Source organism: Actinokineospora auranticolor (assembly GCF_002934265.1).
Lineage (GTDB): Bacteria > Actinomycetota > Actinomycetes > Mycobacteriales > Pseudonocardiaceae > Actinokineospora > Actinokineospora auranticolor.
Window position 1 is genome coordinate 230,686 of the sequence record NZ_PTIX01000004.1, and the last position, 57,671, is coordinate 288,356.

At 72.3% G+C, this 57,671-nt stretch carries 47 protein-coding genes, 3 tRNA genes and 1 pseudogene (1 of these 51 running past the window's edge); 26 read left to right on the forward strand and 25 right to left on the reverse strand.

Features of this window, described 5'->3' with window-relative positions; all coding sequences use genetic code 11:
* Positions 1–104: 104 nt before the first annotated feature.
* The 5 genes from bcp to CLV40_RS09575 all read right to left on the reverse strand — a co-directional run bounded on the left by bcp (position 105) and on the right by CLV40_RS09575 (position 5,626).
* Positions 105–578, reverse strand: a complete 474-nt coding sequence (bcp, locus tag CLV40_RS09555) for a thioredoxin-dependent thiol peroxidase (protein ID WP_104478491.1) — start codon at positions 576–578, stop codon at positions 105–107.
* Positions 579–598: 20 nt separating this feature from the next.
* On the reverse strand, positions 599–1,141 hold the full coding sequence (locus tag CLV40_RS09560) for a hypothetical protein (protein ID WP_104478492.1): 543 nt from the start codon (positions 1,139–1,141) through the stop codon (positions 599–601).
* A gap of 188 nt (positions 1,142–1,329) precedes the next feature.
* Positions 1,330–1,512 carry a hypothetical protein gene (locus CLV40_RS09565; RefSeq protein WP_104478493.1) on the reverse strand — a complete coding sequence of 61 codons (183 nt, stop codon included), beginning with the start codon at positions 1,510–1,512 and terminating at the stop codon, positions 1,330–1,332.
* A gap of 75 nt (positions 1,513–1,587) precedes the next feature.
* Positions 1,588–2,070: an SsrA-binding protein SmpB gene (gene smpB / locus CLV40_RS09570; RefSeq protein WP_104478494.1), complete on the reverse strand. Its 483-nt coding sequence runs from the start codon at positions 2,068–2,070 to the stop codon at positions 1,588–1,590.
* Between the two features lie 73 nt (positions 2,071–2,143).
* Positions 2,144–5,626, reverse strand: coding sequence for a tetratricopeptide repeat protein (locus CLV40_RS09575; protein WP_181043408.1), 3,483 nt, complete (start codon positions 5,624–5,626; stop codon positions 2,144–2,146).
* A gap of 463 nt (positions 5,627–6,089) precedes the next feature.
* Here CLV40_RS09575 and CLV40_RS09580 point away from each other — a divergent pair, with 463 nt between their 5' ends.
* The 3 genes from CLV40_RS09580 (at position 6,090) to CLV40_RS09590 (ending at position 10,972) form a co-directional block, all read left to right on the forward strand.
* Positions 6,090–8,306 (forward strand): phospholipase A2 family protein, encoded by a 2,217-nt coding sequence (locus tag CLV40_RS09580; RefSeq protein ID WP_104478496.1) that lies wholly within the window; start codon positions 6,090–6,092, stop codon positions 8,304–8,306.
* Between the two features lie 193 nt (positions 8,307–8,499).
* Positions 8,500–10,383 carry an LCP family protein gene (locus CLV40_RS09585; protein ID WP_146107979.1) on the forward strand — a complete coding sequence of 628 codons (1,884 nt, stop codon included), beginning with the start codon at positions 8,500–8,502 and terminating at the stop codon, positions 10,381–10,383.
* Between the two features lie 133 nt (positions 10,384–10,516).
* Positions 10,517–10,972: a helix-turn-helix domain-containing protein gene (locus tag CLV40_RS09590; protein WP_104478498.1), complete on the forward strand. Its 456-nt coding sequence runs from the start codon at positions 10,517–10,519 to the stop codon at positions 10,970–10,972.
* 88 nt (positions 10,973–11,060) lie between these two features.
* On the opposite strand, the gene CLV40_RS09595 is transcribed toward CLV40_RS09590, so the two are convergent.
* Positions 11,061–11,134: transfer RNA gene (locus CLV40_RS09595), tRNA-Leu, on the reverse strand.
* A 157-nt stretch (positions 11,135–11,291) separates the two neighbouring features.
* On the opposite strand from CLV40_RS09595, the gene CLV40_RS09600 reads away from it, so the two are divergent.
* A complete protein-coding gene (locus CLV40_RS09600; RefSeq protein WP_104478499.1) occupies positions 11,292–11,513 on the forward strand; it encodes a DUF3618 domain-containing protein in 222 nt (73 codons plus the stop codon).
* On the opposite strand, the gene CLV40_RS09605 is transcribed toward CLV40_RS09600, so the two are convergent.
* A complete protein-coding gene (locus tag CLV40_RS09605; RefSeq protein ID WP_181043409.1) occupies positions 11,514–11,855 on the reverse strand; it encodes a hypothetical protein in 342 nt (113 codons plus the stop codon).
* A 144-nt stretch (positions 11,856–11,999) separates the two neighbouring features.
* Positions 12,000–12,689 carry a TetR/AcrR family transcriptional regulator gene (locus tag CLV40_RS09610; protein WP_245931187.1) on the reverse strand — a complete coding sequence of 230 codons (690 nt, stop codon included), beginning with the start codon at positions 12,687–12,689 and terminating at the stop codon, positions 12,000–12,002.
* Between the two features lie 78 nt (positions 12,690–12,767).
* On the opposite strand from CLV40_RS09610, the gene CLV40_RS09615 reads away from it, so the two are divergent.
* Positions 12,768–14,264, forward strand: a complete 1,497-nt coding sequence (locus CLV40_RS09615) for a flavin-containing monooxygenase (RefSeq protein ID WP_104478500.1) — start codon at positions 12,768–12,770, stop codon at positions 14,262–14,264.
* A gap of 80 nt (positions 14,265–14,344) precedes the next feature.
* Here CLV40_RS09615 and CLV40_RS09620 read toward each other — a convergent pair whose 3' ends face one another.
* Both CLV40_RS09620 and CLV40_RS09625 read right to left on the reverse strand, forming a co-directional pair.
* A complete protein-coding gene (locus tag CLV40_RS09620) occupies positions 14,345–16,678 on the reverse strand; it encodes an ABC transporter permease (RefSeq protein WP_104478501.1) in 2,334 nt (777 codons plus the stop codon).
* Complete coding sequence (locus tag CLV40_RS09625) at positions 16,675–17,388, reverse strand: ABC transporter ATP-binding protein (RefSeq protein ID WP_104478502.1); 714 nt, start codon at positions 17,386–17,388, stop codon at positions 16,675–16,677. Before CLV40_RS09625 ends, CLV40_RS09620 begins: the two co-directional genes overlap by 4 nt.
* Positions 17,389–17,539: 151 nt before the next feature.
* On the opposite strand from CLV40_RS09625, the gene CLV40_RS09630 reads away from it, so the two are divergent.
* Together CLV40_RS09630 and CLV40_RS09635 are read left to right on the forward strand one after the other, a co-directional pair.
* Positions 17,540–18,310 carry a sensor histidine kinase gene (locus CLV40_RS09630; RefSeq protein WP_245931188.1) on the forward strand — a complete coding sequence of 257 codons (771 nt, stop codon included), beginning with the start codon at positions 17,540–17,542 and terminating at the stop codon, positions 18,308–18,310.
* A 29-nt stretch (positions 18,311–18,339) separates the two neighbouring features.
* Entirely contained in the window at positions 18,340–18,993 is a 654-nt protein-coding gene (locus CLV40_RS09635) for a response regulator transcription factor (protein WP_342752256.1), read from the forward strand.
* Here the strand turns inward: CLV40_RS09635 and CLV40_RS09640 are convergent.
* Positions 18,990–20,213 carry an MFS transporter gene (locus tag CLV40_RS09640; protein WP_104478503.1) on the reverse strand — a complete coding sequence of 408 codons (1,224 nt, stop codon included), beginning with the start codon at positions 20,211–20,213 and terminating at the stop codon, positions 18,990–18,992. The genes CLV40_RS09635 and CLV40_RS09640 overlap by 4 nt on opposite strands.
* 413 nt (positions 20,214–20,626) lie before the next feature.
* Here CLV40_RS09640 and CLV40_RS09645 point away from each other — a divergent pair, with 413 nt between their 5' ends.
* Both CLV40_RS09645 and CLV40_RS37845 read left to right on the forward strand, forming a co-directional pair.
* The gene (locus CLV40_RS09645) at positions 20,627–21,508 is read left to right on the forward strand and encodes an SDR family NAD(P)-dependent oxidoreductase (protein ID WP_104478758.1); all 882 of its coding nucleotides are present in this window, start codon (positions 20,627–20,629) and stop codon (positions 21,506–21,508) included.
* 2,165 nt (positions 21,509–23,673) lie between these two features.
* A complete protein-coding gene (locus CLV40_RS37845) occupies positions 23,674–24,936 on the forward strand; it encodes a GGDEF domain-containing protein (RefSeq protein WP_181043410.1) in 1,263 nt (420 codons plus the stop codon).
* Positions 24,937–25,354: 418 nt separating this feature from the next.
* Here the strand turns inward: CLV40_RS37845 and CLV40_RS09655 are convergent, their stop codons facing one another.
* The 3 genes from CLV40_RS09655 to CLV40_RS09665 all read right to left on the reverse strand — a co-directional run bounded on the left by CLV40_RS09655 (position 25,355) and on the right by CLV40_RS09665 (position 29,447).
* On the reverse strand, positions 25,355–26,824 hold the full coding sequence (locus CLV40_RS09655) for a S1 family peptidase (RefSeq protein ID WP_104478505.1): 1,470 nt from the start codon (positions 26,822–26,824) through the stop codon (positions 25,355–25,357).
* 285 nt (positions 26,825–27,109) lie between these two features.
* Positions 27,110–28,102 (reverse strand): LysR family transcriptional regulator, encoded by a 993-nt coding sequence (locus CLV40_RS09660; protein WP_104478506.1) that lies wholly within the window; start codon positions 28,100–28,102, stop codon positions 27,110–27,112.
* 526 nt (positions 28,103–28,628) lie between these two features.
* On the reverse strand, positions 28,629–29,447 hold the full coding sequence (locus CLV40_RS09665; protein ID WP_104478507.1) for a DUF4184 family protein: 819 nt from the start codon (positions 29,445–29,447) through the stop codon (positions 28,629–28,631).
* A gap of 100 nt (positions 29,448–29,547) precedes the next feature.
* Here CLV40_RS09665 and CLV40_RS09670 point away from each other — a divergent pair, with 100 nt between their 5' ends.
* Positions 29,548–30,678: a glycoside hydrolase family 3 N-terminal domain-containing protein gene (locus CLV40_RS09670; protein ID WP_104478508.1), complete on the forward strand. Its 1,131-nt coding sequence runs from the start codon at positions 29,548–29,550 to the stop codon at positions 30,676–30,678.
* Between the two features lie 208 nt (positions 30,679–30,886).
* Here the strand turns inward: CLV40_RS09670 and CLV40_RS09675 are convergent, their stop codons facing one another.
* Positions 30,887–31,852: a M28 family metallopeptidase gene (locus CLV40_RS09675; RefSeq protein ID WP_104478509.1), complete on the reverse strand. Its 966-nt coding sequence runs from the start codon at positions 31,850–31,852 to the stop codon at positions 30,887–30,889.
* Positions 31,853–32,222: 370 nt separating this feature from the next.
* Positions 32,223–32,295: transfer RNA gene (locus tag CLV40_RS09680), tRNA-Lys, on the reverse strand.
* A 214-nt stretch (positions 32,296–32,509) separates the two neighbouring features.
* Between CLV40_RS09680 and CLV40_RS09685 the strand changes: the two genes are divergently transcribed.
* Entirely contained in the window at positions 32,510–33,700 is a 1,191-nt protein-coding gene (locus CLV40_RS09685) for a L,D-transpeptidase (protein ID WP_245931189.1), read from the forward strand.
* Between the two features lie 9 nt (positions 33,701–33,709).
* Here the strand turns inward: CLV40_RS09685 and CLV40_RS09690 are convergent, their stop codons facing one another.
* The 4 genes from CLV40_RS09690 to orn all read right to left on the reverse strand — a co-directional run bounded on the left by CLV40_RS09690 (position 33,710) and on the right by orn (position 35,987).
* Positions 33,710–33,922 (reverse strand): RNA-binding S4 domain-containing protein, encoded by a 213-nt coding sequence (locus CLV40_RS09690; protein ID WP_104478511.1) that lies wholly within the window; start codon positions 33,920–33,922, stop codon positions 33,710–33,712.
* 69 nt (positions 33,923–33,991) lie between these two features.
* Positions 33,992–34,768, reverse strand: coding sequence for a S1 family peptidase (locus CLV40_RS09695; RefSeq protein ID WP_104478512.1), 777 nt, complete (start codon positions 34,766–34,768; stop codon positions 33,992–33,994).
* Positions 34,769–35,226: 458 nt separating this feature from the next.
* Positions 35,227–35,302 (reverse strand) — tRNA-His (locus CLV40_RS09700).
* A gap of 76 nt (positions 35,303–35,378) precedes the next feature.
* A complete protein-coding gene (gene orn, locus CLV40_RS09705; protein ID WP_104478513.1) occupies positions 35,379–35,987 on the reverse strand; it encodes an oligoribonuclease in 609 nt (202 codons plus the stop codon).
* 130 nt (positions 35,988–36,117) lie between these two features.
* On the opposite strand from orn, the gene CLV40_RS09710 reads away from it, so the two are divergent.
* The gene (locus tag CLV40_RS09710) at positions 36,118–37,596 is read left to right on the forward strand and encodes a glutamate-cysteine ligase family protein (protein WP_104478514.1); all 1,479 of its coding nucleotides are present in this window, start codon (positions 36,118–36,120) and stop codon (positions 37,594–37,596) included.
* Here CLV40_RS09710 and CLV40_RS09715 read toward each other — a convergent pair.
* A complete protein-coding gene (locus CLV40_RS09715) occupies positions 37,593–39,101 on the reverse strand; it encodes a PH domain-containing protein (RefSeq protein ID WP_104478515.1) in 1,509 nt (502 codons plus the stop codon). The two genes, CLV40_RS09710 and CLV40_RS09715, sit on opposite strands and share 4 nt — an antisense overlap.
* A complete protein-coding gene (locus CLV40_RS09720; protein WP_104478516.1) occupies positions 39,098–39,592 on the reverse strand; it encodes a PH domain-containing protein in 495 nt (164 codons plus the stop codon). The genes CLV40_RS09715 and CLV40_RS09720 overlap by 4 nt, the downstream gene beginning before the upstream one ends.
* A 227-nt stretch (positions 39,593–39,819) precedes the next feature.
* Here CLV40_RS09720 and CLV40_RS40995 point away from each other — a divergent pair.
* Together CLV40_RS40995 and CLV40_RS37850 are read left to right on the forward strand one after the other, a co-directional pair.
* A pseudogene (locus CLV40_RS40995) lies at positions 39,820–40,263 on the forward strand (NsdA family TPR-like regulatory protein); the annotation flags it as partial.
* Positions 40,264–40,306: 43 nt separating this feature from the next.
* Positions 40,307–40,483, forward strand: coding sequence for a hypothetical protein (locus CLV40_RS37850; RefSeq protein WP_181043411.1), 177 nt, complete (start codon positions 40,307–40,309; stop codon positions 40,481–40,483).
* Here CLV40_RS37850 and CLV40_RS09725 read toward each other — a convergent pair.
* Positions 40,480–41,685 carry an NAD(P)/FAD-dependent oxidoreductase gene (locus CLV40_RS09725; RefSeq protein ID WP_104478517.1) on the reverse strand — a complete coding sequence of 402 codons (1,206 nt, stop codon included), beginning with the start codon at positions 41,683–41,685 and terminating at the stop codon, positions 40,480–40,482. The two genes, CLV40_RS37850 and CLV40_RS09725, sit on opposite strands and share 4 nt — an antisense overlap.
* 157 nt (positions 41,686–41,842) lie before the next feature.
* Here CLV40_RS09725 and CLV40_RS09730 point away from each other — a divergent pair, with 157 nt between their 5' ends.
* Positions 41,843–42,076: a hypothetical protein gene (locus CLV40_RS09730; protein WP_104478518.1), complete on the forward strand. Its 234-nt coding sequence runs from the start codon at positions 41,843–41,845 to the stop codon at positions 42,074–42,076.
* A gap of 531 nt (positions 42,077–42,607) precedes the next feature.
* Here CLV40_RS09730 and CLV40_RS09735 read toward each other — a convergent pair.
* Positions 42,608–43,858, reverse strand: coding sequence for a Bcr/CflA family multidrug efflux MFS transporter (locus CLV40_RS09735; RefSeq protein WP_104478519.1), 1,251 nt, complete (start codon positions 43,856–43,858; stop codon positions 42,608–42,610).
* Positions 43,859–44,094: 236 nt separating this feature from the next.
* On the opposite strand from CLV40_RS09735, the gene CLV40_RS09740 reads away from it, so the two are divergent.
* Entirely contained in the window at positions 44,095–45,765 is a 1,671-nt protein-coding gene (locus CLV40_RS09740) for a tetratricopeptide repeat protein (RefSeq protein WP_104478520.1), read from the forward strand.
* On the forward strand, positions 45,762–46,919 hold the full coding sequence (locus CLV40_RS09745) for an alpha-hydroxy-acid oxidizing protein (protein WP_104478521.1): 1,158 nt from the start codon (positions 45,762–45,764) through the stop codon (positions 46,917–46,919). Before CLV40_RS09740 ends, CLV40_RS09745 begins: the two co-directional genes overlap by 4 nt.
* Before the next feature lie 2 nt (positions 46,920–46,921).
* On the opposite strand, the gene CLV40_RS09750 is transcribed toward CLV40_RS09745, so the two are convergent.
* Entirely contained in the window at positions 46,922–48,568 is a 1,647-nt protein-coding gene (locus CLV40_RS09750) for a bifunctional 3'-5' exonuclease/DNA polymerase (protein ID WP_104478522.1), read from the reverse strand.
* A gap of 170 nt (positions 48,569–48,738) precedes the next feature.
* On the opposite strand from CLV40_RS09750, the gene CLV40_RS09755 reads away from it, so the two are divergent.
* From CLV40_RS09755 to CLV40_RS09795, 9 genes are all read left to right on the forward strand, one after another.
* Positions 48,739–50,298, forward strand: a complete 1,560-nt coding sequence (locus CLV40_RS09755; RefSeq protein WP_219823948.1) for an acyl-CoA synthetase — start codon at positions 48,739–48,741, stop codon at positions 50,296–50,298.
* Positions 50,299–50,421: 123 nt separating this feature from the next.
* On the forward strand, positions 50,422–51,612 hold the full coding sequence (locus tag CLV40_RS09760; RefSeq protein WP_104478523.1) for an acyl-CoA dehydrogenase family protein: 1,191 nt from the start codon (positions 50,422–50,424) through the stop codon (positions 51,610–51,612).
* The gene (locus CLV40_RS09765; protein WP_245931190.1) at positions 51,609–52,646 is read left to right on the forward strand and encodes a phosphotransferase family protein; all 1,038 of its coding nucleotides are present in this window, start codon (positions 51,609–51,611) and stop codon (positions 52,644–52,646) included. Before CLV40_RS09760 ends, CLV40_RS09765 begins: the two co-directional genes overlap by 4 nt.
* A 67-nt stretch (positions 52,647–52,713) precedes the next feature.
* Complete coding sequence (locus tag CLV40_RS09770; protein WP_342752257.1) at positions 52,714–53,703, forward strand: SMP-30/gluconolactonase/LRE family protein; 990 nt, start codon at positions 52,714–52,716, stop codon at positions 53,701–53,703.
* Between the two features lie 125 nt (positions 53,704–53,828).
* On the forward strand, positions 53,829–54,611 hold the full coding sequence (locus CLV40_RS09775; RefSeq protein WP_104478524.1) for a S1 family peptidase: 783 nt from the start codon (positions 53,829–53,831) through the stop codon (positions 54,609–54,611).
* Between the two features lie 208 nt (positions 54,612–54,819).
* The gene (locus CLV40_RS09780; protein WP_374065521.1) at positions 54,820–55,755 is read left to right on the forward strand and encodes an acyl-CoA desaturase; all 936 of its coding nucleotides are present in this window, start codon (positions 54,820–54,822) and stop codon (positions 55,753–55,755) included.
* On the forward strand, positions 55,755–56,216 hold the full coding sequence (locus tag CLV40_RS09785) for a PPOX class F420-dependent oxidoreductase (protein ID WP_104478525.1): 462 nt from the start codon (positions 55,755–55,757) through the stop codon (positions 56,214–56,216). Before CLV40_RS09780 ends, CLV40_RS09785 begins: the two co-directional genes overlap by 1 nt.
* A 477-nt stretch (positions 56,217–56,693) precedes the next feature.
* Positions 56,694–57,065, forward strand: coding sequence for an STAS domain-containing protein (locus tag CLV40_RS09790; RefSeq protein ID WP_181043412.1), 372 nt, complete (start codon positions 56,694–56,696; stop codon positions 57,063–57,065).
* Between the two features lie 321 nt (positions 57,066–57,386).
* Positions 57,387–57,671, forward strand: partial view of a hypothetical protein gene (locus CLV40_RS09795; RefSeq protein WP_104478527.1) — the 5' portion only. The gene runs 606 nt beyond the window's last position; 285 of the gene's 891 nt are visible here — the first part of the coding sequence; its start codon is at positions 57,387–57,389; its stop codon lies off the right edge, out of view.

Here is a 57,671-nt window from a genome sequence, read left to right on the forward strand (position 1 = left end):
AGAGTGCAACTCCCCTGGTGGGGACGGCGTAACGGCACCGGCGGTCGGCCGGTTGCCCGGTCCGGCCGGATTGCCAGGACCTGGCCAGGTCCGTGTGGTTCCCGTCAGATCTTGAGGTCCTTGCGCAGCTTCGCCACGTGCCCGGTCGCGCGCACGTTGTAGAGCGCGTGCGTGACGGTGCCCTCCGGGTCGATGACGAAGGTGGAGCGGATCACGCCCGTCACCGTCTTCCCGTAGAGCTGCTTCTCGCCGTACGCGCCGTACGAGGTCAGCACGGCCTTGTCGACGTCCGACAGCAGCGGGAAGGTCAGGCCCTCCTCGGCGACGAACTTGGCCAGCTTCGCGGGCTTGTCCGGGGACACGCCCAGCACGGCGAACCCGGCGTCGTTGAGCTCGGCGAGGTTGTCGCGGAAGTCGCAGGCCTGCTTGGTGCACCCGGGGGTGGAGGCGGCGGGGTAGAAGTACAGCAGCACGGACCGGCCGCGCAGGTCGGTCAGCGACACGTCGTTGCCCTCGCTGTCGGGCAGGGTGAACTCGGGCGCACGGTCGCCCGCGGCGAGGCGGATCTGGTCAGTCATGCCCCGACGCTAGCGCGGGCTCACGTGCTGCCGTCGAAGACCGTCACGCTCGGCCCGCCCGCCGTGTCCGGCTGGGCGCTGACCAGCACGGACACCGTCTCGGCTGGCACCGCGAAGGCGACCGAGAAGCGCATCGAGCCGCCGGGGGGCACGTCCGAGGCGCCGACCACGCCGGTGTAGCCCTGGGTGGAGTCGATGACCTGCTGGGTCAGCTCGCCGTTGACCATGGCGGTCAGCGAGAGCGACGCCGACCGGTACAGCGCCGGGCCGTCGTTGCGGACGGTCATCTCGAAGCCGACGGCCCGCTTCGCCTCGACCCCGGCCGACGCGGACGCCGACGGGACGAACGACTTGGGCGCCGAGACGGTGATGGTGAGCCCCTCCGCCAGCGGCCTGCGCTCGCCGCTGCGGGTGACCGGGCTGTCGGCTCTGGCCAGTTCGTCGGTGACGCTGGTCGCCCCGGCCGCCGGGGTGGGCTCGGCGGAACCCGCGGCCCCGCCGCCGCACCCGGTGAGGACCACCAGGAGGGCGCAGGTCGCGGCCACCAATCCGACGGTCTTCACGTCTCGTCTGTCTCTTCCTGGCCGGGGACTCGGGGGTACGACTCCACCATGGCGGCCGACCCCCCACCCCGCCGAGTCGAATGGGCCGTTGAGTCGTACCTGGTTCCGCACTGTGGCCGAGCCGTGATCACCGATACACCCGGAGTGACCGCCGCCACTGCGCACAGTACGGGGTACGGGTGACGGGCTCAGGTGGCGAACGCGAACAGCAGGACGAACACACCGACGGCCACCAGCCAGGCGGCGATCAGCCAGCCGAAGTCGCGCCACGGGGAGATCGCGCCGTTGTCCTCGCCGGGGACGTGCACCCCCCGCTCCTCGAACTTGTCCACAAGTCCCAGGAGCGCAGCGAGGAACCTGGGCACGCGCACCCCCCGATAGTGTCACGTCAGGCCGCGTCCGAGGGTGTGCCGTACGCCCCTGTTCCCGGGTTCACCCGGACGGCATCAGCGCGGGCGCTTCCCCTTCGCCTGCCGGGAGAACGCCTTCGCGATCTCCCGCTCCGCGTCCCGCTTGGCCAGCGCCTGGCGCTTGTCCCAGGTCTTCTTGCCGCGCACCAGGCCGAGTTCGACCTTCACCCGGCCGTCGGCGAAGTACAGGGAGAGCGGCACCAGCGACAGCCCGCTCTCGTGCAGCCGGATGTCCCACTTGTCGATCTGGCGGCGGTGCAGGAGCAGTTTCCGCACCCGCCGCGGCGTGTGGTTGGTCCACGTGCCCAGCGCGTACTCGGCGATGTGCAGCCCGCGCAGCCACACCTCGCCGTCGTCGATGGTGGCGAAGGAGTCGACGAGCGAGACCCGCCCGAGCCGCAGGCTCTTGACCTCGGTCCCGACCAGCGCGACGCCTGCCTCGATGGTGTCGAGCACGGTGTAGTCGTGCCACGCCCGCCGGTTGGTGGCGATCTTGTTGTCCGACTTCGCCTTGCTCATGGGGCGGAATCGTAGGTCAGAAAAAGAATGCGACGAAAGCCATTTGCTCCGCGCCTGCCGTCCATTCCTGCACCTAGCCTGCGGTGAACGCGGCGAGCAGCGCGCGGACGTGCGCGGCCTCGGGGACGCCGAGGCGCTCGAAGAGGGGGAGCGCGGTCTGCCAGTCGGTGACCGCGCCCGGGCGGTTGCCGGTCAGCTGGCGGACCAGGGCGCGCACGTGCCGGGCCCGCGCCTCGGCGAGGCGCTGGCCCGTGCGGATCGCGATGGTGAGGCCCTCCTCGATGTGCTCCGCCGCCGAGGCCGGGTCGCCGCCGTCGAGGTGCGCGTGCGCCAGCTCGGTCAGCGCCCTGGCCTCCAGCAGCCGCATGCCGGTGTCGCGCATCAGCGCCAGGGCGCTGGTCCCGTAGTCGATCGCGGACCGGGGGTCGCCGGTGCGGCGGTAGAGCGCGCACAGGCCGGTCAGCACGGACGCCTCGCCGTAGCCGAACCGGATCTCCCTGGCCAGGCCCAGCGCCCGGGTGTAGTGGGTGGCCGCCGAGGACCACTCGCCCGTGCGCTGCTGGATGGTGGCCAGGATGTCCAGGCCGCTCACCTCATGGCGGCGCTCGCCCAGCTGCCGCCCCGCCTCCATGGCCTTGCGGACCTGGGTGGCCGACGCGGCGTAGTCGCCCGCGTCGCACCCGGTCTCGGCCAGGCAGATGAGCATGCTCACCTCACCGTGCCGGTACCCGTACCGGCGGCAGATCGCCATGCCCTCCCGGTAGCGCTGCGCGGCCCTGGGCAGCTCGCCCATCGCCCACAGCGCCAGGCCCAGGCCCTGGCAGGCCGCCGCCTGCACGTGCCGGTTGCCGATCCGCGTGCTCAGCTCCAGCGCCTCGGTGTGCCGGTCGATCGCCTGCTGCGGGCGGCCCAGCGACAGCGCCGTGCCGCCCAGGTAGTTCAGCGCCCCCGCCTCGCCGAACCGGTTGCCGATCACCCGGTTCAGCTCCAGCGCCTGCTCGTAGAACGCCGACGCCTGCGCGGGCTGGCCCAGCTGCGAGTGCGCCCGGCCCAGGTTGTGCAGCGCCGCCGCCTCGACGATCCGGTTGCCGGTCGACTGGCTCAGCTCCAGCGCCCAGCGGTGGCTCTCGATCGCCGCCACGTAGTCGCTCAGGTTCGTGTGGATGAGCCCCAGCAGGTCGTGCACGGACGCCTCCGCGTCCAGGTCCCTGGTCGCCCGCGCCGCGGCCAGCGCCGCCTGCCCCACGACGAGCCCGTCCGCCCCGTGGCCCCGGTTCCAGAAGTACTGCCGCAGCGCCTCCGCGAACCGCCACGCGTACCGGTGCAGGTCCAGCCCCGAGGCCGCCGTCGCCGCCGCGACCAGGTTGCCGCGCTCGGCGTCGAGCCAGGCGATCGCCCGCTCCTCGGCCCCGTGCTCCGGCAGCGCCCCCACCCGCCACAGCACGGAGCTGTGCGTCTCGATCTCGCTGAGGTAGTGGTCGAACAGCGCCACCACGGCCTCGGTGCGCTCGGTCTCCGCGTCCTCCAGCGCGGAGCGGCCCGACGCGTACTCGCGCAGCAGGTCGTGGAAGGTGTACCGGCCGCGGCTGTGCTCGCGGATCAGGTTGCCGTGGTCGAGCACCCGCAGCAGCCGGGTCACGTCGCCCGGCGGCAACCCGCTCAGCGTCCCGGCGGCCGCCGCGTCCACGTCCGCCCCCGGCACCAGCCCCAGCAGCCGGAACAGCCTGCGCGCCGCGGGCACCAGCTTCTCGTACGACAGGTCGAACGCCGCCCGCACCGCGCCGGACTCGTCGCCCGCCACCGTCAGCCCGGTCATCCGGCCCCGCTCCCGCAGCTCGCGGGTGTAGTCGGCGATGCTCACCAGCGGCCGGATCGCCAGGTTCGCCCCGGCGATGCGCAGCGCCAGCGGCAGGTGGCCGCAGATCGACGCCATCTCCGCCGCCGCGTCCGGCTCCCGGCGCATCCGCCCCACCCCGACCAGCCGCCCCAGCAGGTCGATCGCCTCGCCCGGGTCCAGCACGTCGAGCGGGATCTGGTGGGCGCCGTCCTGGGCGGTCAGCCCGGTCAGCCGGTCGCGGCTGGTCACCAGGACCAGGCAGCCGGACGAGCCCGGCAGCAGCGGCCGCACCTGCTCGGCGGCGGCCGCGTTGTCCAGCATCACCAGCACGCGCTTGCCGGTCAGCAGCGTCCGGTACAGCCCGGCCGCCTCGTCCGGGTCCAGCGGCACCCGCTCCGGGGCCACCCCCAGCGCGTGCAGGAACCGGACCAGCACCTCCTGGGTCGTCAGCGGCATGCCGGGCGCGTACCCGTGCAGGTTCACCGCGAGCTGCCCGTCCGGGAACCGGTCCCGGGCCCGGTGCGCCCACCGCAGCGCCAGCGCCGTCTTGCCGACACCGGCCGTGCCGGACAGCGCCACGATCACCACGCCCGGGCTGCCGTCCACCCGGTCCAGCAGGTCGTCCAGCCCCGCCAGCGTCGCCGCGCGGCCCACGAAACCCGGCGTCTCCGCGGGCAGTTGGGCGGGCGGTCGCTGGGCGACCGGCTCCGGCAGCGGCGGCGGAGGGGCGGGCCGGTCGCGCAGCACCCGCAGGTGCGCGTCCTGGATCTCCAGGCCCGGCTCCACGCCCAGCTCGTCGTCGAGCCGGGCGCGGATGTCGGCGAACACCCGCAGCGCCTCGGCCTGCTCGCCGCCGCCCGCCAGGCCGAGCATCAGCCGGGCGTGCAGGCCCTCGTGCAGCGGCTCCTCGTGCGCCAGGTGCCGGATGACCGCCACCACCCGGTCGTAGCGGCCCAGGGCCAGCGCGACGTCCGCGTGCGCGGTGGCCACCTCGCGCCTGCGCGCGGCCAGCGCGACCGCGGCCGGGTGCCCGCGCAGCCCCGCGGGCAGGTCGGCCAGCACCGGACCGCGCCACAGCGCCAGCGCCTCGTCGAACAGGTCGGCGGCGGTGTCGGCGTCCACGGCGCGCACCAGCTTCGCCTGCCGGGCCAGGTCCTCGAAGCGCAGCGAGTCGAGCTGGTCCGGCTTGACCGCCAGCCGGTAGCCCGCCTGCGTGGCGCGCAGCACCTCGGCGTTGCGCTTGGACGCCTCGGTGAGCAGCTTGCGCAGCCGCGACGCGTAGGTGTGGATCAGGCCCTGGCAGCTGTCCGGCGGGTCGTCACCCCAGAGCACGTCGATGATCTCCGCGCGGCTCACCGGCTGGTTCGGGTGCAGTGCGAGCAAGGCCAGCAGGCAGCGCTGCTTGAGCGCGCCGACCGGCACCTCGCGGCCGCCCTGCGCCACGGTGAACGACCCGAGCAGCCCGAGCCCCAACGCTTGCGGCCGCACCGGTTTCGCGGGCCGCGCGGCGCCGTCGGCGAGCGCCTCGGGGGTGACGCCGAGCGCGGCGGCGAGCCTGCGCAGCGAGTCCGCGCGGGGCATGCCGACCGCACCGCGCTCGATGTAGCGCAGCGCCCGGATGCTGACCCCGGACCGCTCGGCGAGCTGCTGCTGGGTGAGGCCGACCCGGGTGCGGTGGGAGCGGAGGAGCTCGCCGAACGCGCCGGGCGGGTCGACCATCCTGCCCCCTCGCGCTTGGTCCGGGTGCCGCACGGTTGTGCGGAGAACTTGCCGCCGATCCGACAACGGAGTTGCCGGTTGCCCATCGTAGTGCATCTGCTACCCGGATCACCCCAGGTGGATGGGGTCGCGCGCGGCCCCGAGGGGTACCGGCGCCGGTACAGGCAGGCTGCCGGCCCGCCCCGTAGCGTGTGGTCGGGGTGAACCGGGGGTCCGCGGGGGGACCTCGTGGCGCGGCGTCCTGGGGGTGCGCCGTGCCACGGACCCCGGTTCACCCCCGAGGTCACGGGGGACCGGTAGCCTGCCCTGGGGAGCGAGTCCGCGAGACCCTCCCGCGAGCGCGCGTCACCGCACACCGGCACCGCCCGGTCGTGCCGATCGAGACACCCGGTCGCCCCGGCACCGTGACACCCGGGCGCACCGCGGCAGGCAACCGAATCCCCGGCGACACATCCTGGAAAACGTGCCCGACAACGTGCCCGACAACGTGACGACACCCGCCGCCACGCGGCCACCGGCCCGCACGACCGACCCGCACGACCGGTGGGTCCGGATCAGACTGCGCGGCCGCGTCGGCTGGCTGCTGCTCGTCGTGCTCGTCGCCGCCGGGTTCGGCGTCGTCGCCTCCCGCTCGCCCAGCGAACCGACCACGGCCCCGACCGGTGCGGTGGCCCAGGCCGCCGCCGCGGTCGACGCGCTGCTGCACCCCGAGTCCGGCCGCGACCCGATCGCCCTGCTGCCCGCCGACTTCACCCGCGTCTCCGGCGTCGTGCCGGGGCGGCTCGCGGCCCCCGACGGCACCACCCGCGCGGTGCACGTCGACGGCGGCTGCTCGACGCCGTGGGGCGACGACAACACCCGCTGGGACTTCTCCGTCGGCTGCAAGGCCCACGACCTCGGCTACGACCTGCTCCGCTACGCCGCCGCCCAAGGGCAATCGCTGGACCCGGAACTGCGCCGCGGCCTCGACGAGCGGCTGTCGCTGGACATGCACGGCCAGTGCGCGCGCAACCCGCGCGGCTCCGGCGCCACCTGCGGGCTGGTCGCGTCGCTGTTCACCGCCGGTCTGGTCGCCAACTCCTGGCACCAGCGCTGGGGCCCGCCGCGCGCCGAGCCGATCGGCGCGTGGACGGTGGCGCTGCTGGTCGTCGCGCTGCTGCTCGCGGTCCGCGTCCCCGCCTTCGCCCGCCGCCGCACCGCCCTGCCGCGCAGGCACCGGCCGCTGGGCGCCCGCGACGGCGACCGGGCCGCCTACCTGGGGTTCCTGCGGGTGGCCGCGCTGAGCGCGATCGTGCTCGCCGACACCGTGCTGGCCTTCGCGCCGCTGCTGGGTCTGTCCGGCGCCGCGCTGTGGCCGATGACCTGGCTGCTGCAGCTGGTGCCGCTGTTCTTCTTCGCGGGCGGCGACTCGAACCTGCTGGCCTGGAAGGCGGCGGTGGCCGACGGCTACGGCTACGGCGGTTACCTGGCGGGCCGGGTGTGCTGGCTGATCCGGCCGGTGCTGGCGCTGGTCACCGCCTGGCTGGTGGTGCCGCTCTCGCTGGACCTGCTCGACACCCCGGACGCGGGCATCGACGCCTTCGGCAGGCTCATCGCCCAGCCGCTGTGGCTGCTCGGCCTGTACCTGCTGGTCGTCGGCGCCACCCCGGTCATGCACTGGCTGCACCGGAAGTTGCCGGTCGCCACCCCCGCCGCGCAGGCGCTGACCGTGGCCGGGCTCGGCCTGTTCGGCTCCGGCACCACCGCGGCCTACGCGGGCGGCATCGTGCTCGCCGCGCTGTTCGGGCAGCTCTCCTTCCACTACGCCGACGGCGCCTTCGACGCCGTGCCCCGCCAGGCGCTGGCCCTGGTCGGCGCGGGCGCGCTGGGCGGGCTGGTGCTGCTGACCGGCGTCGGCGGCCACACCCGCGAGCTGATCGCCGAGCCCGCGGGCACGGCCAGCTTCGTGCCGTCCGCGCTCGGCGTGCTGCTGCTCGGGCTCGCGCAGGTCTGCCTGGTCGTCGCACCGCGCGCGGCGCGGGTGCGGCTCGTCGCGCACGGCGGCCTGGCCCGCGCGGTGTGCCGGGTCCGGTCGGCGCCGATGACCCTCTACCTGGTGTACCTGTGCGCGATGCTGCTGGTCGCGGGCCTGATCGGGGCGGCGGGCACGGCCGGGCTGCCGACCACCGCGGTCGACTGGCTGGTCCGGCCCAGCACGCTGCTGGCGCTGGCCCTGCTCGGCGTGCCCACGGTGCTGGTCTACCTGCTGTTCGAGTGGCGGGCCCGGCACGAGCCCGACGGGGAGCGCCCAGACCGGCCGCCGGTCAGCCGCTGGGACCCGGTGGCCGCCGCCGTCGGCACCGGCTACGGCGCGCTCGGCGTGATCGGCTTCGCGGTCAGCGGGCTCACCGGCACCCACCACGGCACCGCGCTGTTCGGGCTGCCGGTCGACCCGATGGCCAGCATCATCCACCTGCTGCTCGGCTGGTACCTGCTGCACTCGGTGCGCGTGCACAGCACCTCGACGCCGTGGCCGTGGCTGCTCACCGCGCTGGCCTGCTGGCCGCCGATGACCGCCGCGCAGGGCCCGGTCGTCGGCGTCTACGGGGCCACGGCGGTCGTCGCCGCGGTGGCCGCGACCGCCGCCGCGCTGCCCGCGCTGGTCCGCCGGATCCGGGTGCTCAGACCCGTTGGCGGGTGACCCGATAGGGGCCGGTTCGCGGTAGCGGGACGCGTGCCGTGACGACCCCCACGCCGTCGTGTGTCAGGCTACGGCGGTTCCGGGCACAACCTGGCAACGGCACAGAACGTCTTGATTGGGTGGGCGCGGTGACGGCGCCGAGGCCGTGAGCACGGCCCCCGCAGCAGCAGTGGCGCGACAGGGAGGAACGGGCGTGGACTACCGGCCGCCGAGGTCAGGAAGCGGTGCGGGGCAGGGCGATCGACCCGTTCCGCCGCGCGGCCCGGCGTCCGCGCGCCGCGTGCCCCCCGGCTCGGGGCGCGCCGAGCAGCGGGACCAGCCCGGCCGCCAGGCCCCCCGCCCGAACCGGGACGCGGCGCGGGACTCCCGCGACGGCGCCCGCCCGCGCCCGGAGCGCCGACCCGAGGTCCCCCGCCAGGGGGCCCGCTCGCCGGAGTCGCGCGCCACGCCGCCGCGCCCCGGCCAGGGGCAGCAACCCCGCCCGAGCTCCCAGGCCCGATCGGACCGGTCCGACGCCCCGCGCCCGGCCGCGGCGCGCGCGGAGGCGCGGCCGGAGTCGCGCACCCGGGTCGACCTCGACCGCGAGCGCCCCCGGGCCCGCGCCGCGTCGAGCGGGCGCCCCGCCGCGCGCGTGCGCCCGCGCCGGACCGGCGCCAAGGCGGGGGTCGCCGTGCTGTCGGCCGCCGTGCTGGTCGTCACCGGCTACTACTGGCGGATCGCGGACTCGTTCGCCGACGGCCTCACCACCGCCGACGTCATCGAGGCGGCGGGGGAGAAGCCCGCCGACGGCGCCACCGACATCCTCATGGTCGGCATGGACAGCCGCACCGACGCGCAGGGCAACCCGCTGTCGAAGGAGCAGCTGGCCATGCTCAACGCGGGCGTGGCCGACGGCGTGCTCAACACCGACACCCTGATCATGATCAGGATCCCGAACGACGGCGGGAAGGCGGTCGGCCTCTCCATCCCGCGCGACTCGTACGTGAGCACCGCCGAGTTCGGCAAGCACAAGATCAACTCGGTGTACGCCCGCGCCAAGCTGCGGGCCCGCCAGCAGCTGCAGAAGGAGGGCCTGGTCGACCCGCAGCTGGAGGTCAAGTCCAACGAGATCGGCGCCAAGGCGCTCATCGACACGATCCAGAAGCTGACCGGCGCGCAGATCGACCACTACGCCGAGGTGAACCTGCTGGGCTTCTACGACATCACCAACGCCATCGGCGGCATCGACGTCTGCCTGGTCAAGCCGGTCAAGGACAGCTTCTCCGGGGCGAACTTCCCGGCGGGCCCGCAGACCCTGCAGGGTGCCCAGGCGCTGGCCTTCGTCCGGCAGCGGCACGGCCTGCCCAACGGCGACATCGACCGGATCAAGCGCCAGCAGGTCTTCATGGGCGGCATGGCCCGCAAGGTGTTCTCCGGCGACGTGCTGGCCCCCGGCTCGGCCCTGCTGGGCCAGTTGCAGCAGGCGGTCACCAAGTCGGTCGTGCTCGACCGCAACTGGGACATCATGCGCTTCGCCCAGCAGATGATCTCGGTGACCGGTGGCAACGTGGGCTTCCAGACCATCCCGCACGGCAGGCTCGACCTGCCGACCCCCGACGACGGCAGCGCGGTCGAGGTCGACCCGGCCGAGGTCAAGGCCTTCGTCGGCGGCCTGCTCGGCGGTGGCGCCCCGCCCGCGCCCGGCACGGGCACGGGCGCCCCGAGCGAGACCCCGCAGGCGGCCAAGCCGACGGTCACGGTGCTGAACACCACCGCCCGCTCCGGGCTCGCCGCCCAGGTGTCCAAGACGCTCAACGACAAGGGCTTCAAGACCGGCGAGGCGGGCACCGCGGCGGCCCGGGCCAAGTCGGTCATCCGGTACGCCAAGGGCGAGGAGGCCGCGGGGCAGGCCGTCGCGGACGCGCTCGGCGGCGACCTCGCCGTGGAGGCGGACGCCAACCTGAGCAAGGGGAAGGTCACCGTCCTGATCGGAAAGGACTTCCCGGAGTCCACCGACGGCTTCGCAGGGGCGCCGCTGCTCGACTTGAGCCCACGGCTCGCCACGCTGCAGCAGCCTGGCCCAGAGTGCGTCAACTGAGCAGTTTTCACCCGGTTTTCCTCACCCGTTCGGAGCAACTTCACCCGAACTCGCGTAAGGCGGGCGGGGTTGCCCGCTTCCACAGGTGAGGCGTCGGAGCCGGTGGCCGCACGCCGTGGGAGAAGGGGCGGACGTGCGCATCGATGGGGCGACGTACCAGCGGGTCCTGGGGGACGAGATCCGCAGGCTGCGCAAGCAGCGGGGCTGGACGCGCAAGGAGCTCAACGGCAGGTTGCAAAGTGACATTTCCCTGCAAACCCTGGCCACCTACGAGCTGGGGACGCGGCAGGTGTCGGTGGTGCGGTTCGTGGAGATCTGCGTGGCGCTCGACGCCCTGCCGCACGACCTGATGGCCCGCGTGCACGACCGGGTGTTCGCCGACACGCCCATCGGTCGGGTCCGGGTCGACCTGCGCCGCGCGGTGGCCGACACCCGGCCGCAACTGCTGCCGCTGCGCCGCTGGGCCGCGGAGCTGCTGGCCGAGCAGGAGGAGGTGCACCTCGACCGCGCCGCCCTCGACCGGCTGGCCGAGCTGTGCGACACCGACACGGCCACCCTCATCACCATCCTCAACGAACTGTCGGCCTGACCGAGCGCGGGCCTGCTCCCCGTTCGCTCCCCGACGGCGCCTGAAACGGACACGGCCCGACCAGCTGCTGCTGGTCGGGCCGGGGTCGTGGGGCTGGAGAGACTCGAACTCTCACTGGCACGGACCTAAACCGTGTGCCTCTGCCAATTGGGCTACAGCCCCGCAGCCAACTCCGGATCGTGCGGTCAACTTGTGGTTTCGGGGTGCGAAGCCGTGGTTGCCACCTCGGCTCAGCCTAATCGGCGTGGCCCGTGCGCGGTGCGGGTGGTCCGTGATCTACCGTGGTCCCTGCCGAAGGCGTGCTGTGCGAGGAGGACATGTGGCCCGCGACCCCGACACCATCCAGCGTGAGATCGAGCAGGCGCGGGACGCCCTGGCGGCGACGCTGGACCAGCTCGGCGCGAAGGCCAGCCCGAAGAAGCTGGTCGAGGACGCGAAGGTCAGCGCCAAGTCCACCCTCGACGACCCGCGGGTGAAGTACGCGCTGATCGGCGTGGGTGTGCTGGTCGGCCTGCTGGTCGTGCGCAGGCTGTTCCGCTAGCTAGGCCATCGCGGCCGGCGGCGGCGCCTGGCTGGCGGGCTCGCTGGGGGCCGTGGGCTGCGGCGGGATGGTGTTCGTCGCGTCGGTGTCCGCGGGGTCGTCGGTGAGCCCGAGGCGGGCGGACAGGTACGCGGCGGTGAAGTCGACCGCGTCGCCGTTGAGGGTGTGCACGACGGTGCGCTTCTTGTCGCCCTGGGCGATCTTGTCCACCAGCTGCTCGGCGCGGTCGCGCGCGGCGATCAGGCCGCGGGCCGTCGCGGTGAGGGTCTGGCCCTTGCCCCTGACCTCCACGGTCCACTCGTCGCCGTCGGGGGTGTAATTGGCCAGGATCGGTTCGTACATCGTCTGCGCCCCTCTGCTCCGGGCTCCGCGGGGCCGCACGCCGCGCGCCCCGCACCAGGCAGTCAACCCGCACCACCGTGTTTTCGCTCGTCGATCGGTGTCGGGGCGTAACGGATTCCCTGGTCGGACCACCCGTGTGAGCGATTACCCGCTGGTCGGGGCGTCGATTCCCCGGTCCACGGGCGTCCAGGTCGGACTGTCCACTGTGCCGTCCACTGTGTCGTCCGGACCGGGGTCCAGCATGGACCGCAGCCCGGTCCACAGCACCCGCATGAGGTGGTCGGCGGCCTGCTCGGCGGTCACGTCGTCGCGGCCGACGTACCACAGCGACAGCCGCTCGCAGGCGCCCACGACGACCTGCGCGGCGGCCTCGAGGTCGAGCCGCGGCGCGTGCGGCAGGAACGCCGAGAACAGCGCGATGTCGATCTCCACCTGCTGCTGCCTGCCCGCCTCGACCTCGGCGGTGGCCGCCGGTCCGGCGACGGCCGCCTCGTTGCGCAGCACCAGCGACCAGGAGCGCCTGCGGGCGTCGGTGAACCGGAAGAAGGCGACCAGGCCCCGGCGCAGGGCGTCCTCGGGGCCCGCCGCGCCGACGACGGCCGCCGTGGTGGTCGCGGCCAGGTCGGCCCGCGCGGCGCGGATGCAGGCCACGAGCAGGCCCTCCTTGGAGCCGAAGTACTCGTAGAGCATCGGCTTGGAGATCCCGCAGCGCTCGGCGATCTCGTCCATGGACGCGGCGACGAAGCCGCGTTCGGCGAAGATCTCCTCGGCCACGGCGCGCATCTGGGCCTCGCGCTCGGCCCGGGGCACGCGCCTGCGGGGCGTCTCGGTCACGGGTCGACTCTACCGGAGGTAACTTACTTGAAGTAAGGTGAACCACGAGTAACACCCAGTCGATGCAGGAGGACGGGCATGGGCAGCCTCATCCACACCGGTGTGGTGGTCGTCGGGACCGGGTTCTCCGGCATGGGCATGGCCATCCGGCTGCGCCGCGACGGCCGCGAGGACTTCGTGGTGCTGGAGAAGGCGCACGACTTCGGCGGCACCTGGCGGGACAACACCTACCCGGGATGCGCCTGCGACATCCAGTCGCACATGTACTCGTTCTCCTTCGAGCAGAAGTCCGACTGGAGCCGCTCGTTCGCCCCGCAGCCGGAGATCTGGGACTACCTGCGCGGCGTCGCCGCCAAGTGGGACCTGGCCCGGTTCACCCGCTTCGGGACGGAGGTCACCGGGGCCCGCTGGGACGCCGAGGAGTGCCGCTGGCACGTGGCCACCGCGGGCGGCGACACCTACGTCGCCCGGTTCCTGGTCGCGGGCGTCGGCGCGCTGCACCTGCCGTCCATCCCGGACCTGCCCGGCATCGAGCGGTTCCAGGGCGCCGCCTTCCACTCCGCGCGCTGGGACCACGACTTCGACCTGGCGGGCAAGCGGGTCGCGGTGATCGGCACCGGCGCCAGCGCGGTGCAGTTCGTCCCCGAGATCGCCCGGCGGGTGGCGAGCCTGACGCTGTTCCAGCGGACGCCGCCGTGGGTGATGCCGAAGCCGGACCACGAGATGCCCGACTGGGCGCGGCGGGTGTTCGACCGGGTGCCGGGGGCGCGGCGGGCGTACCGGAACGCGCTGTACTGGGTCAACGAGGTCCGGGCCGTCGGGTTCAACGGCCACCCGGGCGTCCTGCGGCTGGCGTCGAAGCTCGCCGAGCGCAACATCCACCGCGCCGTCAAGGACCCCGAGTTGGCCGCGCGCCTGACCCCCGACTACGTCATGGGCTGCAAGCGCGTCCTGATCTCCAACGACTACTACCCGACCTTCAACCGCGACAACGTCCACCTCGACACCTCGGGGGTCGCGGAGGTGCGGGAGCACAGCGTCGTCGGCCACGACGGCCGGGAGCACCCGGTCGACGCGATCATCTACGGCACGGGCTTCCACGTCACGGATTCCTTCGACTACCTCGACATCACCGGCCGCGACGGGGTCGACCTGGCCAAGCAGTGGCGCGAGCACGGGATCAACACCCACCTCGGCATCACCGTCGCGGGCTTCCCGAACCTGTTCTTCCTGCTCGGCCCCAACACCGGACTCGGCCACAACTCGGTCGTCTTCATGATCGAATCCCAACTCCGCTACATCACCGACGCCATGCGCCTGGCGGACCGCCACCAGGCCGAGGCCATCGACGTCCGCCGCACCGCCCAAGACCACTTCAACACCGAAATCCAGCGCAAACTGGCCAACGGCATCTGGACCCGGGGTGGCTGCCAGAGCTGGTACCTCGACGCCAAGGGCGTCAACCGGACCATCTGGCCGGGCTTCACCTGGCGCTACTGGCTGCGCACCCGCCACGTCGACGCCGCCGATTTCGAACTCATCACCCGCACCCGCCGCTTGCCCGCCCACGCCTGACCGTCGACGCACACCACACCGGAATGGGCCATTCCGAGGCGGGCGACCCATTCCGGTGTGGTGTGCGAACTCCCCTATTCCTATTCGCTCCGCAAAGCCGCCGCGATGGTCATGCGGGCGGCGCGGCGGGCCGGGACGAGGGCGCCGAGGACCGCGATCCCTACGCCCGCCAAGGGGAGCAGCACCAGGGTTGGCGCGTCGTAGACCGAGAGCAGCAGGTCCGGGACCACCGACAGCAGCAGGTCCGGTGAGTTGATCGGTGCCGCCGCGTGCACGACCACCCGGTGGACCACCATCCCGAGCGGCAGGCCGATCAGCCCGCCGACCAGGCCCAGGCCCGCCATCGACGTCACCACCATCGACGTCACCTGGCGCGGTGTCATCCCGACGGACTTCAGCACCCCCAGGTCCCGCCGCCGCTCCCGGGTGTTCAGCACGACGGTGTTGAACACCCCCAGGGCCGCGATCCCGCCCAGCAGCAACGTCAGCAGGGTCGCCGTGCTGATGATGACCACCGCCTGCGACGACGTGCCCCCGCGCGGTGGCGTGACCCGGATGCCCGGGTCCCCGGCCGCCACGGCCCTGGCGAAGGCGTCGCGGTCGGCGTCCGGGTCGAGGGTGACCTGGTACGCCGTCGCCCGCGACCCCGGGAGCAGCGACTCCAGGGTCTCCCAGGTGCCCAGGACCGAGCCGGTCACGTTCTCCAGCACGACCCCGACGATCCGGACCGGCACCCGCTTTCCCCTCTGCTCCAACGTCGTCGTGTCGCCCAAGGCCAACCCCGTCTGCGTCAGGAACTTCGCCGACACCGCGACCTCACCACCCCGCGCGGGCCACGCACCGGCCCACACCCGGGGCCGCACCGCGGACGCGTCACCCCGGTAGAAGCGCACCACGTGCGTCTCGTTCCCACCCACCAGCCGCACCAACTGCTGCGAAGACGCCACGACCCCCAGCACCCCCGGCGCGGCGCGGAGCACCGCCTCGTCCTGCGCGTCGCCCAGCCGGGGCGCCAGCTCGCTCAACGGGTCGTCGGGTCCGTCCGCCGGGGTGCCGCCCGGGACCGCGGCCATGACGTCCACCTGGTTCGCGCGGGTCGGGTTGGCCGCGTCCCGGAAGGCCGTGACCGACAGCGTCACCCCGACCGCGAGCGTCACCGTCGCCACGCCCAGCACCACGGCCGCCGCGGTCAGCGCGCTCCGCGCGGGACGGGCGAACGGCACCCCCAACCCGAGGCTGACCGACCTCGGCAACCGGGTCCCGCTCAGCGCCCGCTGCACCCGGGGCGCCCGCCGCGCACCCGGCCGGGAACCCGCGCTGATCGCTGCCGCCGCAGGCTGCCGCCGCGCCCGCAACGCGGGCAGCAGCGCCACGACCGCGACCAGCGCGGGCATCCCCACCAGCACCGCGAGGTCGACCCACCACGGCACCCCGGTGTCCGCGACCCCGAACCCCTCCACCGCGTCCCGGACCAACGGCCCACCGACGAGGTCGCCGGTGCACACCCCCAATGCGGTCCCGACGACGGCGGGCGCGGTCACCATCACCAGGTACACGGCCATCACCTGGTTCGGCGTGTACCCGAGCGCCTTGAGCACCCCGATGTGCCGGTACCCCGCCACAACGGCCCCGCTGACCAGGTTCGCCACGCTCAGCACGGCGACGGCCAGCCCCAGCGCCCCGAACACCGTGAGGAACGGGACGTAGACCCCCGCCTCCTGCGAGAACCGCTGCTTCACCGCCAGGTACGACTGGGTACCGAGCAACGGCAGCCCGGTGGAGACGCTCGCCTCGCCGCGGCTGATGTCCGCCGCCGTCGCGTGGTCGACGAGCCGGTACAGCATCTGCGAAGCCGTCGACCCCCACGCGGTCGCCTGCTCCGGCGTTACCCAGGCGTCGGCGGTCTGGCTGACCGAGAACGCGAGCCCCACAACGGTGACCGAGCCGCCACCCGCCAGGTCGACGACCCGGCCGGGCGCGACCGGCGCCCCCGGCGGCAGGTTGAGCACGATCTCCCCCGGACCGCCCACCCACCGACCGCTCCAGACGGTGACCCGGTCCACGGCCCCGGCCGGGTCCGCCCGCCCGACGGCGGTCAGTTCGCCCGCCACCCCGAAACCGCCGCCGTCCGCCGCCTCGACACCGGCCAACGCGTACGGCCCCGCCGCCGCCTCGACCCCCGCCCGACCGCTCGTCCCCGCGAGCCGGTCGACCGCCGAGGAGTCGAACACGGCCGCCAGGTGCGCGCCGCGCTGCTCGTCGTGCGCCCGGTCGAACGGCGCGGCCGACGAGGCCAGCAACCCCAACGCCATCACGACAGTCGCGGCCGAAACCCACACCACGACACCGATGACGACCGTCTGCAACATCCGGCGCCGCACCGCCGCCCGCGCCACCCGCCACACCGCGTTCACGACCGCGCCACCGCGCTCTCCCGCGCGATCCGCCCGTCGACGACCTCCACGACCCGGCTCGCGCACCGGGTGGCCAGCCGCTGGTCGTGGGTCACCAGCAGCAGCGTCTGGCCGATCTGGTTCAGGTCCAGCAGCAGGTCCATCACCTGCTCCCCGGACCGGCTGTCCAGCGCGCCGGTCGGCTCGTCGGCCAGCAGCAGCGCGGGCCGGTTCACCAGCGCCCGCGCCACCGCGACCCGCTGTCGTTCGCCACCGCTGAGCTGCGCGGGGTACGTGTCGCGGCGCCCCGCGACGCCCAGCTCGTCCAGCAGTTCCAGCGCCCGCCTGCGGGCCTGCGGCGCCTTGGTGCCGGTCAGCTGCGCGGCGAGCGCCACGTTGTCCAGTGCGGGCAGGTCGTCGAGCAGGTTGAAGAACTGGAACACCATCCCGATCCGCCGCCGCCGGAACAGCGCCAAACCGGTCTCGCTCAACCGACCCAGGTCCTCCCCGTGCACCGCGACCGATCCCGAGGTCGGCCGGTCCAACCCGGCGACCAGGTTCAGCAGCGTCGACTTCCCGCTCCCCGACGGCCCCATCACCGCGACCGCTTCCCCCGCGCGGATCTCGAGCGACACACCGTCCAGCGCGACCGAGTCGCTGTACTCCTTGCGGACGTCGGTCAGCCCGACCACGACCTCACCAATGGGCCCGCCGGCGATGTCACTGTGCATGTCGGCAATCCTCGACAGCGGCGCCCCCGATGGCATCCGCACCGGGAGGTAACCCGGCCGCGACTGTCATCCCCGGGATGTACACCCGTGGCCGGACGCGCCCCGTGGGACAGTGGTCGGCGTGTGGCACCTAGGCGCGGGTTGGCTGGTCGTGGCGGTTGCGACCGCCGCGGTCGCCGCTGCCCTCGGGCTCCTGCTCGCGCGGTCCCGCCGGGCCCACCGCGCGGCATTGGGGGAGCGCGGCTGGCTCCTGGAGCGCGAACGGGAGACCGCGTCGAAGACCGCGGTGGACGCCGAACGGGCCCGGATCGCGCGCGAGCTGCACGACATCGTCAGCCACAACGTGAGCGTGATGGTCGTGCAGGCCGGGGCCGCCCGCCGGGTCCTGGCCGCACGGCCGGGAGACGCCGAATCCGCCTTGCTGGCCGTGGAGACCGCGGGCCGCGACACGATGACCGAGCTGCGCCACCTCCTCGGCCTGCTGGCACCCGCGGCCGACGGCACCGAGGACCTGTCCCCGCAACCGAGCCTGAGCAGGCTCAGCGGCCTCGTGGACCGGATCGCGTTCGCCGGGCTGCCGGTCGAGGTCCGGGTTTCCGGCGAACCGCGGCCGTTGCCCTCCGGCGTCGACCTGACGGCCTACCGGATCATCCAGGAAGCACTGACCAACGCCCTCAAGCACGGCAACGGCCAACCGGCCGAGGTGACCGTCCGCTACACCGAGCACCACCTGCGCGTCGAAGTCCTCAACAGCGGCCCGAGCGTGCTCGCGGGCGACCCGCCGGTCGGCGAGCCCGGCGACGGCCGGGGCCTGCTCGGCCTGCGCGAGCGGGTCGCGGTGCTCGGCGGCGACCTCGACGCCCGCAAGCGGCTCGGCGGCGGGTTCCGGGTGCGGGCGAAGATCCCGCTGGCGGCACCGTGAACCCACGCGCAGGTGCGGATCCCCGTGTCGTGATCGCCGACGACCAGGCCCTCGTCCGCACCGGTTTCCGGATGATCCTGGCCTCCGGCGGCATCGACGTCGTCGGCGAGGCGGCCGACGGGGTCGAGGCGGTCGAGGTGGTCCGCGCCACCCGCCCGGACGTCGTGCTCATGGACATCCGCATGCCGACGCTGGACGGCTTGCGGGCCACCCGGCAGATCCTCGCGTCCGTGCCGTGCCGGGTCCTCATGCTCACGACGTTCGACCTCGACAAGTACGTCTACGAGGCGCTGGCCGCGGGCGCCAGCGGTTTCCTGCTCAAGGACGTGACACCCGAACACCTCGTCAACGCCGTGCGCCTGGTCGGCACCGGGGACGCGCTGCTGGCCCCGTCGATCACCCGGCGGCTGGTCGAGCGGTTCGCCGCGGCCGTCCCAGCCGTGCCCGCCATCCCGGCCGCGCACCGCGACCTCGGCGGTCTCACCCCGCGCGAGCTGGAAGTGCTGCGGCTGCTGGGCAAGGGGCGGTCCAACGCGGAACTGGCCGTGGAGCTGACGCTGAGCGAGGCCACGGTGAAGACCCACGTGGCCCGCATCTTCGCCAAGCTGAACCTGCGGGACCGGGCCCAGGCCGTCGTCCTCGCCTACGAGACCGGCCTGGTCGCGCCCGGCGACAGCGCCTAGGCCGCTTCCCGGCTGTCCGTCGGCGCCTCGGCGGGCGCGGGGGCCGAGGCCGCGGAATCGTTGAGGCGCCCCCACATCAGCCCGGCGGGCACCGCGATCAGCACGCCGAGCAGACCCGCCAGCGCCACCGTGGTCATCGCCGAACCGATCAGCTCGGCCACCAGACCGCCCAGGGCCACACCGAGGCCCTGCGACACCCGCAGCCCGGTCCGCGCCGCGCCGAACGCGCCACCGCGGATCTCGTTGGGCACCAGCGTGTTGAACACCGCCATGACCGTGATCTGGTACGCCCCGACCGCGCCCGCCAGGAACAGGACCACCAGCGCCGCGGGGAGGCTCGGTTTGACCGCGAACAGCACCAGGAAGCCGACCGAGGCCGTGGCCAGCACCCCGATCAGCCGCGGTCTGTGCCGGGCGGGGACGAAGTGCGAGATGGCGAACGTGCCGAGGATGAAGCCCAGCGGGTCCGCGGCCAGCAGCCAGCCCACCGCCTCCGGCGCCGCACCGGCCTCCTTCGCCAGCGGTGCCGCGAGACCCTCGGGGATGACCGCGAGCCCCACCAGCCACGAGAGCGTCAGCAGCACCCGGAGCTTGCGGTCGCCGAACACCCACTTGGCACCGTCGAACCACCCGTCGTTCTTGGAACCCGCGGGCGGGCGGTTGACAACGTTGCGCCACGTAAGGAATGCGGCGATCGTGAACGTACCGGCGTCGATTATCAGCGCCCACGACGCGCCGATCGCGCTCACCAGCAGACCGCCGCCGCCGAGGCCGAGCAACATGGTCGTGTTCGTGGTGATGCCGCGCAGGTCCTGGCTGCGCATGTACATCGCGTCGTCGGTGTAGATCTCCCGCAGGGTCGCGTTCTGCGCCGCCATCGCCGGGGACTGCACCATCGGGACGATGATCACCAACAGGAACAGCGCCCACAGCGGCATGTGGGGAATCGCCATCAGCGCCACAACGGCCGCCTGCAGCAGCGCGCACACGACCATCAGGTTGCGCCGCCGGTAGCGGTCCGCCAGCTGCGAGAGCCCCAGGCCGCCCGCGAGCGCGGGCAGGAACGTCAACGCGTAGATTCCCGCCGCGTAGAACGCCGAACCGGTGCGCTGGTAGACCAGGATCGCCAGCGCCACCCGGGTCAGCTGGTCGCCGCCGACGGACACCGCCTCGGAGAACCAGAGCGCGCGGAACTCGCGGTCCGCGAGGACCGCCGACATCCTGGGTGCGGCTCGGCTCACGTGTGCTCCCGTCCGACGGGCGGTGGCCCGCGCGGCTGACTCCATCCTCCGCACCCGGGGTCTGGGTGCGGTGAACCCGGTGTTCACTCCTGCCGCTGGGTCATCGCGGCGTCGCACAGAGTACCGGCTGAACCGCCCCGCATAAGTACTTGTGAAGTTTCCTCGGCCCGGAAATCCGGGCGATGCGCCCGTCCGGCGCAACAGGGGTGACCGGTCCGCGCCTACCGGCGCGCTGAACGGACGAGCGCGCTCGGCGCAGTGCGCGGCCCGCTCGGCGCCACCACCGGAGTCGGTGGGGGATTTTCCGGCCAAACCGCTCGACACTGGCCACCGAACCGGTGCTCGTGGTGACCGGTTTGTCGGGGCTGGCGCGGGAAAACGGGGTGAGCCGGATGGACGGCAGGGCGGTTGTCGTGACGGGCGCGGGGCGCGGGTTGGGCGAGGCGTTCGCCGAGCACCTGGCCGGGGTCGGCGCGGCGGTGGTGGTCAACGACGTGGACGCCGAGCGGGCCCGGCTGGTGACCGCGCGGATCCGCGCGAACGGCGGTGCCGCGGTGGCCAGCGAGCACTCGGTCGCCGACCCGGAGCAGGCCGCGGCCATCGTGGACCTGTGCGTCGCCGAGTTCGGCGCGATCGACGGCCTGGTCAACAACGCGGGACTGAACTACGAGGCCCTGCCGTGGGAGGACGACCCGGCGCGGGTCCGCGCGGTGGTCGAGGTCAACGTGCTCGGCGTGATCTACACGGGCCTGGCGGCGATCCGCCGGATGCGGGCCGCGGGCAGCGGGTCGATCGTCAACGTGTCCTCCGGCGCCTCACTCGGCCAGCGCACGCTCGGCAGTTACGCGGCGACGAAAGGGGCCGTGTCCTCGCTGACCTCTTCGTGGGCGCTCGACCTGGAGGACTCGGGCATCCGGGTGAACGCGATCTGCCCGAGGGCCTACACGCGGATGGTGTGGACGTCCGAACGGGCCAGCAGGCAGACGCCGCCCGAGCACACGCCCGACCTCGTGGCACCCGTTGTGCACTTCCTGTTGGACGACGACCGCTCCGGCGGGATCACCGGTCAGGTCGTGCGCTGCACCGGCCCGGAGTTGCACGTGGTCGGTCAGCCGTACCTAAAAGCCCCGATCCTGCACCGGGACCGGTGGGACGTCGAGACTGTCACGACCGCCTTCGCCGAGGTGCTCGGCGGGCACCTGGAGCCCTACGGGTTGGAGAAGCGGCCGCCCGCCCGCCTGCGGAAGTGGTTGGCACCGATGCGCACCGCGTGAGTCCGGTCACCTTGCGTCGACGAGGTTCGGAAGATCACTATCTCCGGTACCTCTGTTGGGGTCACGCCGGGTCCGGCGAATGCCCGAATCGGTTCGGCGACACGTCCGAGTAATGTCGTGCTCCATTCGGGCGCTGCTTGGCGTAGCGGGGTCGCTACTGTCGGCGCAGGACGTACCGTGGAGACAGTGGTGGCGCACGGGTTCCGCCGGGGCTCGTGACACACGGCAAGAGTGGTACGCGATGGTACGGACGAGCCGGTTCGACGCGTTTCGGCGCGACACCGGGAAGAGGGACAACCCCTCCGGCCACAGCCGCGTCCCCTGGGGCGCGGTCGCCGGAGCGGTCGGGGATGGAGTTCGGAGAGGAGGCAGCACCGTTGGGTCTCACCGATCGCGGAGACGGACGGACAGCGCCTCTGTCGGGGCTCCAAGTGCCGGTTCCGCCAGTCTCCGGTGGGGACACCCGGGAGGGCGGTAGCGAGGGCGCTCGCGGTCAGGTGGACCGGGGCGAGTGGACTACCAATCGCGGCTGCGCAGCGGGCGCTCCTGTCGGTGTGGACGGTCCCGTGGGGGACGGTTCCGAGGGTTGTGTGACGCAAATCACCAGTCGCGAGACATCTGCGGCTCCTTCGGGGGACGTGTCGGACGGTGTGGGGGACCGGGTCACCAATCGCGGCTACGCACCGGGGGCTCCTTCGGTTCGAGGGGTGGACGGGGACGTCGACGCCGCACTCACCAGTCGCGGGACATCGGGCACTCCTGACGGTCTCGGTTCGGACGGGACGGGGGCTGTGGTCACCAGTCGCGGGATATGCGCTGCTCCGGTTGCTGTCGGTGCGGACGGGGTTGCCGGTTCGCTCACCAGTCACGAGACATGCGGGGCTCCTTCGGGGGTACTCGGTTCGGATGAGGCCTCTGCTGCGTTCACCAGTCGCGGGACATCGGGGGCTCCTGTCGATCTCGGTTCGGACGGGACGGGCGGTTCGGTTACCAGTCGCGGGACACGGGGGGCTCCTTCGGGCGTGGTCGGTTCGGACGAGGTCTCTGCTGCGTTCACCAGTCGCGGGACATTCGGCGCTCCTTCTGCTCTCGATTCGGGCGGTTCCGTCGTCGTGGTCACCAGTCGCGGGACATCTGCGGCTCCTTCCGCTGGTTCGGGCGGTTCCGGTTCGCTGCTCACCAATCACGGGACATCGGGCGTTCCCTCCCATTCCGGTTCCACTGGGCTCGAAGCGGGTCTCACCAGTCGCGGGACATCCGGGGCTCCTTCTGTTCTCGGTTCGGACGAGGACTCCGCTGCGGTTACCAGTCGCGAGACATTCGGCACTCCCTCTGCGCTCGAATCGGACGAGGTCGGTTCTGCGGTCACCAGTCGCGGGACATCTGCGGCTCCTTCTGGTCGTGGGGCGGGCGGATCGGAGAACGGGGTCACCAGTCGCGGCTGCGCATCGGGCGCTCCTTCTGTGGTCGGTGTGGACGGTCGCGGCTCGGGGTTCACCAGTCACGGGACACTTGGGGCTCCTCAGGGGCTCGGTACGGACGAGGTCGGGGACTCACTCACCAGTCACGGCTGCGCATCGGGTGCATCTCCTCGGTTCTCGGTCGGGTTGGACGATTCAGCTGCCACGAACGTGGTGGCCACGGGGCTCACCAGTCACGGGAACTCATGGGGTGCTCCTTCGGTTGAAGTGGACGGTCGGGACGACTCGGGGGAGGTGTGCGTGGTCACCAGTCGCGGGAACGCATCGCGGGCTCCTTTCGGCGACGACGAGGGGGCATCCGCTGGGGGTGGTTGGTCGGCGGACGGCGTAGCGGGGGGACTCACCAGTCACGGGAACGCATCGGCTGCGGCTCCTTCGCACGAAGTGGACGGCCGGGGGGAGCGGGTCGCCGGTCACGGGAGCGCATCGCGCACACCTCCCAGGGGATCCACGCTGGACGAAACGCTTGACGGGCCCGAAGGTGACGCCGTAGCCGCGGATACCGCGCCCACGGGTGACGTACCCGCTGTGCCCGCTCCCGCATCGGGAACACCTCCTCGTGACTCGCGCCCCGAGGCCGAGCAGACCCACACCCTCCGCGACGCGGCGCGGGAGCGGAACGAGCGGCGGTTCCGGTCACGGCTAAGTGTGACCGACTCGCTCCGCAGTGAACACCCTTCGTTGGTGCGGTTGGTGCGGGGCTGGGGCCTGTGGTCGCTGCCTCCCGCCGCCAGACGCTACGTGATCATCTTCGAGCTCGTCACGCTGATCGCCGTCACGTTCGCCTTCGTGACATCCCCGGCGGCCACCGCGGCCGACTGGCGGGCGGGCGGCGTACTCGTCGGCGCGGGCATGGTCCACCTGTGGTTGACCCGCCGCACGGAGGAGACCCGGCGCGACCGCGGGCCGGGTCCGCACATGGACACCAGCGTGGTGTGGTTCCTGCCCGCCATGGTGTTGCTGCCCGCGTGGATGGCCGTGCTGGCGCTCATGCTGCTGCGCGTGCAGCTGTACCCGGTGGCCCGCCGACCGCTGTTCCGGTACACCTTCGGCACCGCCGGGATCCTGGTCGCCGCGCTCGGCTCGTACGCGGTCGTCCGGGTCGCGGGCGTCACCGTCGACACCGCCATCGGCCCCCGTGACGTGCTGGTTCTCACCCTCGCCGGGCTCGCTTACTTCGTGCTGAACGCGCTCTCCATCGCCGGTGTGATCGCCCTGTCGGCGCCCCAGCCGACCTGGACCACGGTCATCGGCAGCCGCCGCGACAACGCGCTGGCCGCGCTCACCGTGTGCCTCGGCGTGCTCGCCGCGCTGGCCATCGCGAACGCCTGGCTGGCGCCGCTGTTCCTGGTGCCGCTGCTGTGCGCGATGGACTGGGGCGCGCTGCAGATCGAGAACCTGCGCGGCGACGCGCGCACCGACCACAAGACCCAGCTGCTCAACTCGCGGGGCTGGCACGAGCAGGCCGGGCGGGAGCTGGCGCGGGCCAAGCGGCAGCGCGGCACCACCCTCGCGGTCGCCGTGCTCGACCTGGATTACTTCAAACAGGTCAACGACACATGGGGCCATCCGGCGGGGGACGCGGTACTGCGAGCGGTGGGGGCCGTGTTGCGCGAATCGGTCCGCCAGGGTGACGTGGTGGGTCGGTTCGGGGGCGAGGAGTTCGTGCTGTTGTTCCCCGACACCGACCTCGACGCCGCCGCGATGGTCGCCGAGCGCATCCGGCTGGGCGTCGCGGCCATGTCCGTGGCGGCCACCGACAAGCGCGGCCAGCCGGTCGTCATCGCCAACCGCACGACCTCCATCGGCGTGGCCGCCGCCACCGGCGACGACGCCGACCTGGAGACCCTGCTCCAGCGCGCCGACGCCGCGGTCTACGAGGCCAAGAACGGCGGCCGCGACCAGGTCCGCAAGGCCGAACCGCCGACCGCCGAGGTCGTCGCCTGAGTGCCCGGTTGTTCTCCGAATGAGACCTGACCGATCCGGACAGTCCCACTGATCGGGACGCCGACTGCCCCCAGGGTCGGCTGCCGCTCGGAATCACGGCGGCTCGCCCGCCCCTTGGTGCAGTCTTCGGCGACGAGTACCAGGATCGCCCGCCGTCCCATTCGTTCTCCGGGGCGGCGGATCCCCCATGATCGCCGGAGTGGGTTCGACGACGATTTCGCCGTCGGTCGGGAAATGATCGCGCGCGCGATTTTCGCGTGTCGTGGAAGTCGATTCGGAACAGGCCGGAAAAGTGTTCCGCGGGCGCGCGACCGTTCAGCGTTGCGGCGTCGGTGCGGATTCGTCTCGGGTCCCGTAGTGGCACGGACGCACGGCACCGGCGGGGATTACCGTGACATCCCCGCCGGTGCCGGGTCAACTACGGGCGCGTGACCCGCAGCGTGTAGCTGCCGCCGCCGCTGTAGGCGTGGACCTGCCAGCGGTAGTAGCCCGCGGTGCCGGAGTAGGACACCGTCTCGCTGTTGGTCGGGGTCGTCCCGCTGGCCACGTTGGCCCAGGCCGAACCGTTCCACTTCTGCAGGTACAGGTCGAAGTCCGTACCGGCGGGACCGGTCAGGCAGCCGCGGTGGGTGCCCGACGCCGTGGTCTGGTAGTAGCTGTTGCCCGGCTGGATGGCGCTGCCGCCACCGGCGAGGGTGCCGGTGTAGGCGGTGCCGGTGCAGTTGCCGGGCGGGGTGGTCGGTGGGGTCGTGGTCGGCGGGGTGCCGCCACCGTTGGTGACCAGGGTCAGCCCGTACGCCTGCAGGATCTCGTTGACCGGCTGGAAGTACGTGGTGCCGCCGGAGGTGCAGTTGCCGGAACCGCCGGAGGTCACGCCCTGGGCCTGGCTGCCCGAGATCGCCGACCCGCCGGAGTCGCCCGGCTCGGCGCAGACGTTCGTGCGGATCAGACCCGTGATCGTGCCCTCGGCGTAGGTGACCGAGGCGTTGCGGGCCGCGATGGTGCCGCAGTGCCACCCGGTCGTGGAACCGGAGCGGCAGATCGACGAGCCCACCGGCGCGTCGGTCGACCCGGCCACGGCCACCCGGCCGCCGGAGTAGTTGTTCACCGCGCCGACCGGGGTGTTGCCCGCCGCGACCCGCACGAAGGCGTAGTCGTTGCCGGGGAAGCTGGATCCGGCGAAGGAGCCGCTCGGCTGGGTGGTGGACGCGCCGCTGGTGCCGCAGTGCCCGGCGGTGACGAACCCGCCGTTCACCGAGAAACCGACCGAGCAGCGGGTGCCGCTGCCGATGTAGTACGCGTTGCCGCCGACCACGTCGATCAGCTTGCGCGGCGCCTCGTCGGAGGCCTCCACGCTCACCGCGTCGGCGGGCACACCGCTGGCCGCGACGAACGCCCTGGCCGCCGCCAGCGCGGTGCCCCGGGACTTGAGCACGATCCGGTTGCCCGGCAGGTCCACGTACCAGCTCGCCACGGTGCGCGGGCTGCGCGCCTGGTTCGCGTCGAGTGTGGCCTTCAGCTCGTCCAGTTGGGCCTCGGTGCGGCCGACCACGACCGCGTCGGCGCCCGCGGCGCGGGCCGTGGCGGCGGCGGAGTTGTCCGTGACGCCGACGACGAGCTTGCCCCGGCCCGCGTCGTACCACGTACCACCCAGCCTTCCGGACAGCTGCTTGCGCAGCGTCCGGTCCGCCTTGCCCGCGCGGTCCTCGTTGGACAGCCGCGCGGCGGCCCGCGCGGCGTCGAGTCCGAGGTCCCGCTGCATCGCCGCGCTCATGCTTTCGGCCGCCGCCGGGGCCGATGGCGCGGCCTCGGCGGATAAGCCCACCGCGACGACCGCGCCCCCGGTCGCCACGGCGGCCGCGAGCAGGGCTGTGATTCGTCTTGCCATGCCGTTCTCCTTGTGCAGGGGAAGGTGTACGGGATGGCTGCGTACCGGCGCGTTCAGGCGGGGGAGGGTGTCGTGCCCGCGCCACCCACGGCCGGGTGGCTGGCCCGACCGGGTGGACCGGTTGGCTAGACCGGTCGAGGGGCCCCAAACGCAGGAATGCCCGGTGACCTCCGACCAGGACGGGAGAGATCAACCGGGCGAAACGGTCAGCAGGTGCCTGCACAGTAATCCGCGTCACACACGATCAGGGCATAGCACTTGACCATAGCTCCTGGCTTGCGCCGACTAGTTCGACGACGGCCCCTCCGGTAGCTCGACGCCGAAGCCGGGGTGGTCGCGCAGGAACTCGGTGTACCGGGCGCTGCGGGCGATCACATCGGCGTAGGCCTGGCTGGCCAGTTTGACCAGCTGGTCGGAGAAGGCGGCGGCGGACCCGTCCGGGTGCCACCCGATCAGGTTGCGCCAGCGCAGCGGGTTGCCCGCGATGGGCACCGCGACCACACCGGGCATCTGTCGGAACATCGGTTGGCACAGCACGACGGCATCACCGGACTCCACGAGGTCGATGCAGCTCACGACATCGGTCTCGTACAGGGTGCGCGGGGTGAAGCCCGCTCGTGCGCAGGCCGCGGCGAAGCAGTCGGCGAAGCAGCCGTCGCCGGGGGTGGCCCCCCACTGGACGCCCGCCAGGTCGCCGAGCTCGACCTCGGACTGGGTGGAGAGGGGGTGCTTGTCGGACAGCAGGACGAAGACCGGGTCGGTGGCCAGCGTCCGCCAGATGAGGCCGGGTTGGGACGGTGGCGGGGCGTCTCCGCAGACGCCCGCCAGCGTGTAGTCGACCCGGCCGTCGGCGACCATCGCGGCCAGCTCCTCGGAGGACCAGGAGACGTGCGTGGTCACGTGCAGGTCGGGGTAGGCCGCGTTGAGCTGGTGCACCAGGCCGCCGAGCACGGGGCCGGTGGCCGAGCCCAGGCGCAGCCGGGACGGGGTGTCGCCAGGGAGGGAGGCGTTGTTGGCGAACCGGGCGGCCTCTTCGCGCAGGCCGGACACCGCGGGTAGCAGCAGTCGCGCGCGAGACAGCACGAGTTCACCCAGTGGGGTGGGTCTTGCTCCTTTCCGATCCCGTTCGAACAGTGGTCCACCGAGGGCGCGTTCGATCCGGTGGAGCTGAGCGGTCAGGGCCGGTTGGGCGAGGCCGAGCGTGGACGCGGCCTTGGTGATGCTGCCCGCCTCGGCGACCGCAACGATGATTTTGAAGTGGCGCAGCTCCAGCTCCATGGGACAAAGCTAGGCCGAAGGATCACCAACGCCAAGCTTTAGGACCACGGCGCACGAGTTCTGCTGATTGTTGATCGGAGTTGGTCGGTCTGGTCCAACTCTGTTCACCTTGGTTGCGGAGAACTCCACCGGTCGCTGCGGACGGTCCCCGGGCGAACACGATCGCGGCCGCCGGTGTGTGGCCCCGATTCTGCAAGTTGCAGACGCGATGCGCCAGAGGTTCTTAGCCGAGGCAACGGAACTCCCCGGGGTCGCGGCCGAGATCCCTTGCCCCGCCAGCGGTCCCGCCCGTCGGTCGTTGTGTGATCAACGGCCGTAGACGTAGACCATTCGGCGGTCACTCAATGGTCTGTACCAGCGGGTAGTCAACCATCAGCCGGGTGTCACCGGAGCGTCTCCGGGTGTTGACTTGACCATGAGCGCACCGGCCGCCCCCGCCGGGCGGGCGAGCCGGGTGGCGAGGTGGGCGCGGAGCAGGCTGGGCGCGCCGGACCCGAGTGGACGGTCCGGGGTGGACCCGCCCGGTTCACCCGCCGGTCGCCGCCCGCCGGGCCCGCAGCCGCTGCCGGACCCCGATCAGCGCCAGCGCCACGAACGCGCCCGACACCAGGCAGATCGACACCCGGTTCATCCCCGCCTGCACCTGCGTCGCGCTCGGCGCCACCCCCGAGGCCAGCCGGTGCGCGTACGCGAGCACCGGCCGGTCGGCCACCCACGCCATCACCGGCAGCGCCCGCACGGCCGCCAGCACGATCCCGGTGGCCACCACCGCGCAGATCACCCGCCCCGGCCGCCTGAGCGGCTCGTAGAGCGCCGGGACCACCGCCACCGGCTCCCGGCGGCGCAACCACCGCACGGCCCACCAGACCAGCAGCGCGGCTCCCGCGACGCTGCTGGCGTACTGCAGGAAGTGGTAGCGCGGCATGCCGACCCAGAACCACAACCGCAGGCTCGGGTAGTGCTCCACGACCCACCCGTTGTGGTGGGTGAACGCGTCCCACACCAGGTGCGTGGCCCCGCCGATGAGCACCGACACCACCATCGCCACGCTCAGCCGCGGCACCGGCTCCCTCGGCACCAACCGGGCCCGCAGCCGCGCGGGCGCCAGCGCGACCAGCGCGGGCACCACGAAGAGCTGCCACACCGCCAGCACCGCCAACGCCACCGGCAGGTCGATCAGCACCAGCCCGAGCCACGTGTGCGTGCGCGCGTCGACCCCGGTCTCCAGGAAGACGAAGTACAGCAGGTCGGGCGACATCGTCCCGACCACCAGCGCCGACCCGACCAGGGGTCCGCGGCGGAGCAGCGGGAGCGCCGCGGCGGCGTGCGAGAGCGTGTATGGCATGCCGCCACCATGCCGGCGCGCTGTGCCGGGTATGGGGGCGACTCGTGGACATCCTGTGGAGCCGCGCGCGGCGGTAGGCCCGCACGGGTGAGAATGGCGCGTGCCCACAGTCCGGACGTCGCGCGTGCTGGCCGCGGTAGGGGTCGGCTCCGTCGTCGCGACACTGGTGACCGCGATGGTCCCGCCGGTCGAGGTGGTCGCGGGCGTGCCCGCCGCCGCACTGACCCACCCGGAGCGCGGTCCCGACCCGTGCGACCCGGTCATCTCCGGCCTGACACCGCGGCAGCGGCTGGCCCAGGTGCTGATGATGGGCGTGGACCCCAAGGGGCCCGAGGACGCGCGCGCCGCCGTCGCCGAGGGCATCGGCGGGATCTTCGTCGGCGGCAACCCCACGGCCCTGCTCGTCGACGGGCGACTGCCCGCCGTCGCGGCGGGGTCGGCGCTTCCGCTGATCGTGGCCGTCGACGACGAAGGCGGCCGCGTCCAGCGGGTCGACGAACTCGACGGCGACCTGCCCAGCGCCAGGCAGATGGCCGCCACCATGACCGTGGACCAGGTCCGGGCCCTGGCCCGCGACCGCGCGGCCAGGCTCACCGCGCGCGGGGTCACGCTCGACTTCGCGCCGGTGGTCGACCTCACGGCGGCGCCGGACCGCACGGTGATCGGCGACCGCTCGTTCAGCCCCGACCCCGACACCGCCATCCGCTACGCGGGCGCCTTCGCCGACGGCCTGCGCGACGGCGGCATGCTGCCGGTGCTCAAGCACTTCCCCGGCCACGGCCGCGCCACCGGCGACTCGCACGGCGGCCGGGTGACCACCCCGCCCCTCGACGAGCTGCGGGGGAGCGACCTGCGGCCGTACCGGGAACTGCCCGCGCGGGGCCCGGTCGCGGTCATGGTCGGTCACCTCGACGTACCGGGCCTCACCGGCGACCTGCCCGCCAGCCTCGACCCCGCCGTCTACCGACTGCTCCGCGAAGACCTGGGTTTCGACGGCCTGACCTTCACCGACGACCTGGGCGCCATGCGTGCGATCTCCGACCGCTACGACCTCCCCGAAGCCGTCCTCCGCGCCTTCGCCGCGGGCGCGGACGTCCCGTTCTGGTCCTCGGGCGGCCGCCTCCCGGAAATCCTGACCCGCCTGGAAGCCGCGGTGACCGCGGGCGAACTCCCCACCTACCGCGTCGTCGACTCCCTGCGCCGAGTCCTGCGGTACAAGCGCGTCTGCTGAGCCAAGGGCAGGCGCTACCGGATCACCCACGGCCGGAGTTGTCCACAGGCTCGCTCCGGCCAGCCGCACGAGTACGTCCCGCCAACTAGATTTTCGTAATAGGGGTTCCCCTATCGAGGGGACCCCTCGCGGGCGTCGGGCGGCGGTCGCCGGGGGTAGACGAACGCGGGCCACCCCGGTCGGGGTGGCCCGCGTCAACGAGCGTCGATCAGATCGCCGGGGCGCCGGACAGCTTCCAGATCGCGTAGGCGATCGCGTCCGTGTGGCGGTCCAGCGAGGTGGTGTTGACGTTGGTCGTCTTGTCGCACGACCGGTGGTAGCAGGCGTCGAAGGCGGTGTTGGCCTGGCCGCCCCACTTGCGGGCCTGCGCGGCGGTCTTGGTGCTCTCGGCGCCGCTGAACAGGCCGCCGGTCGGGATGCCCGCCTTGGCGAACGCCGCGTGGTCGGAGCGGCCGCCGACCACCGTGGTCTCGGTGGGCACGTTGATCTGCGTGAAGTACTCCTCCAGCGTCTTCTGCAGCGTGGTGGAGCCGGTGGGCTGGCCCGACGACGAGTAGACGAAGTAGCCGGGGTTCGGCGAGCCCGTCATGTCGAAGTTCAGGTAGCCCTTGATCCGCGACTTCTCGGCGGCGGACAGGGTGCTCACGTAGTTGTTGGAGCCCAGCAGGCCCAACTCCTCCGCGCCCCACCAGCCGAACCGCAGGTGCTTGGTCGGCTTGAGCTGCGCCCGCGAGACGGCCAGCGCGACCTCGATCAGCCCGGCCGAACCGGTGCCGTTGTCGTTGATGCCCGGTCCGGCGTTCACGCTGTCGAGGTGGCCGCCTGCCATCAGGATGTTGTTCGCGTCACCGCCGGGCCAGTCCGCGATCAGGTTGTAGCCGGTCGCGCCTTGCGCGGTGAAGGTCTTCACCGAGGTGGTCCACCCCGCCGCGTCCAGCTTGCCCTTCACGTAGTCGATCGACGCCTTGTAGCCGGGCCGACCGTGCGCCCGGTTGCCGCCGTTGTTGTTGGCGATGGTCTGGAACTGGTTGAGGTGGGCCTGCACGGCCGCCACCGAGATATCCGGCGCCGCGAGCGCGTTCGCTTCCTGGTTGGCCGACGCCCCGGGCGCGATGACCACCGCGCCCAGCAGTGCGAGCCCGGCGACGACCGGCAGAACCACTTTCCTGGTCATGGTTTGGTGCCTCCAGCAGGGGTAGGGGACAACCGCCCCTTGATCCTGTTGCACCGCCCGCTTCGCCCGAAAGAACTGGTAATTGCCTTTATTCCCACACTGGCATATTCCCGACCTGGTACGGATTGACGCCGCGCTGTGAATGTGGGAGAGAGATGTGCCGCGCGCCACAAAAATGGGAACAGGACACCCGCGTGATTTCGCCACCCGCGCGCAAGGGTGGGAAGTCTGAAGTGGACGGATTTGCGCCACTTTGGGGGTCCGGGGGTGAAACCCGCCGGGCGGGGTTCGGGGGTTGCACCCCCGAAAATGCCGAGTGGCCGAGGTGTGTTCGCGCTTTCCACGAACACACCTCGGCCACTCGGACTCGTGCGCCGCCAGGGACTCGAACCCCGAACCCGCTGGTTAAGAGCCAGCTGCTCTGCCAGTTGAGCTAGCGGCGCTCGTCAGGATCTCTCCTGCTGACGGGTGAAAAGTTAGCACAGGGTGTCGGTCGGGAAGAAATCAGGGGGTCCCCCTTGTGCGATCGGGCGGTACCGGCCCACGCGCGCGAGCTCGTCAGGCACACTGTTCCCACAGGTCGGGGCCAGGTTGTGAGCAGGACGGGCGGGTCGTATGTCCAGGGGTGGGCGCTGTCGAGGATGGACCGGAGCGGCTGTGGGTGCCGCTTTGGTGGCGGTGCTGACCGCCGCCGGATGCTCGTCGGGGGACACCCCGACTCCACCCGAAGGGGTGAACTCCGGCACCGCGACCGCGAGCGCCTCGCCCACGTCGACGGCCAAGCCCGCCCCCGTGCCCTTCGCGCTCGCGCTCACCCCCGCCGACAAGTCCGCCGACGTGCCACCCGGTGACGCGGTCACCGTCGCCGCGACCGGCGGCAAGCTCACCGAGGTCCTGGTCACCGGTGCGGACGGCAAGGCCGTGGCGGGCGCGCTGGCCGCGGACGGCGGCACCTGGCAGACCACCGAGGCGCTCGGCTACGGCAAGACCTACACCACCTCCGTCAAGGCCCAGGACGGCGACGGCAAGCCCGCGACGTCCTCCGCCACCTTCACCACCGCCAAGCCCAAGCGCCAGACCGCGCTGTCGATGAACCCGCTCGACGGTCAGAAGGTCGGCGTCGGCCAGACGTTCGCCTTCTACTTCGACGCCACCATCACCGACAAGGCCGCCGCCGAGAAGGCGATCCAGGTGACCGCGTCTCCCGTCACGGAGGGCGCCTTCTACTGGTTCAGCGACAAGGAGGTGCACTGGCGGCCGCGGGAGTACTGGAAGTCGGGCACCACCGTGACGGTCAACGCCGCCATCTACGGCAAGAACCTCGGCAACGGCGTCTTCGGCCGCGAGGACCGCAAAGCCACCGTCACCATCGGGGACTCGGTCGTCGCCGTCGCGGATGGACAGACCCACCAGATGACGGTCACCGTCAACGGCACCGTGGCTCGCACGATCCCCATCTCGCTGGGCAAGAAGGCGCACGAGACGCCGGTCGGCACCTACACGGTCATGAGCGAGCACACCAACTACGTGATGGACTCCTCGACCTACGGCGTCCCCGCCGACGCCGCGGGTGGCTACCGCACCAAGGTCGCTGTCGCGAGCCGCATGTCCAACAGCGGCATCTTCTACCACTCGGCGCCGTGGTCGGTGCGCGACCAGGGCGTGCGCAACGTCAGCCACGGCTGCATCAACATGTCCGTGGAGAACGCCGCCTGGCTGCAGGAAATCTCGAACAAGGGCGATGTGATCGTGGTGCAGAACTCCGGCGGCCCGGTGCTGGAGGCGTGGGACGGCCTCAGCGTCTGGCAGGTCCCGTGGGAGACCTGGCGCCAGGGCGGCAAGAAGTAGGGCAGCGTCCTAACGGGACGTGACGCGGATCTCCTCGCGGCCCACGGTGACGTGGTCACCCGGGTGGACCTGCCTGCCGCGCCGGTGCTCCGGCTCCCCGTTGACCGCGACCTCGCCCGCGTCGAGCAGGTCCTTGGCGTGGGCGCCGTCCTCGGCGATGCCCGCGAGCTTGAGCAGCTGGCCCAGCCGGATCATGTCGTCGCGGATCTCGATGTCGTGCATTCCTCGACCCTAAAGCGCGCAGGTGCCCCCACCCGGAGTCGGGTGGGGGCACCTCGGTCGTTCAGGCGCTTACAGGGCGCCGGTGTAGCCCGTGATCCACGACTTGTGCGCGACCACGTCGGTGTAGATCGACGGGGCCTGGGCGCACTGCGAGCCACCGCCGGAGCGGCTGGTGGCGCCGGTCAGCTGCCACCCGCCACCGGCCTGGATGACCTGCGGGCCACCGGAGTCGCCGTAGCAGGCACCCGCCCGGCTGCCCGGGTTGTTGGTGCAGATCTCGATCGAGCCGGAGATGCCCGAGCAGCGGCTGTCGGCCACCACGGAGGTGTCGAGCTGCTGCAGGGTCACCGGCGCGCCGCAGCCACCGGCCTGCGGGCAGGTCTGGCCCCACCCGATGATCCGGCTGGCCTGGCCGGTCGCCCCCGAGCTGGCGGCGATCTGCACCGGGGCCTGGGTGACGCTGGTGCTGAGCTGGATCAGCGCGATGTCGTAGCTGGTCCGGTAGCTCGGGTGCACGATGATCCGGGACGCGCGGGCGACGGTGCCGCCGCTGGTCCGGTTCGTGGTGCCGATGCGCGCCTGGATGCTGGACGCCGACTTGCCCTGCACGCAGTGCGCGGCGGTGACGATCCAGTTGGCCTTGATCAGCGAGCCACCGCAGAAGTGGCTGCCGGAGGTGCTCTGCAGCGACGCCATGAAGCTGTAGGTCTGCGTCGCGTTGGTGCCGCCGACGATGGCGGGCGTCATGATCGGACCGTCGTCGGGTGCCGCCGAGCCGACCGACGGCGCGGCGATCGCCGTCGCCGCCGCGGCCACCAGGCCGAGCAGCAGGGTACGAACCTTCATTCGGCACTCTCCTTCCGCACCGGGGCCCTCGACCCGGTGACGATAAGAGAAAGTAGGTAACTCGCCGTGGTGGTGGCCAGGGGGTTAACGGCGTCCCCAGTTACCAGAAGTGGTGTACCAATTACCAGTTTGCCTGCCCGAAAGATATTCGTCTGACCGGTTGTGAACGGCCATCCCCGGCGATACCGGACAGACTGGTCCGTTCCACGGATATAGCACGGGTGCCGATGCCGCCATAGGACGCGGCCGTGCGGGTGCCGGATTCGCCCGATCTTGACTACCCACCGCACACGCGGTATCAGACCCCGCCGACCGGCGAACTACCGGTGCTGGTCTCCGATCACCGTCACCACGCCCGCCCGCGTGAGGGGCTCGCACCGTGGGGGTCTGGGGGCGCCCCCCAGATGCAACAAAAGGCCCAGCCATGTTCGCTCTCTCCGCGAACATGGCTGGGCCGTTGGGGTGAGTGACGGGACTTGAACCCGCGACTTCCTGGACCACAACCAGGTGCTCTACCAACTGAGCTACACCCACCACAGTCACCTCTGGGAGCTGGTCCCTGCGGTGCTGGAACATCGTAGCGTGCCCTGCACGCAGTTTTGAAACTGGGTTAGGGGTTGGGGGTGGCCAGGAGGGCGTCGGCGACCGACTTGGCCTCCTCGGTGGTCGGCCCGGGGTGCGGGACGAACACCGTCCCCCGGTAGTACCGCAGCTCCCGGATGGACTCGCGGATGTCGGCCAGCGCCCGGTGCGCCAGGCCCTTGTCCGGCTGCGCGTAGTAGACCCGCGGGTACCAGCGCCGGGCCAGCTCCTTGATCGATGACACGTCGACCATCCGGTAGTGCAGGTGGCCGTCGAGTTCCGGCATGTCCCGGGCGATGAACCCGCGGTCGGTGGCGATCGAGTTCCCGCACAGCGGCGCGGTGCGGGACTCGGGTACCCATTCCCGCACGTAGGCCAGCACCTGCGCCTCGGCCTCCGCCAGGGTCAGCGCGGAGGCCCGCACCTCGTCGGTGAGCCCGGACCTGGCGTGCATCTCGCGCACCACCTCCGGCATCCCCGCCAGGTGCGCGTCGTCGGTGTGGATCACCAGGTCGACGCCGTCGCCGAGGACGTTGAGCTCGGAGTCGGTGACCAGGGCGGCGATCTCGATCAGCGCGTCGCGCCCGAGGTCGAGGCCGGTCATCTCGCAGTCGATCCAAACCAGGCGGTCGCTCACCCGGGCGAGCTTAGTCCGCCGCGCCCGGCCTCCGGCCGACGCGGGCTCGTGTCCGCCTCGGCGACCGCGCCTTGGGCCGGTCGGCCCAACCGGTGTGGCGGGTCGGTCCGCGATGGATCACGCTGGTCGCATGGGCAAGGATGTCGAGTCGACGGAGTTCACCCGGGCCGACCGCACGCGGTTCCGGCAGAAGGTCCGCCGGTGCCTGGACGTCTTCGCGCAGATGCTCGCCGAGTCCCGCTTCGACGCCGACCGGCCGATGGCGGGGCTGGAGATCGAGCTGAACCTGGTCGACGGCGCGGGCGACCCGTCGATGCGCAACGCCGAGGTGCTCGCCGCCATCGCCGACCCGGCGTTCCAGACCGAGCTGGGCCGGTTCAACATCGAGATCAACCTGCCGCCGCAGCGGCTGGAGGCGGGCGGGTTGACCCGGTTCGAGGAGCTGATCCGCGCCGACCTGAACGAGGCGGAGGCCAAGGCCGCGCGGATGGGCTCGCACATCGTGATGGTCGGCATCCTGCCCACGCTGCGCACCGGGCACACCGGCGCCGAGGTGCTCTCCGCCAACCCCCGCTACAAGCTGCTCAACGAGCAGGTCCTGGCCGCCCGCGGCGAGGACCTGGAGATCAACATCGGCGGGGTGGAGCGGTTGGCGACCACGGCCGACTCGATCGCCCCGGAGAGCGCCTGCACCAGCGTGCAGTACCACCTGCAGGTCGCGCCGGAGGAGTTCGCGCGGTACTGGAACGCCAGCCAGGTGGTGGCGGGCGTGCAGGTCGCGACGGGGGCGAACGCGCCGTACCTGTTCGGCAAGCAGTTGTGGGCCGAGACCAGGGTGGCGCTGTTCGAGCAGGCCACCGACACCCGGCCGGACGAGCTGAAGGCGCAGGGCGTGCGGCCCCGGGTGTGGTTCGGCGACCGCTGGATCACGTCCATCTTCGACCTGTTCGAGGAGAACGTGCAGTACTACTCGGGCCTGCTGCCGCTGGTCGACGAGGAGGACCCGGCCGAGGTGCTGGCCCGCGGCGACATCCCGGAGCTGCACGAGCTGCGCCTGCACAACGGCACGGTCTACCGCTGGAACCGGCCCATCTACGACATCGCGGGAGGCCGCCCGCACGTCCGCGTGGAGAACCGGGTGCTACCAGCGGGTCCGTCAGTGGTCGACACGGTGGCCAACGGCGCGTTCTACTTCGGACTCGTCCGCGCCCTGGTCGACCAAGACCGTCCGCTGTGGACGCAGATGAGCTTCTCCGCCGCCGAGGACAACTTCCACGCGGCGGCGCGCAACGGGATCGACGCGCGCGTGTACTGGCCGGGCGTGGGCGAGGTGTCGGCGGCGGAGCTGGTGCTGCGCAGGCTGCTGCCGCTGGCGCACGAAGGGCTGGCGTCCTGGGGTGTGCCGTCGGGGGACCGGGACCGGCTGCTGGGCATCATCGAGCAGCGGTGCGTGACCGAGCGCAACGGTGCCACCTGGCAGGTCGAGGCGGTGCGGTCGCTGGAGCGGTCCCGGTCGCTGGACCGCGCGGCGGCGCTGCGGGAAATGGTGCTGCGCTACCGGGAACACATGCACACCAACGAACCCGTGCACACCTGGCCTGTGCCTTAACGGAGAAACTGCCCGATGAGGTCCGGCACGGCCTCGTCGACCAGGTCGAGGCCCTGCTGGTCGCCGATGTCGATGACGTGGTAGCCGCCGCTGCCCGCCGCGGTGACCGCGGTCAGCGTGAAGACGCCCGCGCGGCGCTGGAACACGGTGCGGGTGAGCTTCCAACCGAGGACACCGGTGCGCTGCAAGGCGACCGTGCGGCGGTCGAGCGAGCCGGAGCGGCTGACCAGGTAGCGGTCGGTGAGCGCGTGGCCGAGTGAGGCGTAGCGGCTCAGTCCTAGGAGGACGGACAGCGGCAGCAGCGCGATGGCCGCGAGCCACGTCCACATCGGCCAGCCCGCGGCCGTGTCGAGCACCGCCAGGACCACCACGAGGAGCAGGTTCGGGACGACCGCCCGGACGATCCGCCGGGCGCGGGCGCGGGGCGGGTGGGTGGTCAGCGGGGTCGAGGTCGGCGGCTGGTCGATGGCGAGGACGTCCGCGCAGACCCGGTCGGCTTCCGCGCGTGGCGCGGGCGGGAGCAGCAGGCTGCTGCCGCCCGCCCGGTTGAGCCCGGTGGTGATCGCGGTCAACCTGGCACCACCACCGGCCCGCAGCAGCAGCGGCTCGTGCAGCGCCGCGCCGCGCAGGCGCTTCTCCTCGATGGACACCGAGCGGGTGGTGAGCAGCCCCCGGCGGACGCGGACGGTGCCGTCGGCCTGGCGGGTCAGCCGGAAGTTGTGGTTCTGCAGCAGGTAGTTGGCCAGCGAGGCGAAGACCGACAGCACCGCGACGGCCCCGGCGGTGACCGGTACGACCGTGCCCCAGTCGGTCTGGCTGATCCACCCGAAGCCCTCGCGGATCGCGCCGACCTCGGAGAAGCGGAAGTCCCACTCGTTGGCGAAGTTGGCGATGAAACCGAATGTGATGCCGATGGTGAGGAACCCGGAGAGGGTGAGCGGCGCGTACCGGTACCACCGCGTGTCGAGACCCGCGATCGGGACACCCTCGTCCTCGGTCGCTTCGGCCTCGACCGCGACCTGGGTCGTCGGCCGGTGCAGGAAGGCCTGCCGCAGCCGGTCGGCCTCGGCGGCGGTGACCGCGTCGAGCACCACGGTGCCCTCGCCGGGGGAGCGTTCCTGCTGGCCGGTGCCGACCCGCACGGCGGCGAGCCCGAACAGCCGGTGCCCCAGCTTCGCGGTCAGGTCGACGGTGCGGACCCGGTCGCGCGGGATGCTCCGGCGCTGCCGGAAGACGACGCCCTTGTGCAGTTCGACGTGGGTGTCGGTGATGCGGTACTTGGTGGTGAGCCAGGACAGCAGGCCGAAGGTGACGATGAGCGCCACCAGGCCTACGCTGGTCACGATCCGCCAGGTCTCGACGTTGCCCAGGAAGATCAGCCCGACCAGCACGGGCAACAACCCGATCAGCTCGTTGAGCGGCCGCACGACGATCATCCGGGGGTTGAGCCGCCCCCACTCCGGCGCGGCCTCCACGAACTCCGGCGCGGCGGGCAACGCGGTCACGTGGCGTCCCCCGGCGTGGCCTGGGTGGTCGCGGACAGCTCGTCGACGACCTTCGCGGCGACGGTCGCGTCCAACCCGTCGATCTTCAACGGCCCCTGCGCGGAGGCGGTCGTGATGGTGACGGTCGAGAGCTTGAGGAGTTGCTGGAGGGGGCCGCGCCCGGTGTCCACGGTCTGGATCCGCGAAATGGGCGCCAACCGCCACTCCTGGGTCACCCACCCGCTCCGCGTGAACACCGCGTCCGCCGTCGTCTCCCAGCGGTGCACCCGGTACCGCCACTGGGGCATGACGGCGACGTGCACGACGCCGACGACCGCCGCGCCGATCGCCGTGTACCGCAACCACCCGGGCGGCTCGTCGCTGAAGAGCGCGATCCCCCCGTGCACAGCGAGGACGAAGACCCAGAAGAGCCCCGCCCGCAACGCCCACTGCACAATCGCCCGCCTGCTGACCAGGTTCGCGGGCGCCCGCAACCGCCACTCCGCACTCACTCCCCAAGTGTGCCTCGTCCCGGAGTGGCCCTACGTCATTCCCGAGGACGACTCACCAACGCCCCCGAGGATGACGATCACCGGAGACCACCGGCCGTGACCACCTCGACACCGCCCGGGGCGGGTAGCCGCCTTCCGGAGGTGCCACTCGGGGTGACACATCGCCAGATCCACCGACCTCGACCTACGCTCGATCACCGGTTCGCGACGGCACTCGGGAGATCGTGATGGCCGGGGAGAACGCAGAGCTGCGGGCACTGCTGTCCCGCGCGGGGCTGAGCAACTCCGCACTGGCCAGGGCGGTGGTCCAGGCAGGGGCCACCGAGGGGGTCCACCTGGCCACCGCACCGGGATCGGTGCGCCGGCTGCTCGACGGCGCCCAGCCGCGGACACCGGTGCCCCGGTTGGTCGCGGATGTGCTGTCCCGCAGGCTCGGTCTGCGGCTCTCGGTCGCCGACTGCGGGCTCACTTCAGTGCCCGATGAGGCGAACACGTTCGATGGGTTGCACGTTTCCGCGATCTTTGATGGCACGATCGCGACCGTGGTTGAACTGTCAGGTCGAGACCTGGATCGACGCAACTTCATGGTCGGTTCGGCCCTCGCCGTCGCCGCCTTCGCGGAACCCGCGTGGCTTGCCATGACCGCGAGCCACGGCGGCCGGGTCGCCAAGGCGGGTGGGATGCGCCTCGGCATGACCGATGTCGAGGTCCTGCGTGCCACTCGGCGATCGCGACGCGGCCGACCACGCCACCGAACTCGCGTTGACCGCTGTGGGGCCGTTGTCGTCCGAGCGGACCGTGGAGCGGGTCCGGGCCCTGCGCAGGCGGGCGCGGAAGGTCGGGGCCCGTCAGGTCGACGAGCGGATCACCGCGTTCCTCGCCTCGTCCTAGCCCAGCTCCCCTGATCGCAGCGTCCCCTCGTCGACCTCCGCCTGCCGGTCGACCAGCGCTTGGAGCGCGTCGCCGTCGTCCCACTGGTTGACGTTCAGCGCGCCCCGCACCCGGCCCGCCCGCAGCCAGAAGGCGATGAACGAGCGCTCCGCCAGGTCGCCGCGGACCACTAGGTCGTCGGTCAGCGGGTCGAACAGGCCGCGGACCTCCAGGCCGAGGTCGTACTGGTCCGAGAAGAAGTACGGGTTGGCCGTGTACGGCTCGGCCTCGCCCAGCAGGCTCGCCGCGACGGTCGCGCCCTGGTCCTTGGCGTTCGCCCAGTGCTCGACCCGCACGCGGGTGCCGTGGCGGGGGTGGAAGTGTGCGGCGATGTCGCCGATGGCGTACACGTCCGGGGCCGATGTGCGCAGGGACGCGTCCACCGCGACGCCGCCGGTGTCGGCCAGTTCCAAGCCCGCCGCCTCGGCGAGGGCGGTGTTCGGGGTCGCGCCGACGCCGACCACTACGACGTCCGCGTCGACGGTCGACCCGTCGGCGAGCCGGACGCCGGTGACGCGGTCGGTCCCGACGAACTCCGTGACGCCGGTGCCCAGCCGCCAGGTGACGCCGTGTTCGGCGTGCAGGTCGCGGAACACCTCGCCCACGACGGGGCCGAGGGTGCGGTGCAAAGGCAGCGGTTCGGGTTCGATGACCGTGACTCGCGACCCGTGCCCGCGCGCCGCCGCGGCGACCTCGCAGCCGATCCAGCCCGCGCCGACCACCACGACCCGGACACCGTCGCCGAACGCGGCGCGCAGGGCGAGGGAGTCGTCGAGGGTGCGGAGGGTGTGCAGGCCGTCGAGGTCGGCGCCCGGGACCGGCAGGGTGCGCGGGGTGGAGCCGGTGGCCAGGACCAGCCGGTCGTACGGGTGCCGCGCGCCGGTCTCGTCGACCACGGCGCGTCCCCCGAGGTCGAGTTCCGTCACGCTGGTGGCGGTCACCAGGTCGATACCGTCGTAGAAGTCGGCCTCGTGCACCCAGTCCGGCTCATCCGCTTCGCCGAGCAACACGGCCTTCGACAGCGCGGGCAGCTCGTACGGCCGGTGCCGATCGCGCCCGATCAGCGCGATGTCCCCGGCGAAACCCCGTTCACGCAACGACCCGGCGGCGGACGCCCCCGCCAACCCGGTCCCGACGACGACGATGCGGTGCGGTTCGGCCATGCCTTCATCCCCCTGGGGATCGGGAAAACCGGTGCGTCCCCGACGTTAGACCCACCCGACCCCCACGCGCCCGCTGAGAAAATCTTGAGATCACATCACCTTCGCCGTCACAGCTCGTTACCGTCCGCGTCATCACATTGACAGGCAAACTGACCCGATGGGGTCGAACTGCGAGAGGACGGGTGCGGTGAACAGCCACCGGGAGTGGTCAATCAACTGTCGCGACTTAGCGGGCCGCAAACGAGACGTCACCGTCTTCGTGCGACAGGGCCACGTGGTCCTCGTGGCGCCCCCGGGCGAGACCGCGATCCTCTCCCCGCTCGACGTCGGCCGCCTCCGCGCCGCCCTCCGCGACGCCGTGGTCGACGCCTCGGTCGAATCCGACCACTGACCGGCCCTCGCGCGCTCCGTGCCTGGCCCACCCCCGGGCCAGGCAACTCGCCCTCCGGGACCGAAGCCCTACGCCTACCCCTCCGAGGCCGATGCCGCCTCAGTCCAGGCATTCCGCCTCCCGGGACCATCGCGAGCGGTACGCCCCACGCGCGCACGTCACCAATCTCAGGCGGGGACACCTCAAGATCGCGGCGGTAGCCGCCCGCGAATCTGCGGCAAGACCACTGCCACCGCGCTCACCGAGCCCGCCTGCCCGCGAATGCCGCGCCGCAAAGGCAACCCGCAGCTTCCGTGCGCAAATCCGTTCCCTCGTCGCTCCAAGCCGCGACACCCCTGGGACCGTCGTCAAAGCCCTGTTTCGCCCCGAGCCGCCCCAGCACAGGCCCCACCCACCTCGGGGGCGTCCCCGATCCATTCTACCGCGCTGACCGGCGCAAACGGCCCCAGCCGATCATGCCTGTGGATAACTCGTCGCCCAGTCGGGCGAAGCGAGTGACACCGAGAAGGCTGATTCCGCAGACCCACCCGCCTACTTGGCACGTTCCGGCTCAACCGCCTCGACCGGCACCGCGGCCACCGGTTCCACCGCGATCGACGCCGCGGGCCGCAGCACCGCGAACAGCCCGATCCCCGCCACCGACAGCACCGCGATCACGATCGCCATCGGCAGCGCCGACTGACCCCCACCCAACCCGACCAGCGGCGCCGCCACCCCACCGATCACGAACTGCAGCACCCCCAGCAGCGCCGACGCCGCGCCCGCGTTCTCCCCGTGGTCGGCCAGCGCCAGCGCGGTGGAGTTCGGGCTCACCATGCCGATGCACGCGATGGCCACGAACAGCGCCGCCAGCAGCCACGGCAGGCCCAGCCCCAGCAGCACCGCCGCCAGCACCCCCACCCCGCCGACAGCCCCGACCACCAGCCCCGCGACGAGCAGCCCGCGCGGCGCGTACCGCCGCAGCAGCAGGGAGTTCAGCTGGGACATCAGCATGATCCCGAACGCGTTCCCCGCGAACACCAGGCTGTACTGCTGCGGGCTCAGCCCGTGCACGTCCTGCAGCACGAACGACGACCCGGCGATGTAGGCGAACATCGCCGCGCCGATGAAGCCCGTCGACCCCGCGTACGCCAGGAACCGGCGATCCGACGCGATCTTCACGTACGTGCGCACCGTCCGCCCCAGGTGCGCCGACCCCCGGTACGACGGGGGCAGCGTCTCCGGCATCCACAGCAGCACGACGCCCAGCAGCAGCGCCCCGAAGCCGGTGAGGACCCAGAAGATCCCCTCCCACGACGCCCACCGCAGCACCTGCCCGCCGATGATCGGCGCGAGCAGCGGCCCCAGCCCGTTGACCACCATCAGCGCCGAGAAGAACCGGGCCATCGCCGCCCCGCTGAACAGGTCGCGCACCGCCGCGCGGGCGATCACCACGCCGGTCGCCGCGCTCAAGCCCTGCGCCAGCCGCAGCGCCACCAGCGCGTAGACCGACGGGGCGACCACGCAGGCCAGCGAGCTGACCGCGTACAGGGCCAGCCCGATCAGCAGCGGTGTCCGCCTGCCGTACGAGTCCGACAGCGGACCGGCCACCGCCTGCCCCAGCGCCAGACCGATCATGAACGTGGTCAGCGTCAGCTGGATCTGCGCCGGGCCCGTGCCCAGCCGCTCGGCCATCTCCGGGAACGCGGGCAGGTACATGTCGATGGACAGCGGACCGAACGCCGACAGCCCACCCAGGATCAGGGCCAGCCGGAACTTGGTGGGTCGGGGCGGCTTATACACCCGACCAGTTTAAGAAGCGATGTGGTCATACGTCCGGAGATAGGACGAAGGCCACTGTGGACCGCGCCGACGGGGAGCGCCTATGCCGCCAGACGGGTGTCGTTCCCGGTGAACGGGTGAGACCGGTCACCTGGGCGGAGGACACTGGTGTTGCCTTTGGTGACCGGCCGCGCGGGTCGCCCGCCGAACCGCCCAGGGGCTTGACACACTGGAGGTCGAGACGGTCGGGAGGTGCCATGGTCGAGTCGATCGACACGGTCCTGGTGGAAGCCGCGCAGCTCACGGCCGTCGGGCGGGCCGTGGACGCCATCGCCCTGCTCCGCCCGGTGCTGGTTGTGCACCCCGACAACTCGGAGGCCTGGTGCAGGCTGGCCGCCGCGCTGCTGGACGCGGGCGACTACCAGCTCTGCCTGGACGCGGCCAAACGAGCGATCACCCTCGGTGAGCGCTCGTGGGCGCACCGGCTGGCCAGCCTGTCGCTGGCGGAGATGGGGCGCCACGAGGAGGCGGTCGTCTCCGCGCGCGAGGCCGCCCGGCGCGACCCGCGCGACTGGCGCTCGCTGGTCACGCTGTCGGAGGTGCTCGGACCGGTGTCGCCGGAGGAGTCGCTGGAGACGGCCCGCCGCGCCGCCGCCGTCGCCCCCGAGGTGCCGCGCGTGCACGAGGTGCTCGGCGTCGCGGCCGACCGGGCGCGCGACGGGGAGCTCGCCCGCCGCGCGTACACCGACGCGCTGCTGCTCGACCCGGGCAACGCCGAGGTCCGCGCGCGGCTGGACCGGCTGCCCAGGTCGATCGGCGCCCGCCGGACCCGCGCCTTCGCCCGCGGCCTGACCGACGGCACCGAGCCCGCCTGGCAGCCCGGCACCCGCGCGGTCGGCGCGGCCCGGCCGGAGGCCCAGCCCGCCGTCGAGGCCGAGGTGATCGCGCTGCCGAACCGAGCTGAGCACGTCGTGGCCGGTCAGGTCGAGGAGGCCCAGGACCCCGTCGACGCCCGGGTTGACGAGCCCGTCCCGGGCACGGTTCGGTTGTCCGACGGCGACGTGGCTGGAGGCGAGTGGGCAGTGGGGCGGTCCGAGGTCGAGCAGGACGTTGCGCCGGATCCCGCGGAACCGAAGGCGTGGACGGTCGAGGCCGAGTGGCGGCAGCGGATGTCGTCGGTGTGGCCGGTGCCCGCCGAGCCGGAGCCGCGCGACGAGGTCGAGCCGCTGATCCAGGTGGTCGCCGAGCCGGTGCCCGCCGAACCCCCGGCCGCCCGGCCCCCGGTCCGCGAGCCGCGGGTGCCCAGGGCCGCGGTCGCCCGACCCCCGGTCCGCGAGCGCGCGGCGCCGCGGCCCCCGGTCGCCGAGCCGGTGGTCGACGACCTGGCCGAGCCCGTGGTCACCGGAGCCCCGGAGGGCGGGCCCGCGGAGCCGGCGCGACGGGTGCGGCGGCCGGTGCGCAAGATCGTCCGGCAGCCCGCGCCCGAAGCGGTGGCGGTGGACGTCGCGCAACCGAAGGTGGTCTTCGGCAAACCGCAGCAGATCTCCCTGTGGCTGATCCTGCGCCGCAGCGCGGGCTGGCAGACCATCGGCGGTTTCCTGCTGGTCCTCGCGGGCAGGCCGCAGCCGAGCCCGCTCCTGGCGTGGTTCGCGCTGGCGTTGCTGGGCACGGTTTCCGTGCTCGCCGCGCTCGGCTACCGCGCCATCCCCGCCCGCAACCGCCTGGCACCGGAGGAGTTGCTCCGCCGCATGCCCCTGCTGACCGTCGGCGCGATCCTGCTGACCCTCGGCACGGTCATGCTGGCGCTGTGGACGGTGGCCCTGGCACTCGGCGCGGGTGGTGTCGGCGTGCTGGTGGCGGCCGTGGTCCTGTCCCTCGCGGCGTCCCTGGTGGGCTGGCTCGGGCTGCGCAGGGCCGCGATCCGATGACCCACGCGCACTACCAGAACGAGATCTACCTGCGTGGACTGGCGGACGAGGTCCCGCCGTTCACCACGGACACGACCCGCTTGGAGCAGGCAGCCGAGGCCGCGATGGCCCCGGCACCCTTCGGGTACGTGGCGGGCGGCGCGGGCTCCGGCGACACGATGCGCGCCAACCGGGAAGCCTTCGCCCACTGGCGGATCGTGCCGCGCGTGCTCACCGGCGCGACCACCCGGGACCTGAGCACGACGATCCTGGGCACGCCGATGCCCGCGCCGGTCCTGCTGGCCCCCGTGGGTGTGCAGTCGATCGTCCACCCGGACGGCGAACTGGCGACCGCCCGCGCCGCCGCGGCCCTCGACGTCCCGATCGTGCTGTCGACGGCTTCCTCGTACCCACTGGAAGACGTCGCGGCGGTCGCTGGCCCGCGCTGGTTCCAGCTGTACTGGCCCAACGAACCGGAAGTCTGCGCGAGCCTGCTGCACCGGGCCAAGGCCGCGGGCTACACGGCCCTGGTCGTCACCCTCGACACGTGGACCCTGGCCTGGCGCCCCCGCGACCTCGACACCGCGTACCTCCCGTTCCTCCGGGCAACCGGCGTGGCGAACGCCTTCACCGACCCGGCTTTCCGCGCGGGCCTGGCGAAATCCCCGGAAGACGACCCGGGAATGGCCATCCTCCGCTGGGTCTCGCTCTTCACCGGCACGGACAAGTGCTGGGACAGCCTGCCCTTCCTGCGGGAACACTGGGACGGCCCGATCCTGCTGAAAGGCATCCAACACGCCGACGACGCCCGGAAAGCCGCCGACGCCGAGATGGACGGCATCGTCGTCTCAAACCACGGCGGCCGTCAGGTGGACGGCGCCGTAGCTTCCCTCGACGCGCTGCCCGAAATCGTCGCGGCCGTGGGGGACCGGCTGGAGGTCCTCTTCGACTCGGGGGTCCGCAACGGCTCGGACGTGCTCAAAGCCCTTGCCCTGGGCGCGAAAGCGGTCCTGCTGGGCCGTCCTTACGTGTACGGCTTGGGGCTCGGCGGCGAGGAGGGCGTCCGGCACGTCATCCGGAGCGTCCTGGCGGACCTCGACCTGACCCTGGGCCTGTCCGGCAACACCACGATCAAGGACCTGACCCCCGACACGCTCCACCGAGCCCACCGCTGACGTCATTTCGCGTCGGCGTAGCAGTCGACGGCGTGGGCTTGGAGCGGGAACCGGACCGACGTGCCGGGGAAGACCAGGCCGCTGGCCTCGGTCGCGGCCTCGGTGATCTCCTCCTCCACCGCGCCCGCCTCCTCCTGCGGGCAGTGCACCATCACCTCGTCGTGCTGGAAGAACACGATCTGCGCGGCCAAGCCGTGCAGCCGCCGCCGCAGCACCGCGAGCGTCGTCAGCGCCCAGTCCGCCGCGCTGGCCTGCACCACGAAGTTCCGGGTGAACCGGCCCCAGTCCCGCGCCGCCTGCCGACCCGCGCGGTCCGCCACCTCGTCGCCGGTGGCGGCCGTCCGCTCGCGCCAGGCGTCGCTCGGGGGCGGGCTCGTGCGGCCCAGCCGGGAGCGCACCACGCGGCCGTCCTCGCCCGCGCGGGCGGCCTGCTCGACGTAGTCGACCGCGACGGGAAAACGCTTGCGCAGCACCGCGAGCAGGGGACCGGCCTCGCCGCTCGTGCCGCCGTACATCGCCGACAGCATCGCGATCTTCGCACGGTCCCGGTCGCCGTCGAAGGCATCCGCGGCGAGGCTCGAGTACAGGTCGTCCGTCGCCGACACCTCGGCGAACCGCGCGTCGCCGGACAACGCGCCCAGCACGCGTGGCTCCAGTTGGGACGCGTCCGCCACCACGAGCGACCACCCCGGGTCGGCGCGGACGGCGGCCCGCAGCGTCCGGGGCAACTGCAACGCCGCCCCGCCCCGGGTCGCCCACCGGCCCGAGACCACGCCGCCGACGACGTACTCCGGTCGGAACCGGCCCGCCGCGACCCACGAGTCCAGCCACGTCCACCCGTGCGCCACCCACAGCCGCGCGAGTTCCTTGTACTCCAGCAGCGGTTCCACGGCCGGGTGGTCGATCTCCTTGAGCACCCACGCCCGCGCCGACGACACCTCGATCCCCTCGCGGGCGAACGCGCGCACGATGCTCGGCGGGTGGTCGGGGTTGATCGCCCGACCGCCGAAGGCCGCGCTGATCCGCTCCAGCAGCGCGGCCAGCTTCGCGGGCCGGGCGCCGGGTGACGGCCGTGGACCCAGCACGTCCGCCAGCAGCCCCAGGTGGGTGTCCGCCCGCCACGGCAATCCGTGGTGCGTCATCTCCGCGGCGGCCAGCCCGCCCGCCGACTCGGCGGCCACCAGCAGCCGCAGCCGGTCCGGGTGGGCCGTCGACGCGAGCCGCCGCTCCTGGTCCTCCAGCACGGCCGCGGCGGCCACCACCGGGTCGGCGCCGACCGGTGTCGTGCCCCGGTCCGCCTCGAACAGCGCCGGTTGCTCCCCGCGCGCCAGCGGCGGCGGGTCTTCCGGCTCGGGCAGGCCGCGCAGCCGGGCCCACGCCGCCGCCAGGTTCCGGGGTCGCCCCGGCCGCTCCTCGAACGCGAGCAGGATCCCCTCCGCGAGGGACAGGTCGTGGCACCGGTCGAGGCGCACGCCCGCGCGCAGCAGCGCCGGGTACGCGTCCGCGAGGGACGGCAGCACCCAGCGCGGCGCGTCGGCGCGTTCCCGTTCGGCCACCCACGCGGCGAGGTCGGGGACGTCCGCCGGTGGCCCGTCCGGCACCTGGACGCGCCCGGCGCCCTCCGCCCCCGGTACCACCACGACCCGCACACCGGCATTCTGCGCCCGAACACCGACAACCCGCGGTGGTTGACGCGTCCGAGCCGGTCAGGCAGGGTGTTACTTGCGGTAACCCCTTGGAGGTGACGGTGGTCCACTACCTCAACCGGGTGCTCGACCTGGTGACGAAGGTGCCCACGGCGGTACGCAGCGTGCACGTCATGCACCGCGCCGGCCTGGTCCCGCTGACCCGGCCCGACCACGTGCTGCGGTCCGCGCTGGCCGTCCGGCGGCTGGGCCCGATCGCGGGCGCCGCCCGGGTGGCGGCCTGTCGGGACAGCCGGGCCGTCGGGCTGGTCGACGAGCGCGGGCCGCTCACCTTCGCCGAGCTCGACCGCCGGTCCAACGCGCTGGCCAGGGCGTTCACCGAGCGCGGGGTGACCGACCGGTCGGTGGTCGCGCTGCTCGCCCGTGACCACCGGGGTGCCGTCGAGACCATGCTGGCCGCCGCCAAGCTGGGTGCCCGGCTGCTGCTCGTGAACACCGGCTTCGCCCGTCCGCAGCTGCGGGACGTGGCCGCCCGCGAGGCCGTGACGGTCTTCGTGCACGACGAGGAGTTCACCCCGCTGGTCGACGCGCTCCCGGGTGACTTACCGACGTTCCTCGCCTGGGTCGACAGCGCCACCGACGCCACCACCCTCGACGACCTCATCGCCGCCACCGACGACGCCCCGGTGCCGCTGCCCCGCGAACCCGGCGGCATGGTCCTGCTGACCAGCGGCACCACCGGGACCCCGAAGGGTGCCCCGCGCCAGGTGCGGTCGCCGCTGGCCGCCGCCCAGTTCCTCGACCGGATCCCGCTGCGCACCGGCGAGGCCACGCTGCTCGCCGCGCCGCTGTTCCACGCCACCGGTTTCTCGCAGTTCATCATCTCCTTCGCGCTCGGCTCGACCGTCGTCCTGCGCCGCCGGTTCGACCCGGAGGCCACGCTGCGCGCGATCCAGGAGCACCGCGTCACCACGCTCGTCCTGGTGCCGACCATGCTCCAACGGATCCTCGACCTCGGACCGGACACGATCGGCCACTACGACACCTCGACGCTGCGCATCGTGTTCACCGCGGGCTCAGCCCTCTCACCCGAACTCGGCAACCGCGCGAGCCGCGTGTTCGGCGACGTCATCCACAACCTGTACGGGTCGACCGAGGTCTCCGTCGCCGCCGTCGCCACCCCCGCCGACTGGCGCGCGGCCCCCGGCACCGTCGGCAAACCCCCGGTCGGCTGCCAGGTCGCCCTCTTCGATGACAGCGGCACCCGCGTCACCGACCACGGCGTCACGGCTCGCGTCTTCGCGGGCAGCGGCCTCGCCTTCGGCGGCTACACCGACGGCAGGCACAAGGAGATCATCGACGGCCTGCTGTCGACCGGCGACCTCGGCCACTTCGACGCCGACGGCAGGCTGTTCATCGACGGCCGCGACGACGACATGATCGTCTCCGGCGGCGAGAACGTCTTCCCCGGCGAGATCGAGGACCTGCTCGTGGCCTACCCGGGCGTGGCGGAAGCGGCGGTCCTCGGCGTCGCCGACCCGGAGTTCGGCCAACGCCTCAAGGCCTACGTCGTGCGCAGCCCCGGCGCCGAGGTCGCCGCCGAAGACCTGCGCGGCCACGTGAAGGCGAACCTGGCCCGCTTCAAGGTCCCCCGCGACGTGGTCTTCCTCGACGAACTCCCACGCAACGCCACCGGCAAACTCCTGCGCACCCACCTCGCCGACCTGGGCTGACCCACCCACGGGCGCCCAAGCCGGGCCGCCGACCGCACGCGTTCCCGTCGCGGGCGAAAATCCACAGTAGACACTCGCTGGCGCGGTAGGTTGTCCGGCAGGCACCCCGCAGGAGGGACACCCGTGGACTTCGCGCACTCGGCCGCCGCGGCCGATCACCTCGAACGGATCAGGGCGTTCATCCACGACGAGGTCGCGCCCGTGGAGCCGGACTGCCTGCGCGCGCTCGCCGCCGACCCCTGGACGGTGCCCCCGGTCATCGAAGAACTCAAGCGCCGGGCGCGGGAGCGGGGGCTGTGGAACCTCTTCCTCCCCGCCGAATCCGGGCTCGGCACCCTGGAGTACGCGCCGCTCGCGGAGGAGATGGGGCGGTCGGTGCTCGCGCCGGAGGTGTTCAACTGCAACGCCCCCGACACCGGCAACATGGAGCTGCTGCACCTCTACGGCAGTCCCGAGCAGCGCGACCGGTGGCTGCGACCACTGCTCGCGGGCGAGGTCCGCTCCGCCTTCTGCATGACCGAACCCGACGTCGCCTCCTCCGACGCCACGACCATGGCCGCCACCGCGGTGGTCGACGGCGACGAGGTCGTGCTCGACGGCACCAAGTGGCTGGCCACCGGCACCGGCCACGCCAACTGCGCGTTCGTCGTGTTCATGGGCCTGAGCCGCCCCGCGGCGGACCGCCGTGCGCAGCACTCGATGGTTCTGGTCCCGATGGACACCCCGGGCGTGCGGGTGGAGCGGCTGCTGCCCGTGTTCGGCCGCTACGACCCGCCCTACGGTCACGGCGAGATCACCTTCACCGACGTCCGGCTGCCCCTCGACGCGGTGATCGGCGGTGTCGGCCGGGGCTTCGAGATCGCCCAGGGCCGACTCGGGCCGGGCCGGGTGCACCACTGCATGCGGCTGATCGGCCTCGCGGAACTGGCGCTCGAACTGGCCTGCCGCCGCGCGACGCGGCGCACCGCCTTCGGCAGGCCGCTGGTCGACCTGGGCGGCAACCGCGAACGCATCGCCGACGCCCGCATCGCCATCGACCAGGCCCGGTTGCTGGTCCTCAACGCGGCGTGGAAGCTCGACGCGCACGGTGTCGAGGGAGCGCGCTCGGCGGTGTCGCAGATCAAGGTCGCGGTGCCGTCGATGGCGCTCGGCGTGATCGATATGGCCATCCAGTTGCACGGCGGCGCGGGCATGACCGATGACTTCCCGCTCGCCGCCGCCTACGCGAGCGCCCGCGCGCTGCGCCTCGCCGACGGCCCGGACGAGGTGCACCGCGCCGTCGTCGCCCGCGCCGAACTCGCGAAGTACCGGTGACCGCGGGCGAGGTCCGCGCGGAGGACCGCTTCGACGTCGTCGCCGTCCACGCGTGGTTGAAGTCCACTATGGACATAGGCGACGAACGTCCGCGAGTCCGCCAGTTCCCCGGTGGCGCCTCGAACCTGACCTACCTGCTCACCTACCCCGACCGCGAACTCGTCCTGCGCCGACCACCAGCCAGCCGAAAAGCGGTGTCCGCGCACGACATGCGCCGCGAATACCTGGTGCAGCAACGCCTGAAACCGGTGTACCCGCTGGTCCCCGAGGTCTACGGCCTGTGCCGCGACCCGGCCGTGATCGGCGCGGACTTCTATGTGATGCAACGCATCCAGGGCACGATCCTGCGCCGAGACCTGCCCGCGGGCATGACCCTGTCCGAGCGGCAAGCGCACGAACTGTCGACCGCGTTGGTGGACCGCCTGGTCGACCTGCACGGCGTCGACCCCGAAGCCGCCGGGTTGGCGGACCTCGGACGCGGTGCCGGATACGTCGGCCGCCAAGTGCGGGGGTGGACGGCGCGGTACTCCGCCGCGCGCACGGGCAACGCGCCGGACTTCGCCGCCGTCACGACGTGGCTGGCAGCCAACCGGCCCGAGGACGTCGCCACCGTCGTGATCCACAACGACTGGCGCCTGGACAACGTCGTGCTCGACGCCGAGCTGGCGGTGGTCGGTGTGCTGGACTGGGAAATGGCCACCCTCGGCGACCCGCTGATGGACCTGGCGGGCGCGCTCGCCTACTGGCCCCAGGCCGATGACGACGCCGTGTTCCGCGAGCTGCGCAGGCAGCCGACCCACCTCCCCGGCATGCTCACCCGCGCGGAGGTCATCGCGCGCTACCGCGAGCACACGGGCTTGGCTTGCGCGGATTGGGATTTCTACGAGGTTTTCGGACTTTTCCGCCTAGCCGCCATCGCCCAGCAGATCTACTACCGCTACCACCACGGGCAGACCGGCAACCCGGCCTTCGCCGACTTCCGGCGGCTGGTCGAGTACCTGGAATCCCGTTGCCACACGGTGATTGGCCGCTAAGCGAACAGGCCCAACCCCTCGTATCGTGGCCACCACAACGCCGTCCCCACCGCGAGGGGTGATCGCCGTGTCCCGTCCGAAGATCGATCCGGTGGCCTGGCGCCCCCCGCGGCCGGGTCGCGCGCCGAGCAAGCGGACGCTGCCCCGGCTGACCGTGCTGCCGGTCAACGGACGCGGCCCGGAAGACGTCCTGATCGACGACCACGGCCACCTCTACACCGGCGTCGACGACGGCCGGATCCTCCGGCTGACCGCCGACGGCCGCCGCCTCGACACGATCGCCGACACCGGCGGCAGGCCCCTCGGCCTCGAACACCACCCCGACGGCCGCCTCCTGGTCTGCGACGCCGCGCGCGGCCTGCTGCTGGTCGACCGGGGCACCGGCGACATCGAGCTGCTGATCCCGGCCGGTGCGGACCTGCGGGTCTGCAACAACGCGGCCGTGGCGGCCGACGGCACGGTCTACTTCACCAACTCCACCGAGCGCTTCGACCTGCCGCACTGGCGGGCGGACCTGTTCGAGCACCGGGCCACGGGCAGCCTGCGCCGGAGGTCGCCGGACGGCGAGGTCGAGGTGCTGCTCGACGGCCTGCACTTCGCCAACGGCGTGGCCCTCGCCCCGGACGAGTCGTACGTCGTGGTCGTCGACGGCTGGGAGTACGCGCTGCGCAGGGTCTGGCTGACCGGGGAGAAACAGGGGACGTCCGACGTGCTCGTCGACAACCTGCCCGGCTTCCCGGACAACATCTCGACCGGCACCGACGGCCTCATCTGGATAGCGCTGGCCAGCCCTCGCCGCCGACTGCTGGACCTCGTCCTGCGAACCCCACCCGCCGTCCGCAAACTTCTCTGGCGGGTCCCCGAGCGGTGGTACGCGAAGGAGGGAACCGAAGTCTGGGCCCGCGCCGTCGACGGCACCACCGGCCACCCCGTCCACGACTTCAGAGGCCCCACCACCGACGGCTTCCACATGGTCACCGGCGTCCGCGAACACCACGGCGAGATCTACCTCGGCAGCCTCGAAGCGACCTCGGTGGCCCACTTCAGCAAACCCTGAACCGACCCGTATGGGGACGATCTGTCACACGACCCGGTGAAGGGGTCCGTCCCGTCGAGCTCGCCAGAGCACGATGCACGAAGTGCCACCGCCTGATAGCACTCCGTGATCACGGGAGGATTTCGATGTCGAGATCGCGCCGGTTCCTGATCCCCCTGCTCGGTCTCGTCCTGGCCCTCGCCGGCATCCCCGCCACCGCCGACGTCCCCGCCCGAGTGGTCGGCGGCACCCGCGCCCCGCAGGGCGCCTACCCGTGGATGGCCCGGCTCTCCATGGGCTGCGGCGGTTCCCTCATCGCCCCCGAGGTCGTCCTGACCGCGGGCCACTGCGTCGACGGCACCGGACCCGACGCCACCATCCAGGCCACCTTCGGCGTGGTCGACCTGCAAAGTCCAAAAGCGACAGTGGTGAAGTCGGTCTACGTCTACCGCCCCGAGCAGTACACCACCGTCAGCCGCGGCTACGACTGGGCGCTCATCAAGCTCGCCACCCGCGTCAAGGCGCCGGTGTTGCCGCTCAAGCGGGCGACCGTCACGGCCGGGCCGTTCCGCGTCCTGGGGTGGGGGGCGGACAAGGAGGGCGGCGACCAGCAGCGCTACCTGCTGCACGCCGAGGTCCCGTACGTCGACGACGCGACCTGCGCACCCCTCTACACCCGCTACGGCTACCCCTTCCTGCCCTCCGGCATGCTCTGCGCGGGCATCGTCAACGTCGGCGGGGTGGACACCTGCCAGGGCGACTCCGGCGGCCCGATGGTCATCGGCGAGGCCGACGGCACGCCCAAGCAAGTGGGGATTGTCTCGTGGGGGGTCGGCTGCGCGCGGCCGCGGTTCCCCGGCATCTACACCGAGATCGCGACCTACGCCCCGGCCATCCAGGCCGCCGTCGCGCTGCTGACGGATAGGTGAAAGGCTAGTGACGCCGGTGTTCACCGACCGGCCGCCCGCAGCGGCCTGACCTGGTGTGACACATACCTCAGCGCTCCGCTGAGCTGCGGGCTTCCGGCATTTCGGGCAACCGCCCACCAAACGACTGCTTGGTGTCCGCCGCCCCGACTGGTTTGCTTACCGCCGGACACCGCCGATCACGGGGGTTGGCGAGGGTGGAGGCAGAGCAGTGACCGCGACCGTCGAGGAGAGCGGGGTGGGGCCGAAACCGATGTTCGGCTCGCCCCGCGCGCACTGGCCGCAGATCGGGACGTACATCTTCATCCTGGTGCCCTTCGCCGCGCTCATCGGCGCCGTGCCGTTCGCCTGGGGCTGGGGCCTCGGCTGGGTCGACGTCGGCCTCGCCGCCTTCTTCTACACCTTCACCTGCCTCGGGGTGACCGTCGGCTTCCACCGCTACTTCACCCACGGCGCGTTCAAGGCCAACCGCGCGGTGCGGGTCGGGCTGGCGATCGTGGGCAGCATGGCGCTGCAGGGGCCGATCCTGCACTGGGTCGCCGACCACCGCCGCCACCACGCGTTCGCCGACCGCGACGGCGACCCGCACTCGCCGTGGGCGTTCGGCACCTCGCCGGTCGCGCTGGCCAAGGGCTTCTGGCACGCGCACATGGGCTGGGTGTTCGACCGCAAGCTGACCAACGCCGAGCGGTTCGCCCCGGACATGCTCGCGGACACCGACATCCGCCGCGTCGACCGGCAGTTCGGCCTGTGGACCGCGGTGACGCTGCTGGCGCCCGCGCTGCTCGGCGGCCTGATCACCTGGTCGTGGTGGGGCGCGGTGACCGCGTTCTTCTGGGCCGGGCTGGTCCGGGTGTCGCTGCTGCACCACGTGACCTGGTCGGTGAACTCGATCTGCCACATCGTCGGCGACCGGCCGTTCAAGTCCCGGGACAAGGCGACCAACTTCTGGCCGCTGGCGATCCTGTCCATGGGCGAGGCCTGGCACAACCTGCACCACGCCGACCCGACCTCGGCCCGGCACGGCGTGCGGCGCGGCCAGCTCGACGTCTCGGCGCGGGTCATCTGGCTGTTCGAGCGGTTCGGCTGGGTCACCGAGGTGCGCTGGCCGACCCCGCAGCGGTTGGCCAAGTTGGCGGCCGACTGATGCCGCGCACGGCGTCCGCCCGGGTCCCCGAGCGCGACGAGCTGCTGGAGTTCCTGCGCGCCCGCACCCGCTGCGTCCTGGTGACCACGCGCGCGGACGGCAGCCCGCAGCTCTCGCCGGTCACCTACGGCGTGGACGCCGAGGGCCGCGTGGTGGTCTCCACGTACCCGGCGCGCGCGAAGGTCGCCAACCTGCGCAGGCGGCCCGCGGCGTCGGCGTGCGTGCTGTCCGACGACTGGAACGGCCCGTACGCCCAGATCGGCGGGGAGGCGGAGGTGCTGGACCTGCCGGACGCGCTGGAGCCGCTGGTCGAGTACTACCGGTCGATCTCCGGGGAGCACCCGGACTGGTCGGCGTACCGGGCGGCGATGTCGCGGCAGGGCAAGTGCCTGGTCCGCGTCACCATCACCCACTGGGGTCCGATCGCGACCGGTGGCTTCCCGCCCGGCCTGACGCCCTGACCCCGGTCACGAGAAGTGATCACTCCTCACGCAAACGGCTTCGGGTTACTCCTTCTTTCGGGTGAGTTCTGACTGCGTTGGGTAATAACCTGCTCCATTCGGCCGATCACTCCGGTATGTCGGTCGAGTTGAGGGACCTGGCCTGGGCGCGGATCGCCGACGAGCCGCAGGACGGTGGGTGGTCGTCGTGGTGGCGGTGGGGGCCCGCCACCGCGGACGGCGGTCGCGCGGGCCTGCGGCGTCCACTTTCGGGTGGCGCGCAACCGACTCGTTCGGGTGAGGAGCCTGCCCCGAGCGGCGAGTGACCGCCGGTGGGAAGATCGCGAACCCGCTGCCGCACGTATGCACAATTCACTGAATCAGACGCATTTTTCCTGTGGTCTTGCGCACGGGGTCGCGTCGGTGCGGTATCTGTGACGACAATCGTCAGTTATAGTCCGGCGATCTTGGTGGTGTCGTGCGCGAGGAGGTTTCGAGGTGGACTCGCGCGCCCCTCTCGCCGTGACGGTCAAGGGCACCCGCTCGGCCATCGTCGTCGCCGCGGTCGGCCGCATCGACATGCACACCGAGCACCTGTGGCGCGAGCAGATCGAGGACGCCTGCGCCGAGAACACCACCAAGCGCTACGTCGTCGTCGACCTGACCGGTGTCGCCTTCCTCAGCATCGGCGCGGCCTCGTTGATCCTCCGCGCGCACTACCACTGCCTGCACCGCGGCAGGCTGCTGCGCGTCGCCGCGCCCACCGGGCCCGCGCTGAGCACCCTCCAGGTCACCGGGGTGGGTGGTCTCGTCGCGGTCTACCGCGACCTCGAAGAAGCGCTGGAACCGGCCGGGCGCTTCCAGTGGTGATCTGACGGTGATCCGTCCGTGATTCGCGGACGGGCCATTCCGGCGCTTTCCCGATGGGGGGTATTTGGCGCGCCACGTCCCATATTGACTCGTTCGAGCGGGTCGACCGTCACCCGACCCGCCTGGTTGCCGCTCTGGGGCGGCGAGCGCGGCCACGTGCGGGGGCCGGGTCAGCCTTTGGGGCGTCATCCGGCCGACGGGCCGACTGCGGAGCGCGTTCGGGAGTCGCCACCCGGCGGGTGATCATCCGGTCGCCGCCGGGGCGAGCTGGTAGCCGTTGAGGCGCAGAGAACGCATCCCAGCCGGAGAGGAACCTCCTTCATGAACCGTCACCTCGTTCGCATCGTGACCGCCCTCGCGACGACGAGTGTGCTGGCGACCACCGGCGCGACCATCGCCTCGGCCGCGCCCGCGCGCGACGGGGTCACGGCGGCCCAAGTCGTCGAGCTGACCACGGCCTACCGCGCGCTCTACGACGCCGCCGGGGACGACGCCGCGCTGGCAGGCCGGGTGGGCGAGCTGCGCGACGTGCTCAACCACGTGCGCGGCTGCGGCGTGACCGACCTCGCCGACCCGGCGGACGCCAAGGCCGCCGAGGTGCAGAAC

Coding starts and splice junctions, on each gene's coding strand:
- bcp (WP_104478491.1), bottom strand. CDS start 578: ATGACTGACCAGATCCGCCTCGCCGCGGGCGACCGTGCGCCCGAGTTC.
- smpB (WP_104478494.1), bottom strand. CDS start 2,070: ATGAGCAAGGCGAAGTCGGACAACAAGATCGCCACCAACCGGCGGGCG.
- CLV40_RS09575 (WP_181043408.1), bottom strand. CDS start 5,626: ATGGTCGACCCGCCCGGCGCGTTCGGCGAGCTCCTCCGCTCCCACCGC.
- CLV40_RS09605 (WP_181043409.1), bottom strand. CDS start 11,855: ATGTACGAACCGATCCTGGCCAATTACACCCCCGACGGCGACGAGTGG.
- CLV40_RS09615 (WP_104478500.1), top strand. CDS start 12,768: ATGGGCAGCCTCATCCACACCGGTGTGGTGGTCGTCGGGACCGGGTTC.
- CLV40_RS09625 (WP_104478502.1), bottom strand. CDS start 17,388: ATGCACAGTGACATCGCCGGCGGGCCCATTGGTGAGGTCGTGGTCGGG.
- CLV40_RS09640 (WP_104478503.1), bottom strand. CDS start 20,213: ATGTCGGCGGTCCTCGCGGACCGCGAGTTCCGCGCGCTCTGGTTCTCC.
- CLV40_RS09645 (WP_104478758.1), top strand. CDS start 20,627: ATGGACGGCAGGGCGGTTGTCGTGACGGGCGCGGGGCGCGGGTTGGGC.
- CLV40_RS09655 (WP_104478505.1), bottom strand. CDS start 26,824: ATGGCAAGACGAATCACAGCCCTGCTCGCGGCCGCCGTGGCGACCGGG.
- CLV40_RS09660 (WP_104478506.1), bottom strand. CDS start 28,102: ATGGAGCTGGAGCTGCGCCACTTCAAAATCATCGTTGCGGTCGCCGAG.
- CLV40_RS09665 (WP_104478507.1), bottom strand. CDS start 29,447: ATGCCATACACGCTCTCGCACGCCGCCGCGGCGCTCCCGCTGCTCCGC.
- CLV40_RS09675 (WP_104478509.1), bottom strand. CDS start 31,852: ATGACCAGGAAAGTGGTTCTGCCGGTCGTCGCCGGGCTCGCACTGCTG.
- CLV40_RS09690 (WP_104478511.1), bottom strand. CDS start 33,922: ATGCACGACATCGAGATCCGCGACGACATGATCCGGCTGGGCCAGCTG.
- CLV40_RS09695 (WP_104478512.1), bottom strand. CDS start 34,768: ATGAAGGTTCGTACCCTGCTGCTCGGCCTGGTGGCCGCGGCGGCGACG.
- CLV40_RS09710 (WP_104478514.1), top strand. CDS start 36,118: ATGGGCAAGGATGTCGAGTCGACGGAGTTCACCCGGGCCGACCGCACG.
- CLV40_RS09725 (WP_104478517.1), bottom strand. CDS start 41,685: ATGGCCGAACCGCACCGCATCGTCGTCGTCGGGACCGGGTTGGCGGGG.
- CLV40_RS09730 (WP_104478518.1), top strand. CDS start 41,843: ATGGGGTCGAACTGCGAGAGGACGGGTGCGGTGAACAGCCACCGGGAG.
- CLV40_RS09740 (WP_104478520.1), top strand. CDS start 44,095: ATGGTCGAGTCGATCGACACGGTCCTGGTGGAAGCCGCGCAGCTCACG.
- CLV40_RS09745 (WP_104478521.1), top strand. CDS start 45,762: ATGACCCACGCGCACTACCAGAACGAGATCTACCTGCGTGGACTGGCG.
- CLV40_RS09755 (WP_219823948.1), top strand. CDS start 48,739: ATGCACCGCGCCGGCCTGGTCCCGCTGACCCGGCCCGACCACGTGCTG.
- CLV40_RS09775 (WP_104478524.1), top strand. CDS start 53,829: ATGTCGAGATCGCGCCGGTTCCTGATCCCCCTGCTCGGTCTCGTCCTG.
- CLV40_RS09785 (WP_104478525.1), top strand. CDS start 55,755: ATGCCGCGCACGGCGTCCGCCCGGGTCCCCGAGCGCGACGAGCTGCTG.